The 57,001-nt window shown below is 70.7% G+C and carries 49 protein-coding genes and 1 pseudogene (1 of these 50 cut by a window edge); 18 read left to right on the top strand and 32 right to left on the bottom strand.

Annotation, left to right across the window (positions count from 1 at the left end; all coding sequences use genetic code 11):
- Together AB0M39_RS13830 and AB0M39_RS13825 are read left to right on the top strand one after the other, a co-directional pair.
- Positions 1-749, top strand: partial view of a RecQ family ATP-dependent DNA helicase gene (locus tag AB0M39_RS13830; protein ID WP_365363655.1) — the final stretch only. Its footprint begins 1,423 nt before the window's first position; the window shows 749 of its 2,172 coding nt (coding positions 1,424-2,172); the start codon falls outside the window, past its left edge; its stop codon occupies positions 747-749.
- A 217-nt stretch (positions 750-966) separates the two neighbouring features.
- Complete coding sequence (locus tag AB0M39_RS13825; protein WP_365363653.1) at positions 967-1,596, top strand: hypothetical protein; 630 nt, start codon at positions 967-969, stop codon at positions 1,594-1,596.
- 78 nt (positions 1,597-1,674) lie between these two features.
- Here AB0M39_RS13825 and AB0M39_RS13820 read toward each other — a convergent pair whose 3' ends face one another.
- The 3 genes from AB0M39_RS13820 to AB0M39_RS13810 form a co-directional block, all read right to left on the bottom strand.
- Entirely contained in the window at positions 1,675-2,295 is a 621-nt protein-coding gene (locus AB0M39_RS13820; protein WP_365363651.1) for a hypothetical protein, read from the bottom strand.
- 81 nt (positions 2,296-2,376) lie between these two features.
- Positions 2,377-3,078 carry a ribonuclease HII gene (locus tag AB0M39_RS13815; RefSeq protein WP_365363649.1) on the bottom strand — a complete coding sequence of 234 codons (702 nt, stop codon included), beginning with the start codon at positions 3,076-3,078 and terminating at the stop codon, positions 2,377-2,379.
- Positions 3,079-3,231: 153 nt separating this feature from the next.
- Positions 3,232-3,858, bottom strand: a complete 627-nt coding sequence (locus AB0M39_RS13810; RefSeq protein ID WP_365363647.1) for a TetR/AcrR family transcriptional regulator — start codon at positions 3,856-3,858, stop codon at positions 3,232-3,234.
- A 121-nt stretch (positions 3,859-3,979) separates the two neighbouring features.
- Between AB0M39_RS13810 and AB0M39_RS13805 the strand changes: the two genes are divergently transcribed.
- Positions 3,980-5,533: an MFS transporter gene (locus tag AB0M39_RS13805; protein ID WP_365363645.1), complete on the top strand. Its 1,554-nt coding sequence runs from the start codon at positions 3,980-3,982 to the stop codon at positions 5,531-5,533.
- A gap of 169 nt (positions 5,534-5,702) precedes the next feature.
- Here AB0M39_RS13805 and AB0M39_RS13800 read toward each other — a convergent pair whose 3' ends face one another.
- The 4 genes from AB0M39_RS13800 to AB0M39_RS13785 all read right to left on the bottom strand — a co-directional run bounded on the left by AB0M39_RS13800 (position 5,703) and on the right by AB0M39_RS13785 (position 8,903).
- The gene (locus tag AB0M39_RS13800; RefSeq protein WP_365363643.1) at positions 5,703-6,611 is read right to left on the bottom strand and encodes an ADP-ribosylglycohydrolase family protein; all 909 of its coding nucleotides are present in this window, start codon (positions 6,609-6,611) and stop codon (positions 5,703-5,705) included.
- Between the two features lie 12 nt (positions 6,612-6,623).
- Entirely contained in the window at positions 6,624-7,283 is a 660-nt protein-coding gene (locus AB0M39_RS13795; RefSeq protein WP_365363641.1) for a histidine phosphatase family protein, read from the bottom strand.
- Positions 7,284-7,442: 159 nt separating this feature from the next.
- Complete coding sequence (locus AB0M39_RS13790; RefSeq protein ID WP_365363639.1) at positions 7,443-8,048, bottom strand: YdbC family protein; 606 nt, start codon at positions 8,046-8,048, stop codon at positions 7,443-7,445.
- 33 nt (positions 8,049-8,081) lie between these two features.
- On the bottom strand, positions 8,082-8,903 hold the full coding sequence (locus tag AB0M39_RS13785) for an arylamine N-acetyltransferase (protein ID WP_365363637.1): 822 nt from the start codon (positions 8,901-8,903) through the stop codon (positions 8,082-8,084).
- A 62-nt stretch (positions 8,904-8,965) separates the two neighbouring features.
- Between AB0M39_RS13785 and AB0M39_RS13780 the strand changes: the two genes are divergently transcribed.
- Positions 8,966-9,925 carry a DUF1152 domain-containing protein gene (locus AB0M39_RS13780; RefSeq protein WP_365363635.1) on the top strand — a complete coding sequence of 320 codons (960 nt, stop codon included), beginning with the start codon at positions 8,966-8,968 and terminating at the stop codon, positions 9,923-9,925.
- 100 nt (positions 9,926-10,025) lie between these two features.
- Positions 10,026-10,550, top strand: a complete 525-nt coding sequence (locus AB0M39_RS13775; RefSeq protein WP_365363633.1) for a TerD family protein — start codon at positions 10,026-10,028, stop codon at positions 10,548-10,550.
- 152 nt (positions 10,551-10,702) lie between these two features.
- Here AB0M39_RS13775 and AB0M39_RS13770 read toward each other — a convergent pair whose 3' ends face one another.
- Positions 10,703-11,365: a nitroreductase family protein gene (locus tag AB0M39_RS13770; protein WP_365363631.1), complete on the bottom strand. Its 663-nt coding sequence runs from the start codon at positions 11,363-11,365 to the stop codon at positions 10,703-10,705.
- A gap of 83 nt (positions 11,366-11,448) precedes the next feature.
- Between AB0M39_RS13770 and AB0M39_RS13765 the strand changes: the two genes are divergently transcribed.
- Entirely contained in the window at positions 11,449-11,844 is a 396-nt protein-coding gene (locus AB0M39_RS13765) for a helix-turn-helix domain-containing protein (protein WP_365363629.1), read from the top strand.
- Positions 11,845-11,937: 93 nt separating this feature from the next.
- Here the strand turns inward: AB0M39_RS13765 and AB0M39_RS13760 are convergent, their stop codons facing one another.
- Together AB0M39_RS13760 and nrdR are read right to left on the bottom strand one after the other, a co-directional pair.
- The gene (locus AB0M39_RS13760) at positions 11,938-14,823 is read right to left on the bottom strand and encodes a vitamin B12-dependent ribonucleotide reductase (RefSeq protein ID WP_365363627.1); all 2,886 of its coding nucleotides are present in this window, start codon (positions 14,821-14,823) and stop codon (positions 11,938-11,940) included.
- 172 nt (positions 14,824-14,995) lie between these two features.
- Positions 14,996-15,508, bottom strand: coding sequence for a transcriptional regulator NrdR (gene nrdR / locus AB0M39_RS13755; protein ID WP_365363625.1), 513 nt, complete (start codon positions 15,506-15,508; stop codon positions 14,996-14,998).
- A 756-nt stretch (positions 15,509-16,264) separates the two neighbouring features.
- Between nrdR and lexA the strand changes: the two genes are divergently transcribed.
- Entirely contained in the window at positions 16,265-17,050 is a 786-nt protein-coding gene (lexA, locus tag AB0M39_RS13750; protein ID WP_365363623.1) for a transcriptional repressor LexA, read from the top strand.
- A 310-nt stretch (positions 17,051-17,360) separates the two neighbouring features.
- Here lexA and AB0M39_RS13745 read toward each other — a convergent pair whose 3' ends face one another.
- The 5 genes from AB0M39_RS13745 to AB0M39_RS13725 form a co-directional block, all read right to left on the bottom strand.
- Positions 17,361-19,331 carry an ATP-dependent DNA helicase gene (locus AB0M39_RS13745; RefSeq protein ID WP_365363621.1) on the bottom strand — a complete coding sequence of 657 codons (1,971 nt, stop codon included), beginning with the start codon at positions 19,329-19,331 and terminating at the stop codon, positions 17,361-17,363.
- Between the two features lie 12 nt (positions 19,332-19,343).
- The gene (locus tag AB0M39_RS13740) at positions 19,344-21,176 is read right to left on the bottom strand and encodes an IucA/IucC family siderophore biosynthesis protein (protein WP_365363709.1); all 1,833 of its coding nucleotides are present in this window, start codon (positions 21,174-21,176) and stop codon (positions 19,344-19,346) included.
- Between the two features lie 134 nt (positions 21,177-21,310).
- The gene (locus tag AB0M39_RS13735; protein WP_365363619.1) at positions 21,311-22,045 is read right to left on the bottom strand and encodes a GNAT family N-acetyltransferase; all 735 of its coding nucleotides are present in this window, start codon (positions 22,043-22,045) and stop codon (positions 21,311-21,313) included.
- A gap of 42 nt (positions 22,046-22,087) precedes the next feature.
- Positions 22,088-23,989, bottom strand: coding sequence for an IucA/IucC family protein (locus tag AB0M39_RS13730; protein ID WP_365363617.1), 1,902 nt, complete (start codon positions 23,987-23,989; stop codon positions 22,088-22,090).
- Positions 23,990-24,014: 25 nt separating this feature from the next.
- A complete protein-coding gene (locus AB0M39_RS13725) occupies positions 24,015-25,391 on the bottom strand; it encodes a diaminobutyrate--2-oxoglutarate transaminase family protein (RefSeq protein WP_365363615.1) in 1,377 nt (458 codons plus the stop codon).
- A 317-nt stretch (positions 25,392-25,708) separates the two neighbouring features.
- On the opposite strand from AB0M39_RS13725, the gene AB0M39_RS13720 reads away from it, so the two are divergent.
- Positions 25,709-26,884 carry a hypothetical protein gene (locus AB0M39_RS13720; RefSeq protein ID WP_365363612.1) on the top strand — a complete coding sequence of 392 codons (1,176 nt, stop codon included), beginning with the start codon at positions 25,709-25,711 and terminating at the stop codon, positions 26,882-26,884.
- A gap of 362 nt (positions 26,885-27,246) precedes the next feature.
- Positions 27,247-28,419, top strand: a complete 1,173-nt coding sequence (locus AB0M39_RS13715; RefSeq protein ID WP_365363609.1) for a hypothetical protein — start codon at positions 27,247-27,249, stop codon at positions 28,417-28,419.
- A gap of 211 nt (positions 28,420-28,630) precedes the next feature.
- On the opposite strand, the gene hflX is transcribed toward AB0M39_RS13715, so the two are convergent.
- From hflX to miaA, 6 genes are all read right to left on the bottom strand, one after another.
- Complete coding sequence (gene hflX / locus AB0M39_RS13710; RefSeq protein WP_365363606.1) at positions 28,631-30,121, bottom strand: GTPase HflX; 1,491 nt, start codon at positions 30,119-30,121, stop codon at positions 28,631-28,633.
- 272 nt (positions 30,122-30,393) lie between these two features.
- Entirely contained in the window at positions 30,394-31,890 is a 1,497-nt protein-coding gene (locus AB0M39_RS13705) for a M1 family metallopeptidase (protein ID WP_365363603.1), read from the bottom strand.
- Positions 31,891-31,968: 78 nt separating this feature from the next.
- On the bottom strand, positions 31,969-34,047 hold the full coding sequence (locus AB0M39_RS13700; protein ID WP_365363601.1) for an HD domain-containing protein: 2,079 nt from the start codon (positions 34,045-34,047) through the stop codon (positions 31,969-31,971).
- Positions 34,048-34,187: 140 nt separating this feature from the next.
- A complete protein-coding gene (dapF, locus tag AB0M39_RS13695) occupies positions 34,188-35,114 on the bottom strand; it encodes a diaminopimelate epimerase (RefSeq protein WP_365363599.1) in 927 nt (308 codons plus the stop codon).
- Between the two features lie 265 nt (positions 35,115-35,379).
- Entirely contained in the window at positions 35,380-35,820 is a 441-nt protein-coding gene (locus tag AB0M39_RS13690; RefSeq protein WP_365363707.1) for a hypothetical protein, read from the bottom strand.
- A 107-nt stretch (positions 35,821-35,927) separates the two neighbouring features.
- Complete coding sequence (gene miaA / locus AB0M39_RS13685) at positions 35,928-36,866, bottom strand: tRNA (adenosine(37)-N6)-dimethylallyltransferase MiaA (RefSeq protein ID WP_365363597.1); 939 nt, start codon at positions 36,864-36,866, stop codon at positions 35,928-35,930.
- Between the two features lie 181 nt (positions 36,867-37,047).
- Here miaA and AB0M39_RS13680 point away from each other — a divergent pair, with 181 nt between their 5' ends.
- Together AB0M39_RS13680 and AB0M39_RS13675 are read left to right on the top strand one after the other, a co-directional pair.
- Positions 37,048-37,578, top strand: coding sequence for a hypothetical protein (locus AB0M39_RS13680; RefSeq protein ID WP_365363595.1), 531 nt, complete (start codon positions 37,048-37,050; stop codon positions 37,576-37,578).
- A 23-nt stretch (positions 37,579-37,601) separates the two neighbouring features.
- Complete coding sequence (locus AB0M39_RS13675; protein ID WP_365363593.1) at positions 37,602-37,889, top strand: antitoxin; 288 nt, start codon at positions 37,602-37,604, stop codon at positions 37,887-37,889.
- A 144-nt stretch (positions 37,890-38,033) separates the two neighbouring features.
- Here AB0M39_RS13675 and AB0M39_RS13670 read toward each other — a convergent pair whose 3' ends face one another.
- The 3 genes from AB0M39_RS13670 to miaB form a co-directional block, all read right to left on the bottom strand.
- Entirely contained in the window at positions 38,034-38,741 is a 708-nt protein-coding gene (locus tag AB0M39_RS13670; protein WP_365363591.1) for a class III extradiol dioxygenase subunit B-like domain-containing protein, read from the bottom strand.
- Between the two features lie 10 nt (positions 38,742-38,751).
- Positions 38,752-38,889: a hypothetical protein gene (locus AB0M39_RS13665; RefSeq protein ID WP_365363589.1), complete on the bottom strand. Its 138-nt coding sequence runs from the start codon at positions 38,887-38,889 to the stop codon at positions 38,752-38,754.
- Between the two features lie 231 nt (positions 38,890-39,120).
- Positions 39,121-40,635: a tRNA (N6-isopentenyl adenosine(37)-C2)-methylthiotransferase MiaB gene (gene miaB, locus AB0M39_RS13660; RefSeq protein WP_365363587.1), complete on the bottom strand. Its 1,515-nt coding sequence runs from the start codon at positions 40,633-40,635 to the stop codon at positions 39,121-39,123.
- Positions 40,636-40,740: 105 nt separating this feature from the next.
- On the opposite strand from miaB, the gene AB0M39_RS13655 reads away from it, so the two are divergent.
- Positions 40,741-41,739, top strand: coding sequence for a TAXI family TRAP transporter solute-binding subunit (locus AB0M39_RS13655; protein ID WP_365363585.1), 999 nt, complete (start codon positions 40,741-40,743; stop codon positions 41,737-41,739).
- Between the two features lie 432 nt (positions 41,740-42,171).
- On the opposite strand, the gene AB0M39_RS13650 is transcribed toward AB0M39_RS13655, so the two are convergent.
- Both AB0M39_RS13650 and AB0M39_RS13645 read right to left on the bottom strand, forming a co-directional pair.
- Positions 42,172-43,569: a HAMP domain-containing sensor histidine kinase gene (locus tag AB0M39_RS13650; protein ID WP_365363584.1), complete on the bottom strand. Its 1,398-nt coding sequence runs from the start codon at positions 43,567-43,569 to the stop codon at positions 42,172-42,174.
- Between the two features lie 15 nt (positions 43,570-43,584).
- Positions 43,585-44,292 carry a response regulator transcription factor gene (locus tag AB0M39_RS13645; protein WP_365363583.1) on the bottom strand — a complete coding sequence of 236 codons (708 nt, stop codon included), beginning with the start codon at positions 44,290-44,292 and terminating at the stop codon, positions 43,585-43,587.
- A 684-nt stretch (positions 44,293-44,976) separates the two neighbouring features.
- Here AB0M39_RS13645 and AB0M39_RS13640 point away from each other — a divergent pair.
- The 4 genes from AB0M39_RS13640 (at position 44,977) to AB0M39_RS13625 (ending at position 48,288) form a co-directional block, all read left to right on the top strand.
- On the top strand, positions 44,977-45,762 hold the full coding sequence (locus tag AB0M39_RS13640) for an amino acid ABC transporter ATP-binding protein (RefSeq protein ID WP_365363581.1): 786 nt from the start codon (positions 44,977-44,979) through the stop codon (positions 45,760-45,762).
- A 34-nt stretch (positions 45,763-45,796) separates the two neighbouring features.
- The gene (locus tag AB0M39_RS13635) at positions 45,797-46,636 is read left to right on the top strand and encodes a glutamate ABC transporter substrate-binding protein (protein WP_365363579.1); all 840 of its coding nucleotides are present in this window, start codon (positions 45,797-45,799) and stop codon (positions 46,634-46,636) included.
- Between the two features lie 75 nt (positions 46,637-46,711).
- Positions 46,712-47,380, top strand: a complete 669-nt coding sequence (locus AB0M39_RS13630; protein WP_365363577.1) for an amino acid ABC transporter permease — start codon at positions 46,712-46,714, stop codon at positions 47,378-47,380.
- A complete protein-coding gene (locus AB0M39_RS13625; RefSeq protein ID WP_365363575.1) occupies positions 47,377-48,288 on the top strand; it encodes an amino acid ABC transporter permease in 912 nt (303 codons plus the stop codon). Before AB0M39_RS13630 ends, AB0M39_RS13625 begins: the two co-directional genes overlap by 4 nt.
- A gap of 78 nt (positions 48,289-48,366) precedes the next feature.
- On the opposite strand, the gene meaB is transcribed toward AB0M39_RS13625, so the two are convergent.
- The 3 genes from meaB to AB0M39_RS13610 are packed head-to-tail and all read right to left on the bottom strand — an operon-like array spanning position 48,367 to position 53,448.
- Positions 48,367-49,350 carry a methylmalonyl Co-A mutase-associated GTPase MeaB gene (gene meaB, locus AB0M39_RS13620; protein ID WP_365363573.1) on the bottom strand — a complete coding sequence of 328 codons (984 nt, stop codon included), beginning with the start codon at positions 49,348-49,350 and terminating at the stop codon, positions 48,367-48,369.
- Positions 49,351-49,363: 13 nt separating this feature from the next.
- Positions 49,364-51,565, bottom strand: a complete 2,202-nt coding sequence (gene scpA / locus AB0M39_RS13615; protein WP_365363571.1) for a methylmalonyl-CoA mutase — start codon at positions 51,563-51,565, stop codon at positions 49,364-49,366.
- Positions 51,565-53,448 (bottom strand): methylmalonyl-CoA mutase family protein, encoded by a 1,884-nt coding sequence (locus AB0M39_RS13610; protein ID WP_365363569.1) that lies wholly within the window; start codon positions 53,446-53,448, stop codon positions 51,565-51,567. Before AB0M39_RS13610 ends, scpA begins: the two co-directional genes overlap by 1 nt.
- A gap of 169 nt (positions 53,449-53,617) precedes the next feature.
- Here AB0M39_RS13610 and AB0M39_RS13605 point away from each other — a divergent pair, with 169 nt between their 5' ends.
- Positions 53,618-54,124, top strand: a complete 507-nt coding sequence (locus tag AB0M39_RS13605; protein ID WP_365363567.1) for a DinB family protein — start codon at positions 53,618-53,620, stop codon at positions 54,122-54,124.
- A 47-nt stretch (positions 54,125-54,171) separates the two neighbouring features.
- Here the strand turns inward: AB0M39_RS13605 and corA are convergent, their stop codons facing one another.
- The 3 genes from corA to AB0M39_RS13590 all read right to left on the bottom strand — a co-directional run bounded on the left by corA (position 54,172) and on the right by AB0M39_RS13590 (position 56,600).
- Entirely contained in the window at positions 54,172-55,254 is a 1,083-nt protein-coding gene (corA, locus tag AB0M39_RS13600; protein ID WP_365363565.1) for a magnesium/cobalt transporter CorA, read from the bottom strand.
- A 339-nt stretch (positions 55,255-55,593) separates the two neighbouring features.
- Entirely contained in the window at positions 55,594-56,364 is a 771-nt protein-coding gene (locus AB0M39_RS13595; RefSeq protein WP_365363563.1) for a CbtA family protein, read from the bottom strand.
- Positions 56,365-56,384: 20 nt separating this feature from the next.
- Positions 56,385-56,600, bottom strand: a complete 216-nt coding sequence (locus tag AB0M39_RS13590; protein ID WP_365363561.1) for a CbtB-domain containing protein — start codon at positions 56,598-56,600, stop codon at positions 56,385-56,387.
- 262 nt (positions 56,601-56,862) lie between these two features.
- Here AB0M39_RS13590 and AB0M39_RS13585 point away from each other — a divergent pair.
- Positions 56,863-57,001 (top strand): annotated as a pseudogene (locus tag AB0M39_RS13585) (histidine phosphatase family protein); the annotation flags it as partial.

The following is a 57,001-nucleotide window of genomic DNA, read 5'->3' as shown; positions in this document are numbered from 1 at the left end:
TGGACGACGAGGAAGCCGCGCCGTGCGGTCGCTGCGACAACTGCTCGGGGGCCAGGTTCAGCGACAAGGTGTCGGCGACCGCCCTGGACGCCGCGCGCGGGGAGCTGGGCAGGCCAGGCGTCGAGGTGGAGCCCCGCAAGATGTGGCCGACCGGGCTGGTGGCGGTGGGCGTCAATCTCAAGGGCCGCATCCCCGAAGGGGAGCAGGCGTCCTCAGGACGGGCTTTGGGGCGACTCTCGGACATCGGCTGGGGCAACCGGCTGCGGCCGATGCTCGCACCGCAGACACCGGACGCTCCGGTGACGGACGACGTGGTGAACGCCGTGGTGACCGTGCTCGCCGACTGGGCGAAGGGTCCCGGAGGCTGGGCGTCGGGGTCCGCGGACGCTCCGCCGCGCCCCGTCGGCGTGGTCACCGTCGCCTCGCGCAGCAAGCCTCAGTTGGTGGGGTCCCTCGGCGGGCGGATCGCCGAGGTCGGCCGGATGCCCCTGCTGGGCTCCGTGGAGTACGCGCCTCAGGCGCTGGAGGAGCGGATCTCTCGCACCAACAGCGCTCAGCGGGTGAGGGCCTTGCACGAGGCCTTCACCGTGCCGCAGCAGCTGGCCCAGGCGCTGGCGGCGGCCGATGGTCCGGTGTTGCTGGTAGACGACTGGTCGGACAGCGGCTGGACGCTCGCGGTGGCGGCGCGTTTGCTGCGCAGGTCTGGTGCGAAGGGGGTGTTTCCGCTGGTCCTCGCCGTCCAGGCGTGACTGGAGGGATCAGTTGAGGCCCGGCGGGGCAGGGATATGAGAGTCATACCCGCCGATTCCCGCCGGTGACGCCAAATTGCTCGTTGCCGCACGCCCATGGGGCAGCAAGAATTGGAATGCTCCCCGCACGGCTCGTTCGCGGCCCCGAAGGGCTGTGCCGTGGTGCGCCCTCACCCGACCCTGCCCGCTTAGCGGGCGTGTATCCGAAGGGAGGACCGTGACCTTCGGATTCGCCTCGTCCGCAGCCACTTCGCTCAACACGTCGGCCAATTCCGCCAGCCGCCTCGCCAGGATGCTCGAGCCCGCCGAGTGGGCGGCAGCCGGAATCCCCCTGCTGCGCAACCCGCGTGAGGTGGTCAGCGGACTGCACTCCCGCCACCGTCCGGCGCCGGCGACCGCTGTCGTCGCCGTGCTCGACCATGAAGAGCGGCTGGCGGCCAGCGCCTCGTTCACCCGCCGCTCCACGCCCGCCGACGGCTGGGAGTTCCGGAACGTCCTGCTGGCGCATCTGCGCCGGGTCATCCCACACGACCTGCGCCGTCGCACGCCCGTGCGCACGGCCGTGCTCCTCTACTGCCGTGAGGGCGACGAGCGTTGGACGGAGGAGGACGGCGCGTGGATGTGGGGGCTGCGGGACGCCTGCACCCTGCACGGGCTGCGCTGCGGCGCCTACATCACGCTGACGCGCGGCGGGTGGCAGGTGCTGGGCGAGGGCCGGGGAGGCCGTCGGCCCGACTCCATGTCGCCGCCGGGCGATCTGGCCGACGCCGGAGCCGACATGGACGCGCGCCCGCTGCGGACGGCCAGTGGCGCGGCAGAAGCACTCCGGCGCACGGCGGCACGCTGAGCGGCACCCTCGTCCGGCTGCCCGCACGACCAGGCAGCCGGCGCTCGACCGGCCGTGGGGCCGGTCGAGGACGTGGGCTCAGACGCCCGCGCCGAGCACGGCGTTGATCCGCTTGGGGTCGCCGCACACGATCAGCAGCGTGGTCGCCTTCTCCATGGCCGCGGGCAGCGCGCGGGCGGCGGCGCCGTCGGCGCCTCCGTTGACCGCGACGACCACCACAGGCCGGGCCGATGCCCGGTCGACCGCGGCTGCGTCCAGGTAGAAGACGTCGTCGCCGGCGTCGTGCTGAGCCCAGTAGGCGTCCTCGCCGAAGGAGAGCTCGTGGGCGGCCCACGGGTGCTGCTCTCCGGTGGTGAGCATGAGGACGTCGCCGGGGGCGCGGCCGGAGTCGAGCAGCAGGTCGATCGCCTCGTCGGCGGCATCGACGGCGCCGTCCGCCGGGGCGGGGATCAGCTGGATCTGTGGCACGGAACGGGTCTCCGGCCGGGTCGCCTGAGGCTTCCCGGCAGAGGTGTGCGCGCGCTGCGCCGGGGGCGCTGGCCTGGCCGGACCGGCGCCCGGGTGTCCGGGACGCGGCGAGGCCGCGGAACGCGGACCGGGTACGGGGCGAGGGGTCGGCGCGGTGCGGCCTGCGGCCGGAGTGGCGCGGGGACCCTGGGCGCTCTCGTGAATCTGAGGCTCCTCGGGAGTGAGAGGCATGAGTGGATGTCTATCAAACGCCGGTGCGGAACGCATCGGCGGGTGGGCACATAAGTGCGATGACGCCGTTGATCTGGCGGTTCAGAATTCGAAGCCGAGCTGGCCCCCGCTTTCCAGTGCGGCCGCCTCGGCGGAGATGCGGACCTTCTTGAGATGCCGCCACCGGGGCAGCGCGTCGAGATAGGCCCAGGAGAGCCGGTGGTGCGGCGTGGGCCCCCATTCCGCCAGCGCCGCCTTGTGCACAGGCGACGGGTAGCCGGCGTTGGCCGCGAAGCCGAAGTCGGCGAAGTCCCCGTGGAGTTCGGCCATCATCGCGTCCCTGCGCACCTTGGCGATCACCGAGGCGGCCGCGACCGCGACGCAGGACTGATCCCCCTTGATCACCGTACGGACCTGCCAGGGCAGGCCCAGGTAGTCGTGCTTGCCGTCGAGGATGACGGCGTCCGGACGCACGGGCAGCGCCTCCAGCGCGCGGACGGCGGCCAGTCGCAGCGCCGCGGTCATCCCGAGTTCGTCGATCTCCTCGGGCGACGCGTCCCCCAGCGCGTACGACGTGACCCACCCCTCCAGCAGCCCAGCCAGCTCCTCGCGGCGCTTCGGGGTGATCAGCTTGGAGTCGGTGAGTCCGGCGGGCGGTCGGCGCAGCCCCGTGATCGCGGCGCACACCGTGACGGGACCGGCCCACGCCCCGCGTCCGACTTCGTCGACACCAGCGACGATCTTGGCGCCGGTGGTGGCTCGGATCGAGCGCTCGACTGTGTGGGTGGGTGGTTCGTACGGCATGGCGCCAGCAAGGTTACGCCGCCTCACCCCACCCACGACAACCGGATTCGGGTCACGAGTTTCCGCTGGCCGGCCCGCGGGTCCTCGGAAGCTGCCGTACCGGTTCCCGATGACCGTCGAGGCAGTCCGTCGAGGCGCTCCGTCGAGCCGGCGTCAGCCGGCTCGTGACGAGAGGAGCGGGACCATGACCTGGTCGATCATCTCCGCGATGTCGCGGTCCGGCCATTCGCTGCCGCACACCTTCGATCGGTACATCATCAGCCCTGGAATCACATCGAAGACAAGGTCGCCCGCAACCCCGGGGCGTACGTCGCCACGTTCGACACCACGGCTCACCACCTCGCGGAAGAGCTGATTCGACGGCTCGATCAGCCGTCGCACGATCACGCCGTGGAACCGTTCGGCGGTGATGGAGTCGCACTCGTGAATCACTGAGCGCAGTGCAAAGCCGGACCTGGAGTACAGGGCGTCCCGGAGCCGCCGACAGAGCTGAAAGAGGTCCTCGCGGATGCTGCCGTGATCGGGGGCCTCGTCGAGCGCGGGCAGTCCGGCCTGCAGCGCGTCCGCGACGAGGTCCTCCTTCGACGGCCAGCGCCGGTAGACGGCGGCCTTCCCGGTCTGCGCTCCGGCTGCGACGCCCTCCATGGTGAGCCCGCTCCAGCCGACCGTGCTCAGCTGCTCCAGAGCGGCATCGAGGATCGCGCGCTCCAGCACTGGTCCTCGCCGGCGCAGCGAGACCGAGGACGTCTCTGCCGTGCCGGTCCAGCGCGAAGTGGCCATGTTCTTCTCTCCGTTGGGGACTGGAGGTCTAGTGAACGCTTGCGTTCACTGACGGGGATTCTCTACGGTTGACGGCACAGTGAACGGTTGCGTTCACTAACGCACTTGTGGGGGACCCATAGTGACAACCTCTCAGCTAGAAGCTCCAGCCACACCCGGAGCGGCCCGCAAGCAGGGCCGCCCGGGTATCGCACTGACCGTCATCGCCGCCCTGCAGCTCATGGTGGTCCTCGACACGACGATTGTGAACATCGCTCTACCGCACATCCAAGGAGCGCTCGAGTTCACCACGACCCAGCTCTCCTGGGTGGTCAACGCCTACACCCTCACCTTCGGCGGCCTGCTGCTGCTCGGGGGCCGGGCCGGCGACATACTCGGCCGCCGGAGGGTGTTCGTCTTCGGCGTGCTGCTCTTCACCTTCGCCTCGCTGCTGTGCGGGGTCGCGCAGGAGCCCTGGCAGATGCTCGCGGCCCGCGCGCTCCAGGGCGTCGGCGGCGCGATCGCCTCGCCGACGGCGCTGGCGCTCATCACCACGACGTTCCGCGAGGGCCCCGAGCGCAACCGGGCCTTCGGCATCTTCGCGGCGGTCTCGGCCAGCGGCGCGGCGATCGGTCTGCTCGCCGGCGGCATGCTCACCGAGTGGCTGGACTGGCGCTGGGTCTTCTATGTGAACCTGCCGATCGGCGTCCTGATCGCGGTCCTGGCTCCGGTGTTCATCGACGAGTCCGAACGCAACTCGGGCCGGTTCGACGTCCTGGGCGCACTCACCTCGACCGTCGGCATGGCGTCCCTCGTCTACGGCTTCATCCGGGCTTCCGAGGACGGCTGGAGCGACGGACTGACCCTGGGCGCCTTCGCCGCGGCGATCGTGCTGCTGACCGCCTTCGTGGTGATCGAGCAGCGGGCCCGGGAGCCGATCACTCCGCTGCGGATGTTCGCCGACCGCAACCGCTCCGGCACGTACGTGATCATGATGAGCCTGGCCGCGGCGATGTTCGGCATGTTCTTCTTCATCGTTCTCTTCGTGCAGAACGTGCTGGACTACAGCCCCATCTCCGCCGGCCTCGCCTTCCTTCCCGTCACGGTGATGATCGTGACCGCCGCCGGAATCTCCTCGAAGCTGCTGCCCGTGCTCGGCCCCAAGCCGTTCCTCGCCGCAGGCGCGACGCTCACCGGGGGCGGCATAGCGTGGCTGACCGCGCTCGACCCGGGCAGCTCGTACCTGGGCGGAGTGCTCGGGCCGATGCTGCTCTTCGGATTCGGCATGGGACTGGTGTTCGTGACGGCGACGCTCACGGCGGTCTCCGGCGTCGCACAGCACGAGTCGGGCGCGGCCTCCAGTCTGCTCAACGCAACACAGATGGTGGGAGGTTCCCTTGGTCTGTCGATTCTGATGACCGTCTTCAGCACGGCCAGCCGCGAGGAAGCGGAACGGCAGATGCCGTCGTTCCTCGCCGAATCGACGCCGGCGCAGAAGGAAGCTTTCGCCAAGACCCACGAGATGCCGGCGCCCTGGGGGCACCAGGTCCTCGCGGAGGGCATCGCCACGGCGTTCTGGGCCGGGGTCGGCCTGGTCGGCCTCGCGGTGCTGACCGCGGTGTTCGTCGTACGGGTGCGCAAGAGCGACCTGGAGGCGCTCAGCGGGGCGGCGGGCGCCGGCGGCCACGCGGCCTGAGCGTTGGTCCGCTCCGTCCGGATGCCGGGTACGGGCCGTGTGCCGGGGACACGGCCCGTACCCGGCATCCATGACGTCCCGCAGAGGGCGGCTTCCCTACGGCCGCCCTCGACGACTGGCTCCGCGCACAGCCACCGGCGCCGACGGACGGCCCCTCCATAGACGAGCCTCAGGCTGCTCGGTCCGGCAGCCACCCCGGGAGCGACTCGGTCTGCTCCAGCCACTGCGCGGGCGGCTGCCCGCCCTTGCCCGCCGACACCACTCCGCACGCGATGGCGCAGGTCGTGTCGACGTCGCCGCCCACCTGGGCCGTCGTCCAGAAGACCCGTTCGAAGTCCCCCAGCGCCCGAGCCGCGGACCACAGGGCGAACGGCACCGTGTCATGCGCGCTGGTGCGCCGGCCGCTGCCGAGCACGGCGGCGACCGTCCCGGCGTCGTTGTAGTCGAGCATGTCCCGCGCCCGCCGCAGACCCGCCCCGACCGCGCTGCGCGGCACGAGCGCGATCACTTGGTCGAGCAGCGCACCGGGCTCCGGCGGCCCTTCCGGGGCGGCGACCAGCGCCGCGGCCGCGGCGACCGCCATAGCGCCCACGACGGCCTCACGGTGCTGGTGGGTGGTGTAGGAGGAGATCTCGGCCTGGTGCGTGGCCTGCTCGGGGTCGTCGGCGTACCAGGCGCCCAGCGGCGCGATCCGCATCGCGGAGCCGTTGCCCCACGACCCCTGCCCCTTGAAGAGCGCGGCGGCCAGCTCTCGCCAGTCGCCGCCCTCCCGGATCAGCCGGAGCATCCGGTTGACCGCGGGGCCGTAGCCGCGGTCGAAGTCGTGGTGCTCGGCGAAGGAGCGGGCGAGAGCGTCCTGCTCCACCCGCCCGTGGCCGGCGAGCACGGCGAGTACCGAGCAGGCCATCTCGGTGTCGTCGGTCCACTGCCAGGGGCCGCTCGGCAGCTCGCGCCGCTTCAGCAGTGGATAGTTCGAGGGAACGAAGAACTGGGAGCCCAAGGCGTCTCCCACGGACAGTCCGCGCAGGCTGTCCAGGGCGCGTTCGAAACGCCGGTCGCGTGAGGAGTCAGCGGTCATCTCCCTGCCACTCTATCCGGTGACGCCGTACGGCTCAGGGGTACGCCACTGCTCGAACGGCCGGTCAAGCGCGTAGCGCCCGTCCTCGCCGAGCTCCAGCATCCGGGTCTCGGCGTTCCCCGGATTGGACAGCGACTCGAATTGCGCCACCGACCAGTGGAACCAGCGCATGCAGAACAGCCGCATCGTCAGTCCATGGGTGACGATCAGAACGTTCGGCGGGTGATCCGGGGACTCGAAGCTGCGGTACAGGCTCTCCAGGAACGCCCCCACCCGGTCGTACACGTCCGCGCCCGACTCTCCCTGGGCGAAGCGGTAGAAGAAGTGCCCATAGGCGTCCCGGTACACCTTCTGCAGCCGTACGTCGTCCCGGTCCTGCCAGTTCCCCCAGTCCTGCTCGCGCAGGCGCGGCTCCTCGCGGACGCGCACCAGCTCCGGGTCGAAGGCGAACGCCTGGAAGGTCTGATGCGTGCGTCGATAAGGCGACACATAGACGCTGACGCGCTCGCGCCCGAAGAGCTCGCGGAGCTGCGCCCCGGTCTCCTCGGCCTGCTGCCAGCCGGTCGCGGTCAGCTGCAGCGCGTGGTCGGGCTCGCGCTCGTACACCGTGTCATCGGCGTTCCCCTCCGACTCGCCGTGCCGGACGAGGACGATGCGTCGCGGTCTTGCCATGTCCCGACCATAGATCGGTCCGGCGGCGGCCGAGCAGTCGACCCGAGCGCATCCGGGGTACGCGCCCTCGGTCAGGCGGCCGGGCCGGCCGACGTATCGCCGTGCCGGCCGAGGACTCCGCCGGTCAGCGGAGTCCCGTGGCGCCGCCCATGGCCCTCGTCACACCGTCCAGGACGCTTCCAGCTCCACGACGTCGCCGGCCAGCGCTGCCACGTCCGCCTCTGTCTGCGCACGCAGCAGCAGCCGTTCCACGCGCTCCCTGCGGTACTTCCCGTGCTCGGCGACCGACTGCCACATCGACATCACCAGGAACTCGTTCCCCGGCGCCTCGCCGAACAGCCCGCGCACCATCCCCGGCGAACCCGCCATCGCCGGGTTCCACACCTTCTCCTGCATCAGCGCGAAGTGCTCGACCCGGTCCTGGCGGACCTGGCAGTGGGCGACGCGGACCACGTCCACGTCGCCGAACCGCGGCTCGAACCCGGTCTTCACATCGAAGCGGTACTCGAACAGCTTCACCTGCATGTCCTTGAACGTCCCCGACTGTCCGGCCGCCAGCCGGTCGTGGGAGCGCGCCATGAACGAGTCGTAGAACGCCCGGCTCTCCCAGAACGCGAAGATATGAGCGACGTGCGGCCGCTCCCTGCTCCATCCTCCGCCCTGTCCCCGGAATCCCGGCTCACCCAGCAGCCCCGCCCACTTCCGCTGTCCCCGCTCGAACCCTCGACGGTCCACCACGGTGCAGCGAATCCACTTGACCAGCACCGCGCCATCGTACGGCCAGGAGAGTGGCCCGGGTCACTCTCCGGCGGAGTGCACTCGTACCAGCGCGGCCGCCTCGGCGGCATCCAGTTCGATGTCGAACGTCCCCGCGAGCACGGCGATCAGCTCGTCCACCGGCACGCTGCGCCGCTCGACCGTTCCGTCCGGACGGGAGAGGGTCAGCCCGTCCCGTACGAGCGCAGTGCGCACCTCGCGCCCGGGGCGCTGCGCGACGACCTGGCCGACGAACCGGGACTGCGGGTGGCTGGAGCTGTAGTGGTTCATCACCATGAAGTCAGCGGGGTAGAGCGTCTGCGGAGAGAAGGCGTACAGGTCGGACCACCCCTCGGCGCCGAGTGTGGTCAGTACGTGGATCCCCTCGCTCTCGACGCGTATCCCATAGCTCCATCCGCCCTGCTCGACCTGCGCGCCGTCCTGCAACGGCATCGGCTCCGTGATGCCCTGCGCGCCGAATCCCGTGTCCGCGAGCCAGAGTCGGTCCTCCACCGTGACCGCGAGGACCGCGTGGGTCACCGGGCGCAGCGCGGCGCCGTTCGCGCGGACGCGGGCACCACGCCCGGCCACGGTGAATCCGATCCGTTCCAGGACGGCGGCGAAGAGGGAGTTCTGCTCGTAGCAGTAGCCGCCGCGCCGCCTTCCGACGAGCTTGGCCTGGAGGCTCTTCAGATCGAGGGGCACCTGATGGCCGAGCGCCACCTCGAGGTTCTCGAACGGGATCGCGGCCACATGCGCCCGTTGCAGCGCTCGCAGCGTCTCCAGGTCCGGCGCCGGCTCCCCCTCGTACCCGATCCGCGCCAAGTAGGCGTCCAGGTCCAGGTCTTCGCTGTTCCACGTCATGCTGTCCGCCCCCGTGAAATTCGCCGGCGCTCTCGTCGCCCCGGCCTAGCACAATGATCACCATGACGGCGCTGCACACAAACCCTTTCTTCTCCCGGCTCGAATCCGCCGAGCGCATCCTCATCGCGGGCGCGGGCGGCGGATTCGACGTGTACGCGGGCCTGCCCGCCGCTCTCTCCCTCCTTCACCAGGGCAAAGAGGTCCATCTGGCCAACCTCACGTTCAGCGCGATCGAGGGGCTGCCCATAGACGACTGGCTGGCGCCCGACGTGGCCGTCGTCACGCCCCAGACAGCGCTCCACCAGCCGTACTTCCCGGAGCGCACCCTCGCCCAGTGGCTGGAGCTCCATGGCTATCGCAGCACGGTCCACGCATTCGCACGGGTCGGCGTACAGCCCCTGCGGGCGGCCTACCGCGCTCTGATCGAGCGGTACGAGATCGACGCCGTCGTCCTCGTGGACGGCGGCACGGACATCCTCATGCGCGGTGACGAGTCCGGACTCGGCACCCCCGAGGAGGACCTGACCAGCGTCGCCGCCCTCCATGGCATCGACGGGCCGCAGCGCCTCGTCCTCTCCCTGGGCTTCGGGGTCGACGCATACCACGGAGTCAGCCACGGCCTGGTCCTGGAGAACATCGCCGCGCTCGAGGCCGACGGCGCGTATCTCGGCGCCTTCTCGGTGCCACGCGCGACACGGGAGGGCGCGCTCTTCGTCGACGCGGTGGCGCACGCGCAGGACCACACGCCCGACCATCCGAGCATCGTGAACGGCTCTATAGCCGCCGCGGTCCAGGGCGCCTTCGGAGACGTGCAGTTCACCTCGCGCACCCGCGGCAGCGAGCTCTTCATCAATCCTCTGATGTCGATCTACTTCGCCTTCGAACTGGAGGGCCTGGCTCGCCGCTGTCTGTACCTGGACCAGATCGAGGACACGCATCTGATACGCCAGGTCAGCAGCGCTATAGCCGCCTTCCGCGACGACGTCGTACGACAGCGGCCACCGCGCCGCATTCCGCACTGAGCGGACGCCGGGCCCTCCTATGCGGGAGCCTGGTCGTGACAGCATGGTCAACCGGCGTGAAGCACCTGCCGGTTGTGCCGCTACGGGGAAGGGGAATCAGGTGAGCAGTCTCAACAAGGGGGTCCGCAGGGCCGAGGTGACGCTCAGGTGGGATCCCAGTCCCATCGGCGAAGCGGCCCACGATCTCGACATCGTCGCGGCGACGTACACCGCGGACGCCCTCTATGGACCGCCGTCGTACGTCGTGCACTACGACAGCCGGTCGCCCGACGGCACGATCACCCTGACCCGGGAGAGCCGCACCGGCCAGGGCTTCGGCTCCGACGAGGTCATGACCCTGGAGTTCGACCGACTGGCGGGCGTCTATGGACGCGTCGTCGTGGGCGTGGTCATTCAGCAGCGCGACGGCCGCAAGCAGTTCGGCGACATAGCCAATCCGCTGGTGCGGGTTCTGGAGGGCCACGACGAGCTGGGACAGGAGGACTTCGCCGGCCTCGGGGAGGCGACCGCCGCGGTCGTCGGCGCGTTCACGCGCAGCGCGTCGGGCGAGTGGGAGTTCCGCGCGTCCGTCCGCGGATTCGACGCCGACCCTCAGGCGTTCATCGCGGTGATGGGCAGCAGCTGACGGGCGACAGTACTCACTGATCGCTCGAACCCCTCAGCCCGGTCACCAGCGCTTGAGCCTTGGAGGCCGCGGCGCGCGCCCGGGCACGCCACAGGGGCGTCGGCACGCTGCCGACGCCCCTGTGTCCGCTCTCCGATACTGGTGCAGGTCGCCTATCCCTGGCGCGCAGTATCGCCCGCCCCGTCGGCCCCGTACGATTCGTGGAAGACATTGCGCTCCCGGGCACGCCGACCTGGGTGGCGCTGGTCCTGCGCCGGGTAGCCGACCGACACCAACAGGGCGATGGCCAGGTCGTCACGGTCGCCGATCCCGATCACCTTCTTCACCTTCGCCTCGTCCCAGCCGTTCATGGGCGAGGTCGCCAGGCCCATCTCCGTAGCGGCGAGCATCACGAAGGAGGCCGCGATCATGGCGTCCTTGACCGCGTACTCCCGGAGCAGACCCCGCTGGTCGAGATCCTCCTGGAACGCCCGTGCCGCGGCGGAGAACATCGCGACGAACTCGTCGTTCCACGCTCCGCTGCGCAGCGCCTGCTCGTAGACGTCGCTGTGGTCATCACGCCAGGACTGAGGCTCGGCGACGAAGACCAGTACGACCGGAGCCTCTTGCGGCTGGGGCTGGCCTCCCGTGGCCCATGCCAGTCCCGCACGGCCCTCGTCTGCGGACACCGCGACGATCGACCGGTCCTGCAGGTTCCAGCTGGTGGGGGCCTCAACGGCGAGACCGAGAAGCGCGTCGAGCGTGGTCTTCGGGATCGGGTCGGGCAGATAGTGGCGGACGGTGCGGCGGGTGCGGATCGCTTCTGCGACAGACATCGTGGGACTCGTCATGTCACTCACTATTGGAGAGTCGCTCTCCATCGGGAAGAGGGCACTATTTAGTGCGTTACTCTCCCCGCATGAAGACCACTGTGGAATCGTCCGGGCTGCCGGCCGATGTCTACTCCGCGAAGTGCCCGACACGCCAGGTCCTCGACCACATCTCGGGCAAGTGGACCATTCTGGTCGTGGACGCCCTCCTGGAAGGCACCCTGCGGTACACCGACTTGAGTCGGCGCATCGAGGGCGTGTCGCAGAAGATGCTCACTCAGACGCTGCGCGGCCTCGAAGCCGACGGGTTCGTCGCCCGCACCGTGTATCCCACCATTCCGCCCCGGGTCGAGTACGACCTGACGGAGCTGGGCCGCAGCCTCGCTGGGCCGATCAGCGCGCTCCGCCAGTGGACGGAGACCCATATCAACGACATCGAGCGGGCCCGGGCCCGGGTCGCGTCGGAGGCTGGGAAAGCCCCCTGAGCAGTTGCCTCGAATGCAACCGACATAGCGGGAGCGGGGAGTCGGAGACTCCCCGCTCTGACCAGGCGATTCACGCCTGGTGGGCGCCTAGATTCAGCTGCAGCCGCTGGTCGAGCCGCAGCCCTCGCAGATGTAGCAGGAGCCTGCCCGCTGCATCTTCGTACCGCAGGAGAAGCACAGCGGGGCGTCCGCGCTGATGCCCAGCTGCATCTCGACGAGCTCCGCGGAGGTGTGCGCCTGCTTCGGGGCCGGGACCTCGGCCTTCGGGGCGGCGACGGCCTTCAGCGTCTCCTGGTGACGCGGGGCGGACTGGGCCAGGCCCTCGACGTCCATCTCCTCGTCCGTCGGCTCGTACGAACCGGTCTCCAGGTGACGCTGACGCTCCTCGGCCGAGTGGATGCCGAGCGCCGAGCGCGTCTCGAAGGGCAGGAAGTCCAGCGCCAGGCGGCGGAAGATGTAGTCGACGATCGACTGCGCCATCCGCACGTCCGGGTCGTCCGTCATGCCGGCCGGCTCGAAGCGCATGTTCGTGAACTTCGAGACGTACGTCTCCAGCGGCACGCCGTACTGCAGACCCACCGACACGGCGATGGAGAAGGCGTCCATCATGCCCGCGAGCGTGGAGCCCTGCTTCGACATCTTCAGGAAGACCTCGCCGAGACCGTCGTCCGGGTAGGAGTTGGCGGTCATGTAGCCCTCGGCGCCGCCCACCGTGAAGGAGGTGGTGATGCCGGGACGGCCCTTGGGGAGACGCTTGCGGACCGGGCGGTACTCGACGACCTTCTCGACCGCGGCCCGGATCGTCTCCTCGGCCTTCTCGGTGACCTCAGCCTTCTCCTGCTCCTTCTTCTTGGCGGAGAGGGGCTGGCCGACCTTGCAGTTGTCGCGGTAGATCGCGAGCGCCTTGACGCCCATCTTCCACGCCTCGAAGTAGACCTCTTCGACGTCCTCGACGGTGGCCGTCTCGGGGAGGTTCACGGTCTTGGAGAGCGCGCCGGAGATCCACGGCTGGATGGCCGCCATCATCCGGACGTGGCCCATGGCCGAGATGGAGCGCTCGCCCATAGCGCAGTCGAAGACCCCGTAGTGCTCGGTCTTCAGACCGGGCGCGTCGATCACATTGCCGTGGTCGGCGATGTGGGCGACGATCGCCTCGATCTGCTCCTCCAGGTAGCCCAGGCGGCGCAGGGCCTGCGGGACGGTGCCGTTGACGATCTGCATCGAGCCGCCGCCGACCAGCTTCTTGAACTTGACCAGGGCGAGGTCGGGCTCGAGGCCGGTGGTGTCGCAGGACATCGCGAGACCGATGGTTCCGGTGGGCGCGATGACCGACGCCTGGGCGTTGCGGAAACCGTTCTTCGCGCCGAGACGGAGCACGTCCTGCCAGGCCTCCGTGGCGGCGGCCCAGATCGGGCTGTCCAGGTCGTCCACGTGGACGGCCACGGCGTTGGCGTCGGAGTGCTGCTTCATGACGCGCTGGTGCGGCTCGGCGTTGCGGGCGTAGCCGTCATAGGCGCCGACGACCGCGGCCAGCTCGGCGGAGCGCTTGTACGAGGTGCCGGTCATCAGCGAGGTGATCGCGCCGGCGAGCGCGCGGCCGCCGTCGGAGTCGTACGCGTGGCCGGTCGCCATGAGCAGGGCGCCCAGGTTGGCGTAGCCGATGCCCAGCTGGCGGAAGGCGCGGGTGTTCTCGCCGATCTTCTTCGTCGGGAAGTCGGCGAAGCAGATCGAGATGTCCATCGCCGTGATGACCAGCTCGACGACCTTGGCGAAGCGCTCGACCTCGAAGGACTGATTGCCCAGACCGTCGTCCTTGAGGAACTTCATCAGGTTCAGCGAGGCCAGGTTGCACGAGGTGTTGTCCAGGTGCATGTACTCGCTGCAGGGGTTCGAGCCGTTGATACGACCGGACTCCGGGCAGGTGTGCCAGTGGTTGATCGTGTCGTCGTACTGGATGCCGGGGTCGGCACAGGCCCAGGCGGCCTCGGCCATCTTGCGGAAGAGCGACTTGGCGTCGACCTCCTCGATGACCTCTCCGGTCATCCGGGCGCGCAGGCCGAACTTCCCGCCGGACTCGACGGCCTTCATGAACTCGTCGTTCACGCGGACGGAGTTGTTGGCGTTCTGGTACTGGACGGACGTGATGTCGTCGCCGCCCAGGTCCATGTCGAAGCCCGCGTCGCGCAGCGCGCGGATCTTCTCCTCTTCCTTCACCTTGGTCTCGATGAAGCCCTCGATGTCGGGGTGGTCGACGTCGAGGATGACCATCTTGGCCGCGCGGCGCGTCGCGCCGCCCGACTTGATCGTTCCTGCGGAGGCGTCGGCGCCCCGCATGAAGGAGACCGGGCCGGAGGCGTTGCCGCCGGAGGAGAGCAGCTCCTTGGAGGAGCGGATGCGGGAGAGGTTCAGGCCGGCGCCGGAGCCGCCCTTGAAGATCATGCCCTCTTCCTTGTACCAGTCGAGGATCGACTCCATGGAGTCGTCGACGGCCAGGATGAAGCAGGCCGAGACCTGCTGCGGCTGGGGCGTGCCGACGTTGAACCACACCGGCGAGTTGAAGCTGAAGACCTGGTGCAGGAGGGCGTACGCCAGCTCGTGCTCGAAGATCTCGGCGTCGGCGGGCGAGGCGAAGTAGCCGTGCTCCTCGCCGGCCTTCCGGTACGTCTTCACGATCCGGTCGATCAGCTGCTTGAGACCGGTCTCGCGCTGCGGGGTGCCGACGGCCCCGCGGAAGTACTTGCTGGTGACGATGTTGACCGCGTTAACCGACCAGAAGTCGGGGAACTCGACGCCACGCTGCTCGAAGTTGACCGAGCCGTCGCGCCAGTTGGTCATGACGACGTCACGGCGCTCCCAGACCACCTCGTCGTACGGATGCACGCCGGGGGTCGTGTGGATTCGCTCGATACGCATGCCCTTGCTCGCCTTCGATCCCTTGGCTCGGGAACCTCGTGCCGGGCCGCTCGTCGTCTCGGTCATGCCGCCTCCCATACATGGGCAAAAACGCCCTGAAGTGCTCAGATCTTCCCGAGGCACAGTTCTGTGTCTGATGTCGTGCGCGCCGCGCAGCGCCCGCGACAGGTCTTGTCGCCGCTCTGTCGGCCGACGGCCGGCCCGCTCGCGCGGGACTGGGCCGCCCGGCCGGTGTCGCTCAGTCGGCGGCGGTGGCGGGCACCGGGACCTCGAGGGTCTCGCCGGCTCCGCGCTCTTGTGCAGGAGGCCGTTGCTCGCGGAGCTCCGCGATGGCGGCCTCGAAGTCTTCGAGTGAGTCGAACGCCCGGTACACGGACGCGAAGCGCAGGTAGGCGACGAGGTCGAGTTCCTGCAGGGGGCCGAGTATGGCCAGACCCACGTCGTGGGTGGTCAGCTCGGCGCTGCCGGTGGCGCGCACCGCCTCCTCGACCCGCTGGCCGAGCTGGGCGAGGGCGTCCTCGGTGACCGGTCGCCCCTGGCACGCCTTGCGCACACCGGTGATGACCTTGGTACGGCTGAAGGGCTCCGTCACGCCGCTGCGCTTGACCACCATCAGCGAGGCGGTCTCCACCGTCGTGAAGCGGCGGGAGCAGTCGGGGCACTGCCGGCGACGCCGGATCGACGTTCCGTCGTCGGTGGTGCGACTGTCGACGACACGGCTGTCGGGGTGCCTGCAGAAGGGGCAGTGCATTGGCTCCCAACCCTCCTTCACAGCACGACTGAATAGCCTCGATCGACTGGTCGAAGCCCTCCGAAGCAGCCCCAAGCATAGGCGATGGCCACGGGCTTGGCGGACCGGGGACCACAACTTGTGGGCGACACGCACAATCCAACCACTAGATCTGGGGTTGGGGGCACTTTGGCCGCGCAGCGCGTGTCGGGCGGGCCGGGCATGGAGACCGGGCGCGCACGGGCCGCGACGCCCCGTCGCCGGGGGGCCGCACCTCCGGCGCCGGTACTGGCGCGCGCCGGGCGGCGAGGCCGCGCGAAGCAGCCTCGCACAGCCGCCGCGGCGGCGCGGAACCGGCACGCGCAGGACGCCCGAAGGAGTCCTGCGGGGGTCCGGACCGCAGGGCCGGAGGGCCCCTGCGAGAGCCTGGCGGGGTGCGCGCCCGAGGGCGAACCCGCCCGCGGCAACGCCGACAGCCGGGCGGCCGGCAGCCGGGCGCGAGACCTCAGGGACGGGCACGAGGGTAGCGGGAGCGCGCGGCTCCACGGATTTCGGGCCGTCGGGTGCGAGACTGGGAACTACCCCGCCTCAGCGCGTCCCGGCGGTGAGGCTACCGTAATGGCCCGAATTGCCTTACGACTCGATCGTTCGCACATACACCCAGCCAGCTTTCACCGTCAGGCAATCTGCGATTTTTCACTCGAACGTGTGTTTGGCGCAACCTTTCGAAACCAACTACCGTTGTCCAGCTAGGGAGACCATTCGAGAGGGGCCGACGTGACCACCACCGCAGACAGTGCCACCATCACTGCCCAGGACCGCTCCCAGAACCGATTCGAGCCGGTGCATGCCATGAATGACGCAGCCACGACCCCGGAGGGGCCCAAGCCCACGCGTTCGCTGCCCGGCCGACCTCCAGGCATCCGGGCGGACAGCTCTGGACTCACGGATCGGCAGCGGCGCGTCATCGAGGTGATCCGTGACTCCGTGCAGCGGCGGGGATACCCGCCGTCGATGCGCGAGATCGGCCAGGCGGTCGGACTTTCCAGCACCTCCTCCGTCGCACACCAGCTGATGGCGCTGGAGCGGAAGGGCTTCCTGCGCAGGGACCCGCACCGCCCCCGGGCGTATGAAGTACGCGGCTCCGACCAGCCCAGCAACCAGCCGACCGACACGACCGGCAAGCCCGCCGCGTCGTATGTACCGCTGGTCGGCCGGATCGCGGCCGGCGGTCCGATCCTCGCCGAGGAGTCGGTCGAGGACGTGTTCCCGCTCCCCCGCCAGCTCGTCGGCGACGGAGAGCTGTTCGTGCTGAAGGTCGTCGGAGACTCGATGATCGAGGCAGCCATCTGCGATGGGGACTGGGTGACCGTGCGCCGCCAGCCGGTCGCGGAGAACGGCGACATCGTGGCCGCGATGCTGGACGGCGAGGCCACGGTCAAGCGTTTCAAGCGGGAGAACGGGCACGTCTGGCTGCTCCCGCACAACGCTGCGTACCAGCCCATTCCCGGCGACGAGGCGACCATCCTCGGCAAGGTGGTGGCGGTGCTGCGGCGGGTGTGACACACCCGCCGGCTCTGACCGGGCCCCGGGACCCACTGCGCCGGTCCCGGGGCCCTGTTGTGCTCGGGCCCGGCCCTGCTCCAGCGGGCCGCTCGTTTCTCCGGGCGATCCCTCACCGGCTCGGCCACCACTGCACGCCGATCGGACAGGACCGCACGGCAACACCCGCTCGGGCGCGGCGGCAGGGTGGGACCTGCGGACCGCTGAGTGCGTTCCGCCCGCTCCCCTTCTTTCTTTCTGACCTGCCGGATCTTCCCGACCTTCCGGACTTGCTGACCTGCCGGACGCGACGGCTACCGCACCCTGACGGCTACTTCCCGTCCGCCTTGGCCACAGCGTCGATCGCGGCCAGCGAGCGACGCACCTGATTGCGGTCCGTCGTGTACCAGAAGTCGGGCAGCGAGGCCTTCAGATAGCTGCCGTACCGCGCATTGGCCAACCGAGGATCCAATACGGCGACGACGCCCCGATCCCCCGTGGCCCGGACCAGACGGCCCGCGCCCTGCGCCATCAGCAATGCCGCGTGCGTCGCGGCGACGGACATGAACCCATTGCCGCCGGCCTCCTCCACCGCCTTCTGGCGAGCGCTCATCAGCGGATCGTCAGGTCGCGGGAAGGGAATGCGGTCCATGACCACCAGCTGGCAGCTGGGCCCCGGCACGTCCACTCCCTGCCAGAGGGAGAGCGTGCCGAACAGACAGGTCTCCGGGTCCCCCGCGAACGTCTTGATCAGCTCGCCGAGGGTCTCCTCGCCCTGGAGCAGGATGGGATGGTCGAGCCTGCCGCGCAGTTCCTCGGCGGCCGCCTGGGCGGCTCGCATCGAGGAGAAGAGGCCGAGCGTGCGACCGCCGGCCGCCTCCACCAGCTCGGCGAGCTCGTCCATCATGTCGCCGCGGGACCCCTCGCGGCCCGGCGTCGCCAGATGGCGGGCGACATAGAGGATGCCCTGCTTCGGATAGTCGAACGGCGAGCCGACGTCGAGCCCCTTCCACGGGGGAACGTCCTCTCCCTCCGTCCCCTCAGGGGAGAGGCCGAGCGACGCGCCGACGCCGTTGAAGTCGCCGCCCAGCTTGAGGGTGGCAGAGGTGAGCACCACCGAGCGCTCGGTGAAGAGCTTCTCGCGCAGCAGGCCCTTCACGGAGAGCGGAGCCACCCGCAGGGACGCGCCGAAGCGATCATGCCGCTCGTACCAGACGACGTCGTACTCCGAGCCCTGGACGACCCGCTCGGCGACGTCATGGATGTTCTCGACGGCGGCGAGGGCCTGCTTGCGCACGGCGTTCTCGTCCTGGACCGATTTGTCGCTGGTTGAGCCGAGGGCCGAGATGACCGTGCGCGCCGCGTCCCGCAGTGCCATCAGGGCGTACGAGAGATCCTCGGGGATCTCCTCGAGACGGCCGGGGAGCGCGAGCTCCATCAGCCGCTCGAACGTCTCGGCCGCGGTCTGGAGAGCGTCGGCGGCCTTCTCGTTCACCAGCTTGGCGGCCCGGCGCACCGCGCGGTTGACCTGCCCGGGGGTGAGCTCGCCGGTGGCGACGCCGGTCACCCGGGAGACGAGCTCATGCGCCTCGTCCACGATCAGCACTTCGTGCTGCGGGAGCACCGGGGCGCCCTCGATCGCGTCGATCGCGAGCAGCGCGTGGTTGGTGACGACGACATCGGCGAGCTTGGCGCGCTCACGGGCGGCCTCGGCGAAGCACTCCGCGCCGTACGCGCACTTCGACGCGCCCAGGCACTCCCGGGAGGAGACGGAGATCTGTCCCCACGCCCGGTCGGAGACGCCGGGCGTCAGGTCGTCGCGGTCCCCGGTCTCGGTCTCGTCGGACCAGTCGCGCATCCGCAGCAGATCCTGACCGAGCTTGCTGGTCGGCGCGGCGGCCTCGAACTGGTCGAAGAGTCCGTCTTCCTCTTCCTGCGGAACACCCTCGTGCAGGCGGTGCAGACAGAGGTAGTTCGACCGTCCCTTGAGCATGGCGAACTCGGGGCGGCGGCGCAGCAGCGGATGCAGCGCCTCGACCGTCCGCGGGAGATCGCGCTCCACGAGCTGGCGCTGGAGCGCCAGGGTGGCCGTGGCCACGACGACGCGCTCCCCGTGCGCCAGCGCGGGCACCAGATAGCCGAGGGACTTTCCGGTGCCGGTGCCGGCCTGGACGAGGAGATGGGAATTGTCGTCGACGGCTTCGGCGACGGCCTCGGCCATAGTGACCTGGCCTGGCCGCTCCACACCGCCTACGGCGGTCACGGCGGCGTGAAGGAGCTCGGGGAGGGATGGCTTCGTCATAGCGCGTCCACCCTACGGGGCGGCACTGACAACGCGATCACAGATGGGCTCATCCGGAGGGCTCAGGGAGCTCATCGGGTTGGCGACGCTGCCGTGGACGGCGGCGTGGGGGCGCTCGGGGCGGTCGCGGTAGCCATCGAGGTGGAGCCGGTTGCGGTTGAGGCAGAGGCGCTCGATCCGCGGTGTGAGCAGGTCGAACATCTCATAGCGGTCCTTGAGCTCCGGGAAGCGGGCCTGGTGGCGCAGGATCTCCGCCCGTACGAGCGTGAAGAACCGGTCCTCCGGCACGCCCAGCTGCACTTCGCACAGCGGCGCGAGGAAGCGGAAGACGCCGACGAAGAGCCCGGCGTGGATGAACTGCGTGAGGAAGGCCGGCTCCTCGGTGAGCAGGATCCTGCGTACGTCGTCGGGCATCGCGTCGTGCTCCGGCAGCGGCTGGGCGCTGACGTTCACGTCGTCGACGAAGTCCTTGATCGCGAGACGGACCGGTACGTCCTGGTCGTCGAAGACGACGATGGCGTTCTCGCCGTGGGGCGAGAAGACGGTTCCATAGCGGTAGAGGAAGTGCAGCAGCGGAGGCAGCAGAGCCGCGAAGAGCCGCTGGAGCCAGACGGCGGGCGCGAGCCCCGAGCGGGTCACCAGCTCCGCGGTGAAGGCGCGGCCGTGCGGGTCGGTGTGCAGAAGCGACGCGAGGGTCCGGGCGCGCTCGCCGGGAGCGAGACGAGGCTCCAGCGGCTCGCGCCAGATCGCGCCGAGGAGCTCTTTGTACTGGTAGGGCGCCTCGGGAAGACGGTCGTAGAGGGGGTGCTCGACGGTGACGGAGGCGACCTCGCCGAGGAGGATCACACCGCATTCCTCCCGTAGGAAGGGGTCTGCGTCGCGCAGTCCGTGCACCCAGGAGGTAACGGCCGGCGCGGCGAGCGTCCGCTCGGTGGGCAGCCCGCGCCAGACCAGGGTGTTGAGGATGGACAGCGGCAGCTTGACCGTGTGCCGATCGGCGCGGTCGACGTTCACGAACGTGCGGATGGACTGCTGGGGCAGCCGCAGGTCGCCGTCGGTGGGGAGCGGGACGATGTCGCCGTGCGCGATGGCCGGGGCGAAGAGGGGAAGCAGCACTTCGTCCCACTGCCAGGGGTGCACGGGCAGGAACAGGTACCGGCCCGGGTCGAGGCCTTTGGCGCGCAGCGCCGCGTCGAAGGACTCGCGTACCGCGGCGTCCAGTTCGCGCGCGTACAGGTCTTCGGGGCCGGCGAGTCCGGGGACCCCGCGGTAGGCGGCGAGGTCGGTGCTGACCGCGATCCATGGGAGGCGTGCGGCGCGCCGGGCCTCGGGCGCCCAGTGTGCCGTGTCGGCCGCGGAGAAGCCGATGCGGCCTTTGTTGAGGACGAGCCAGGGGTGACCTGTCTGATGGCCTTCGAGATCGGCGTAGCCGAGTTCGGCGAGTTCGGCGGCGGTGACCGCGGTGTCGTCCAGCCCGGTGTCGGAGACGAGGGTGACGGTGAGCTCGCGCAGGAGGTGACCGAGCGTCGCGCCGTCGAGCTCGAGGAGGCGGCGGGCTCGGACGAGGAAGGAGAGCGGGTCGGTGAAGGGCTCGCTCTGATAGGTGATCGTCTCGGGGTCGACGCGCCAGCTGCCGTACGCGCCGCGCTTGGCCTCGAAGGAGAGGCTGTCGGCGTCGTCGAGCGCGAGGGTGTAGCGGCCGGGGGGCCGTAAGGCGGCGGCGGATTCGGGTGCCGGCCCGGATGCCGGGAAGGGGACCGGCTCGATGATCCCTTCGTAGGCGAACTCGCCGATCATCTTGGCGAGGAGGCGGCTCGCCGCCCGGTCCCAGTTGTCCGTGTTCAGCCCCCGCGGGGTGAAGGGGACCGCCGGCGGCTGCGCGGAGTCAGCGGAGTCGTGGGATACGGGGGCTTTCGGCACGGGGACTCCTCGAGTGGAACCGATGCGGGTCGAGCGGTGTATGTAAGACAGCGGGTCGTTCACAGGAGATTGCGAAGCGCGCGGTCGCGGACCATGAGGGCGGCTTGTTTGTCAGGGAGCTCGACCTCCGCCGAGAAGCGGAAGCCGGCGCTCAGGAAGGCGGACACAGAGGGGGTGTTGCGGAGAGCGGGTTCCGCGACGACGCGTGCGCAGCGAGGCCGATGGTCGAGGACGAGGTCGGCGACGGCTCTGAGCAGGGTCGAGCCCAGACGCCGACCGCGGTCGGCGACGCCCCCGATGAGGAGGTGGATGCCGGTGTCATGGGGGCGGGCGGGGTAGTGCCTGGCCAGGGGGTCGAGATCGGCTCGGTAGATCTCGAAGTAGCTCATGGGGACTCCGCCGAGCACGCCCAGACAGGGGACGCTGCGGCCGTCTCCGTCGAGCTGGGCGCGCAGATGGGCGGCGGTGACGGACTCGGGTCCCGCCAGTTCCCAGAAGGCGGCGACGGCGGGGTCGTTCATCCAGCGGCTGATCAGCGGAAGGTCGCGTTCGATGCGTACGGGGACGAGCTGAAGGGCCCCGGCGGAGGTGTCGGCCGGACCCCATTCGGCGGGGGTGTCCAGCAGATCGCCTGCGCCGTCGTCCGCCGGCCGTGGTGGGCCCGTCAGGTCGTCCTGTGGGAACAGCGCGAGGAGCTCGTCGGGAAGCCGCAGGTCCAAGGTGTCCTCGGGTCCCCCGTCGAGCTGGGGGGTGAGTCCGGCGCCGATGTCGGTGCTGGCATCCGTGGGAGGCATGGTGGCGCTCTCCTCTCGCTGTTCTGTCGGGTCTGTGTTCCTTCAGGAACGAAGGGGGTTGGTGACGGTGACGTAGACGGACTGGGTGTCGACCGGGCCGACGAGCTCGTCGAGGCCGCAGAGGCGGGTCAGGAGGTTGGCCTTGGTCCGCAGCGTGGCGGCGTCGAGGAGGTGCGCGGGCAGGGGCGAGCCGATGCTGGTCGCGGCTGTCAGGAACTGGCGGAAGGCGGCGATGAGTACGCGCTCGTCGGCGAGCCGCTGGGCTCCGAAGGCGCCGATCAGCCCGAGGACGTTGTTGATGCCGAGGTAGTAGGCGAAGCGCTCGTCGGTGACGTCGTCGGAGACGAAGGTGTCGCTGCGGGAGCCGATGCCGGGAAGGCGGTGCTCGAGCTCGGCGCGCCGGGACTCGCGGAAGTAGTAGCCCTGGTTGTCGCGGTAGCGGCCGCCGACGGGCCAGCCGGCGGGGTCGAGAATGACCAGCGTGTTCTGCTGGTGGGCTTCGAGGGCGACCCCGGCGTTGGCGTCCAGCCAGAGCACCGGGCGTACGACGTGGTCGAGGTAGCGCAGAAACCACTCGGCGGCGACGGCGCCGATGGGGCGGCCCGTGCGCGCGGCGAGCCGGTCCACGATGTCGGCGAGGCGCGAGTGCATTCCTGGGCGACCCGGCAGGGGGCGGGGCGCGGTCAGCCCCGCGATGCAGACAGCGTCGTCCCCGAGTCCGAAGGGGTTGTGGCGGATCATGACGTCGAGGCCGCCCACGGGCTCGCCGTCGGCGGTGTCCACGGCCAGCCAGGCCGGGTCCCGCACGATGTCGAAGCCGGGGTGGGCCGCCTGCCACTGCTTGGCGAGGCCGGTGCGCAGCAGCCGGTGGACCTCGACGCCGCGGTGGAGTTCCTTGCGGAGGTTCTCACGACGGGAGTTGGTGATGCGTACGCCGAGAGACAGCTTGAGCATGGCCGGCGCACCGGGAAGGTGCACGGTGCGGACGGAGGAGGTGGGGTGCCAGGGATCGCCGGAGGGGCCGAGGTCGTGCAGGAGGCCTGCGTCGACAAGCGCGGCGACGGCTGGGCGATGCTTCAGGTCGCGGGCCTGCCAGGGGTGCAGCGGCAGCGGAACGGTGCCGTCGGGGAGCTGGACGTCCCCGAGGATCCGGGTGGCGAGCTGCTCGGCCGGGACGGTGCGGCCGTGTTCGGTCCAGGCGGAGTCGCTCGCGAGGACGGAGCGGTCGACGGCCATCCAGTGCAGCGGGAAGGAGCCGTACAGCTCTGGCGAGTAGAGCCGGATCTCGGCGTCCGAGAGCCCTTCGCGGCTCTTGGGCGTGGGGTGCATCGGGTGGCCGAGCAGGAGTGACTGCTCGGCGGTGAGGAAGAGGTCGGCCTCGGGCACCGCCGCGGGGCGCTCCCGGCGGTCGGCGATGAAGTCGGCGGTGCGCCGGACGGAGTCGGCGACGCGGGCGACCAGGTCTACGCCTTCGCTCTGGCCGGCTTCCCGGCCGAGCAGCGCGGCGACGGTGACGGCGTCGGCGCCGGACGCGTCCCGCAGCGCTCCTTCCAGGGAGGGCTGGCCGAAGCGGTGCCAGCCGGCGGGCGACCAGTAGCGGACGGGGACCAGGAGCGCGGTGCCGCTGGCGTGCAGCGGGATGCGCAGGGTGGCGCCGTCGGGCCTGGCGAGGTTGTTCTCCCGTACCCAGCAGCGGAGCAGGTTCTCGGCGGCCGCCCCGTCCGCCGCGCGGCAGGGGTCCGGGTGGTCGAGATGCTCGGTCGCTCGGGCGGCGGCCGGGGTGGTCAGCAGGGGGGTGGCGTGCTCGCCGGGGCCGGCCGTCTGCTGGCGGGGGACGGTGGCCGTCTCGGCCGTGAGGGGGACGCGCGTGCCTGCCCCTCCTCGGTGGTGGGCGGCAGGGCGGCCGTCGGCCTCGGGGACATCGGGGGCGGGGGTGGAGTTCACGGGGCTTCCTTGTGATGTTCCGGGGTCAGTACGACTGCCCGTTGTCAGTGCGGCGTTGCGTGGAGCGTCCGGCGCAGGCCAGAGCGTCGGCGAAGCGGTCGAGGACGGCCACGGCCTGTTCGTCGGTGAGAGTGAGAGGGGGAAGCAGCCGTACGACGCCGGAGTGGCGTCCGCCGAGTTCGACGATGAGCCCGCGGTTGAGGCATTCCTGCTGAACGGCTGCGGCGAAGGCGGGTGCGGGCGGCGGGACGAGGGCGTCGGGGGCGGTGGCGTCCGGGTCGACGAGCTCGACGCCGATCATGAGCCCGCGGCCGCGGACGTCGCCGATCCGCGGGTCTGCCGCGGCCAGGCCCTGGAGTTGGCCCAGCATGCGGGCGCCGAGGGTGGCCGCCCGGTCGGCGAGCCGGTTCTCCCGTACGTACGCCAAGGTGGCGGCGCCCGCCGCCATGGCGAGCTGGTTGCCGCGGAAGGTGCCGGCGTGGGCGCCGGGCTGCCAGGCGTCGAGCTCGGACCGGTAGACGATCACTGCCAGCGGAAGGGAGCCGCCGATGGCTTTGGAGAGGACCATGACGTCGGGCACGACGCCGCTGTGCTCGACGGCCCAGAAGGTGCCGGTCCGGCCGACGCCCGTCTGGACCTCGTCGGCGATCAGCGGGATGGAGCGGGCGGCGGTGATCTCACGCATCCTGCGCAGCCAGTCGTCGGGCGCCGGGATCACGCCGCCCTCGCCCTGGACCGGTTCCAGGATCATTCCGGCGGGTTGGGGGACCCCGCTCTTGGGGTCGTCGAGGAGGCTCTCGGTCCAGCGCGCGGAGAGTTCGGCGCCGCGTTCGCCGCCGATGCCGAAGGGGCAGCGGTAGTCGTGTGGGAAGGGCAGCCGGGTCACGCGTACGTCGGTGGCGCCGCCGGAGGCGTCGAGCGCGCCGGCCGTCATCCCGTGGTACGCGCCGGTGAAGGCGAGCAGCCCCCGGCGACCGGTGGCCGTGCGGACCAGTTTGAGGGCCGCCTCCACCGCGTCCGTGCCGGCGGGACCGCAGAACTGGATGCGCGCGTCGTCGGCGAGCTGCGGCGGGAGCGTGGCGAACAGCTCGGTGGTGAAGGCGTCTTTGACCGGGGTGGCGAGGTCGAGGATGTGCAGCGGTGCGCCCGAGTCGATGACCTTCTTGATGGCCTCGAGGACCACGGGGTGGTTGTGCCCCAGGGCCAGGGTCCCGGCGCCGGAGAGGCAGTCGAGGTAGCGCCGGCCGTCGGCGCCCTCGATCGTCAGACCCCGCGCCCGTACGGGGACGATGGGGAGCGAGCGGGCATAGGTGCGGGCTGCCGACTCGCGCAGCGACTGTCTGCGCAGGATTCCCTCGTGTGCGACGGACAGCGCCGCCGCAGCAGGTTCGGTCACGGCCACGGCTGTTGGTCCTCCCGCTGTAACAGTTGCGTTGCACATCGGTACGGGCCTCGCGCGCCGTGGACCGGCGCCGAACGCTGACCGCTGTGTCCCCCGTACGTACCAACGACGCTGCGGGCCGTGGATCACGGGCAGCAGGAAGATCCTTGCGGCGATCGGAACCGCGGACCTGCTGCACGCCGTCCCCATCGGCACCGGCATAGTGGGGGGCTGCACTTCAGCCCCAGCGACACGGCCGGGATGCACAACGAGCAAGTGCAGTGCGAAGTGTTCCGAAGAGTTCTGAAAAGTTCTGAAGTCCCAGGGGGATACGAGAGATGCGACCCATTCGCCCGACGCTGGCAGCGGCTTCCATCGCCGCAGTGCTCGCGCTGGCTGCCACCGCCTGCGGTCCGAGCGAAGACAACGCGGGCGACAAGCCGACCGCGCCTGCCAGCCAGCCCGCCGACAACAAGATCACTATCCCGGACGATCTCAAGGACCGCCTCAAGGAGCGCGGGATCGACCTGGACAAGTGGAGGAACGGCGAGTGGAAGAACTGGGACAAGGACAAGTGGCTCCGCGAGGCCAAGGACTTCGTCAACCCGATCATCGAGGACCTGTGGGACCCCGACCGGATGCGCGACGCCCAGAAGCCGCCGAAGAAGCCGGTCGACAATGACATCTCGGGCGACAAGGGTGTCACCGACCCGACGCCCGCGCCGGTCAACGCGCAGGCTGTGAAGGCTCCGTACCACTCCAGCGCCGCCGAGGCCGGCAAGGTGTTCTTCGACGGACCGCAGGGCTCGATGGTCTGCTCCGCGACCGTGGTGAAGGACCCGGCCAACCCCGGCAAGTCCAACATGGTGTGGACCGCGGGCCACTGCGTGCACGCGGGCAAGGAGGGCGGCTGGTACCGCAACATCGCCTTCGTGCCGTCGTACAACAACAGCGCGCTGTCCATCCCTGAGCTGGAGAAGGCGCCCAGGGAGAAGGTCGCTCCGTACGGCGTGTGGTGGGGCGACTGGGCCCAGACCTCGGAGCAGTGGATCTCTCAGGGCGCCGCGACCGGCGGCCTGGGCGCTCCCTTCGACTTCGCGGTGATCCACGTCACCCCGGAGAAGGGCAGCACCGGCAAGTCCCTGGAGGAGACGGTCGGTTCGGCGCTTCCGGTGGACTTCAACGCCCCGGCCGTGCCGAAGATCGACCGCATGACGGCGACCGGCTACCCGGCGGCCCCGCCCTACGACGGCCAGAAGATGTTCCAGTGCGGCGACAAGCCGGGCCGTCTGTCGCTCACCGCCAACGACCCGACGATGTACCGCATCGGCTGCACCATGACCGGCGGCTCCTCCGGCGGCGGCTGGGTGGCGCAGGGCCAGGACGGCAAGCCCGCGCTGGTCTCCAACACCTCCATCGGCCCGGTCACGGCCGGCTGGCTGGCCGGCCCGCGTCTGGGCAAGGAGGCCGAAGGCGTCTACAACGCCGTCAGCAAGAAGTTCGCCGGCCGCTAGCGGTCTCTGCGCGCCGCTCGGACGGCGGCGCGCAGCCGCCTGTGCGACGCGCCCCGACGCGATGCGCGTCGGCGAGCAGCGGCAGGCAGTACGAACAGCGGTAACCAGCCGCGCCCCAGCGCGCGGCGACGAGCAGAAAGACAGGGGCCTCCGGCCACTCGGCGGGGGCCCCTGTCGCTTCCTCGTGGAGACTCCGTGCAGGTGAAGGCCATTTCACCGGCGCCCCTCCATGCCCGTCATAGGGTGGTGAAGCAGCAGGAGCGGCCGCGGAAGGCCGCCCTGCGGCATGACACGTACATGGCAAATCTGGTCATGCCGTAATTCTGAGAAGCACTCAAAAGCACTCCAGGGGGAACTGTTTCATGCGATCCATACGTCCGTTGCTGGCCGCCACCGGCATCGCCGCGGCGCTCGCGCTGACGGCGACCGCCTGCGGCCCGAGCGACGACAAGGCCGACGCCGCCTCCTCTTCCAGCCCCGCCGCCGACGGCGGGGACAAGGACGCGGGCCTGCCCGCGGACCTGGCCGACAAGCTCAAGGAGCACGGTGTCGACCCGGACAAGTGGAAGAACGGCGAGTGGAAGAACTGGGACAAGGACAAGTGGCTCCGTGAGGCCAAGGACTTCGTCAACCCGGTGATCGAGGGGCTGTGGAAGCCCGAGCGGATGACGACGGCCAAGGCCCCGACGAAGACGCTCGCCGCCGGCGACGTCTCCGGCGACCAGGACGTCACCGACCCGGAGCCCCGTCCGGTGAAGGCCGTGCCGGAGACCAAGCCGTACCACAAGAACGCGGCCCCGGTCGGAAAGGTCTTCTTCGACTCCCCCGAGGGCTCGATGGTCTGCTCCGCCACCGTCGTCAAGGACCCGAAGAACCCCGGCAAGTCCAACCTCGTGTGGACCGCCGGCCACTGCGTCCACGCGGGCAAGGCGGGCGGCTGGTACCGCAACATCGCCTTCGTCCCCGCGTACAACGACAAGGGCCAGTCCCCGGCGGCGCTGCAGAAGGCGCAGCCCCAGGAGGTCGCTCCGTACGGCGTCTACTGGGCCGACTGGGTCTCGACGTCCGGCGGTTGGATCACCGAGGGCGGTCCGACCGGCGGCGCCGGCGCGGCGTACGACTACGCCGTGATGCACGTGAAGCCGGAGAACGGCGGCAAGTCCCTCGAGGAGACCGTGGGCGTCGCCCTCGACGTGGAGTTCAACGCCCCCGAGGCGAAGGCCGTCAAGGCGATGGGCGCGTGGGGCTACCCGGCCGCGCCGCCGTACGACGGCGCGCTGATGCACAAGTGCGTCGACCGCCCGGGTCGGCTGTCGATCGCTCCCGGCACTCCGACGATGTGGCGCATCGGCTGCACCATGACCGGCGGCTCCTCCGGCGGCGGCTGGTTCGCTGAGCAGCCGAACGGCAAGCTGGCGCTGGTCTCCAACACCTCCATCGGCCCGGTCACCTCGGGCTGGCTGGCCGGTCCGCGCCTGGACGCGGGCGCGCGGCAGCTCTACACCTCGATGAGCGACAAGTTCGCGGGCCAGTGAGGCGCGTCGCACGCGCACCACGACGGGCCATGACGCCCATCATGGTCTGAGCAGGACGACGGCCCCGCAGCCGATCACGCCGCGGGGCCGCCGAGTCGCCCGGTCGGCGACGACGACGTGCGGCATCCCCTGCGGCTGCCGCAGAAGACCGGAAGGCCCGCCCCCCTCCTGACGAGGGGTGCGGGCCTTCCGCTTGTTCGCGTGCGGACGGTCAGGGCGCGACCGGCACATAGGGAGCCAGCGCCGAGGCGAGCTCCTCGTGCACCCGCGCATTGAGCAGGGTGCCCTCCGTGGTGTGCTCCTCGGAGATCACCTCGCCCTCGGCGTGCACCCGGGAGACCAGACCGCCCTGGGTGTACGGCACGAGCACCTCGATCTCGACCTGCGGCCGCGGCAGCTCGTCGTCGATCAAGCTGAGCAGCTCGTCCATGCCCTGGCCGGTCCGCGCCGACACCGCGATGGCGTGCCGCTCGATCCGCAGCAGCCGCTGCAGCACGAGCGGATCGGCCGCGTCCGCCTTGTTGATCACCACGATCTCGGGCACGTCGAGCGCGCCCACATCGCGGATCACCTCGCGCACGGCGGCCAGCTGCTCCTCCGGCGCCGGGTGCGAGCCGTCCACGACGTGCAGGATCAGGTCGGAGTCTCCGACCTCCTCCATCGTGGAGCGGAACGCCTCGACGAGGTGGTGCGGCAGATGCCGTACGAACCCGACGGTGTCGGCGAGGGTGTAGAGCCGACCGCTGGGCGTCTCGGCCCGTCGGACGGTCGGGTCCAGGGTGGCGAACAGCGCGTTCTCCACCAGGACGCCGGCGCCCGTGAGGCGGTTGAGCAGCGAGGACTTTCCGGCGTTGGTGTATCCGGCGATGGCGACGGAGGGCACCTTGTTGCGCCGGCGCTCCTGCCGCTTGATCTCGCGGCCGGTCTTCATCTCCGCGATCTCCCGGCGCATCTTCGCCATCTTCTCGCGGATCCGTCGCCGGTCCGTCTCGATCTTCGTCTCACCGGGACCGCGTGTGGCCATGCCGCCACCGCCGCCGCCGCCCATCTGCCGGGACAGCGACTGGCCCCAGCCGCGCAGCCTCGGCAGCATGTACTGCATCTGCGCGAGGGCGACCTGCGCCTTGCCCTCTCGGGACTTGGCGTGCTGGGCGAAGATGTCGAGGATCAGGGCGGTCCGGTCGACCACCTTGACCTTGACGACGTCCTCGAGGTGAATCAGCTGGCCGGGGCTGAGCTCACCGTCGCAGACGACGGTGTCGGCTCCGGTCTCGAGCACGATGTCGCGCAGCTCCATGGCCTTGCCCGAGCCGATGTACGTGGCCGGGTCGGGCTTGTCACGGCGCTGGATCACGCCGTCGAGCACGAGGGCGCCCGCCGTCTCGGCGAGGGCGGCCAGCTCCGCGAGGGAGTTCTCCGCGTCCTGCACCGTGCCCGAGGTCCATACGCCGACCAGCACCACGCGCTCCAGGCGCAGCTGCCGGTACTCGACCTCGGTGACGTCCTCGAGCTCGGTGGAGAGGCCCGCCACACGCCGCAGCGCGGCGCGCTCGGAGCGGTCCAGCTGATCGCCGTCCCGATCTCCGTCGATCTCGTGGCTCCAGGCGACGTCCTCTTCCATCAGGGCATCGGCCCGAAGGCTCTCGTTGCGCTTCTGCGCGGAGCTCTGCTCGTCCTGGGAAGGGGATGAAGAGGAGGTCATTGGATCCTTTACGTCGATGGGAAACTCGATGGACAGGTGGCCGGACCGGAATCCGGCCAGTATCCGTTACGTCAGTCACAACGCGTGACGGTCCCGGATGATTCCCGAGAGGAATTCTCGGAGGTACCCCGGGCGGGATTCCTGGGAGAGGCTCCCGCGGGGTGCGGACCCGGCCGCGTCGCCGACCTGTCGATGGTCCCACGGCCCCGTCGGGCCCGTCACCCCGGTTTCTGCGGGGCGCACCCGGGTCCCGGCGGGCCGTGGAGCCGGTCTCAGCGGGTCCTCGGCGCGGTGTCGCGGGCGGAGGCGGCCTTCTTGGGGGCGGTGCTGCGCCAGTCGGGATGCCCCGGCATGGGCGGTGTCTTCGTCCCGTACAGCCATGCCTGGAAGAACGCCGAGAGGTCGCGCCCCGCGAGGCGTGAGGCGAGCCCGGTGAAGTCGGCGGTGCTCGCCGTCCCGTGCTCGTGCTCCCTCACCCATTCCCGCTCCAGCCGCTCGAAGACGTCCTTCCCGATCTCCTCCCGCAGCGCGTAGAGCACCAGCGCGCTGCCGTCGTACACCACGGGCCTAAAGAGGCTGATCTTCTGTCCGGGCAGCGGCGGCTTGGGGGCGGCCGGCGGTCCGCCCGCAGCCCGCCACCGGTCGGAGTTCGTGTACGCGGCGCGCATCCGCTGCTCCATGGGCTTGTCCGACTTCTCCTCGGCGTACAGCGCCTCGTACCAGGTGGCGTGCCCTTCGTTCAGCCAGAGGTCGGACCAGCCGAGGGGCGAGACGCTGTTGCCGAACCAGTGGTGGGCCAGCTCGTGCACCATGATCGAGTCGACGGCCCACTCCGGGTAGGCGGCGGTCGTGAACAGGGAGCGCTCGAAGAGGGAGAGCGTCTGGGTCTCCAGCTCGAAGCCGGTGTCCGCGTCGGCGACGAGGACGCCGTACGTCTCGAACGGATAGCGGCCGACCTTCGCCTCCATCCACTCCAGATGGCTCGGCGTCTTCTTCAGCCAGCGCTCCATAGCGGTGCGGTCCGCGGTGGGGACGACGTCGCGGACGGGCAGTCCGTGCGGCCCCTCCCGGGTGACGACCGCCGAGCGGCCGATCGAGACCTGGGCGAGCTCGGCGGCCATGGGGTGGCTCGTGCGGTACGCCCAGGTGGTGGTCGTCGCGCCGGCGGTCTTCGCCACCCGCGTCCCGTTGGCGACGACGGTCAGCGCCTTGGGAGCGGTGACGCGGAAGGTGAAGTACGCCTTGTCGGCGGGGTGGTCGTTGGAGGGGAAGACGCGGTGGGCCGCGTCGGCCTGGTTCGCCATGGCGAGGCCGTCTCGCGTCTGCACCCAGCCGCCCGCGTCCTTGGGGCCCCTCGGATCGCTGGTGTGCGTGACGGTGATCAGCATCCGTGAGCCGCGCTGGACCGCGACGACCGGCTCGATGACCAGGTCCTCCCCGGCGCTGGCGAACTCGGCGGGCAGTCCGTTCACCTCGACCGTGCGGACGGCGCCGTGGGTGAAGTCGAGGTTGACGCGGTCGAGCTTCTGGGTCGCCCAGGCGTCGATCTTGGTGACGGCGTCCAGCGGCTTGCTGTTGCTGCCGCTATAGGTGAACGCGACGTCGTACGAGACGACGTCGTAGCCGGGATTGCCCAGGTGGGGGAAGAGCGGGTCGCCGATGCCGAGCGGCTGGGGCGAGGGGAGCGCAGCGGCGACGAGAGCAGCCGAGGCGGCGGCCAGCACAGCGGCGCGCAGGCGGCGCCGAGAGGAGAGCCGAGAGGAGAGCATGGCCTACCGCTATCAGCGCGCCCTGCCTTGATCGCGACGGCGCGCGCCGCTCCCACTCGAACGGGGGCCGCGAGGGGGTCAACCGGTCGCCGTCGGATGCTGAGTGCGGGTGACGTCGTACACGCCCGGCACATCGCGCATGGCGCGCATCAGAGCGGGAAGACCCGCGGCGTCGGGGAGTTGAAGGGTGTACGTATGCCGTACGCGCTGCTCGCTGGGCGGCTCGACGGTGGCCGAGACGATCGCGGCGCCCTCGGTGGCGATGGCCTCCGTGAGGTCGGCGAGCAGCCGCGGCCGTCCGAAGGACTCGGCGATCAGGGTGACCCGGCACTCGGCGGCGTCGCCCCAGCTCACCGGGATGGGCGCGCGGTCCAGGGACTTCATCCGGGCCACCGCCGGACACTCCTCGCGGTGGACCGTGACGGCGCCGCCGCGGACCGCGAAGCCGACGACGGCGTCGGGCGGCACCGGGGTGCAGCAGCCGGCCATGCGGACGGTCGCGTCGGGAAGGTCGACGACGGCGTTCACGGCGGCGGGCCGCTCAGCGGCGACGGGTGCGGGGCGGCGGGGCGCGGCGTCGGGGGCCGTCGCCCCCTCCGGATGCGCCTGGAGCCAGCTCGCGATGGCGATGCGGGCGGCGGGCGTGCGGGCGTGGTCGAGCCAGTCCGGCGAGGGGCCGGACGCGGCGTCCTGGGCGAGCAGGATGTGCACGGTGTCCCCGTCGCTGAGGACGGTGCTCAGCGTCGCCAGACGGCCGTTGACGCGTGCGCCGATGCAGCTATGGGCCTCTTCGCCGTACTGGGCGTACGCGGCGTCCACACAGCTCGCGCCGGCCGGCAGGCCCAGCGCGCGGCCGTCGGCCCGGAAGACGGTGATCTCGCGGTCCTGTGCCAGGTCGGCGCGCAGGGAGGTCCAGAAGGTGTCGGGGTCGGGCGTGGCCTGCTGCCACTGGAGGAGCCGGGAGAGCCAGCCGGGCCGGGTGGGGTCGGCTCGCTCGCCGTCGACCGGCTCGGCGCCTTCGACGGGTACGTACGGATTGCCGAGGGCGATCACCCCGGCCTCGGCGACCTTGTGCATCTGGTGGGTGCGGATGAGGACTTCGGCGACCGCGCCGTCCGGCCCGGCGACGGCCGTGTGCAGCGACTGGTACAGGTTGAACTTGGGGGCGGCGATGAAGTCCTTGAACTCGGAGATCACCGGGGTGAAGCAGGTGTGCAGCTCGCCGAGCACGCCATAGCAGTCGGCGTCCTCCCCGACGAGCACCAGAAGCCGTCCGAAGTCCGTGCCGCGCAGCTCGCCGCGCTTGAGCCGGGCGCGGTGCACGGAGACGAAGTGCCTGGGTCTGATGAGCACTTCGGCCGCGATGTCGGCGTCCTTGAGGACTGCTCTGAAGTCCTCGGCGATGGCCGCGAGGGAGTCGCAGGCGGTGGCGTTGTCGGCGATGAGCGCGCGGGTGCGCTCGTACTCCTCCGGGTGCAGGATCGCGAAGACGAGGTCCTCGAGCTCGGTCTTGAGCGCCTGCACGCCGAGCCGTTCGGCGAGCGGGATGAGGACGTCCCGGGTGACCTTGGCGATCCGCGCCTGTTTCTCGGGGCGCATCACCCCGAGGGTGCGCATGTTGTGCAGCCGGTCGGCGAGTTTGATCGACATCACGCGTACGTCGTTGCCGGTGGCGACGAGCATCTTGCGGAAGGTCTCCGGCTCGGCGGCCGCGCCGTAGTCGACCTTCTCCAGCTTGGTGACCCCGTCGACCAGGTAGCAGACCTCGGCGTCGAACTCGGACCGCACCTGATCCAGCGTCACCTCCGTGTCCTCCACCGTGTCGTGGAGGAGGGAGGCGGTCAATGTCGTGGTCTCCGCGCCCAGTTCGGCCAGGATCAGCGTCACGGCCAGCGGATGCGTGATGTACGGCTCGCCGCTCTTGCGGAACTGCCCCCGGTGCGAGGTCTCCGCCAGGACGTACGCCTTGTGCAGGATGGCCAGGTCGGCGTCGGGGTGATGGGCGCGGTGCGCCTCGGCGACGTGCCCGATGGCGTCGGGCAGCCGGTCCCGGCCGGTGGGTCCGAGGAGCGCGGCGCGGCCCAGCCTGCGGAGGTCGATCCGGGGAAGGCCGCGCCTGCGGCTGTGGGCACCAGGGTTGGTGGCCTCTGTGCTCATGGGGCACCTCCGGCAGCTACGACCGGCGGTGGGAAGCTCAGGCGTGGCCTCCGGGCCGGTGCTTGATGCTACCGAGCCCACCACGTGGTCCAGTCCGGCTCTCGCTCAGCGTGAACCGGATCACCCATTCGAGCGAAGCTCTATACGATCGCGGTTTCGGTCCGTGCGAAGAACACGGGATCGATGTGCCCTTCCGCCACGATCACGGCCGGCCCGGTCATCTCGACCTCGCCGTCCGGGTGCTCGGTGATCACCAGCCGCCCGCCGGGCAGATCCACGGTGTACGCGACGGGGACGCCGGTCGCCGAGGGGTCCAGGCCGTCCCTGCGCGCGGTGGCGACGGCGACGGCGCACGCGCCCGTGCCGCACGAGCGGGTCTCGCCGGAGCCGCGCTCGTGCACGCGCATGGCGACATGGCGTTCGCCGCGGTCGACGACGAACTCGACGTTCACGCCCTGGGGGTAGACCGAGGCCGGGCTGAAGGGCGGCACGGACAGCAGGTCGCCGGCGTGGTCCAGGTCCTCGACGAAGGCGACCGCGTGCGGATTGCCCATGTTCACGTTCCGGGCGGGCCAGCTGCGGCCGCCGAGGGTGACCGTGACGCCGTCCTCGGGGAGCCGGGCGCGGCCCATGGAGACCGTGACGTCGCCGGCGCCGCCGGAGGCGGACTTGGAGAGGTGGGCCTTCTTGACGCCGCCCCGGGTGGCCACCGCCAGGTCTCCGGCCTCGACGAGGCCGGCGCGCTCGAGGTAGCGGGCGAAGACGCGTACGCCGTTGCCGCACATCTCGGCGACCGAGCCGTCGGCGTTGCGGTAGTCCATGAACCACTCGGCCTCGTCCGCCATGGCGCGACCGTCGGGGTGCGCGGCCGAGCGCACGACGTGCAGCAGACCGTCGCCGCCGATCCCGGCCCGGCGGTCGCAGAGGCGGGCGACGACGGCGGCCGGCAGGTCGACGGCGTTGTCCGGGTCGGGAACGATCACGAAGTCGTTCTCGGTGCCGTGGCCCTTGAGGAAGGCGATCGGCTCGGGCGCGGGCGAGGGCTGCGAGGTGTTCACGCCGTCCATCGTACGAGGGGGGTGCGACAGTCACGCAGGACGCAGGTACGCAGATGGTCGGGGGCGGGTGGGGGAGGTCACGCGTGCTGCCGCTGGCTTCTGCCGTCGCGCATCGGGGGCGGGCGCGGGCTGGTCCGCCGGGACCGTGGTCTGCCTGAACGGATCGTGGCCCGGCTCAACGGGCCGCGGTCCGACTCAACGGATCATGGTCCGGCTCGATGGGCCGTGGCCCGGCTCAGACGGACCGTATTTCATTTCGCGGCTGCGGGGTGGTTCAGCGGAGGCGGGCGACGCGCCAGATGGCGAGCGCGACGAGGGCCGTGCCCACGCCGACGTACAGGGCGATGACGCGCCAGTCGGGGCGCTCCCCCGAGCCGCGCTGCGGCAGGCCGGGCCAGGTGTGGCCGACCCGGCGGGCGGCCATCACGCCCCAGCCGGCGGCGCAGCAGCTGATCAGCAGTCCCAGCATGGCGACCACCGCGCCGCCGTCGCCGGTGCCGAAGGCCAGCGGGAAGGCGAACATCAGGGAGCCGACCGCGGCGAGCATCACGATGGGGGCGAGCTGCCAGATCCGCAGCCGGCGCTGAGGGCGCAGCTCGACCTCGACCTCGTCCGCTGTCATGTCCTGGTCGTCAGGACCGTCCGGACTCAGACGGGACGCGCTGTCCGCTGCGTCCCGTTGTTCCTGCTCTCTGTCGCGAGGGCCGGCCTCCATCGCCACGCGCCCTCCCAACTCGGACTCCACTGGTCGATCGATGCTCGATGATGGCACGCTCCCGGGCGCCGAAATGACGGGCAGAGCGTCCCGATGCAATCACGTGATCAGGCTGTGACCGCTCGTTCGACCAACGTCAGCGCCTGGTGCGGAAGTTCCGCACGGTGCTCGGCCGCGCCGCTCAGCCAGTGCACGCGCGGGTCCCTCCGGAACCAGGAATCCTGGCGGCGCGCGAAGCGCTTCGTGGCGCGCACGGTCTCCTCGCGCGCCTCCTGATCAGTGCACTCCCCCGCGAGCGCCGTGAGCACCTGCTGGTACCCGAGTGCGCGCGAAGCGGTGCGCCCCTCGCGCAGTCCCCGCGCCTCCAGCGAGCGCACCTCCTCGACGAGACCCGCCTCCCACATCCGGTCCACCCGCAGCGCGATCCGCTCGTCGAGCTCGGGCCGCCCGACGTCGACGCCGATCTGGACGGTGTCGTACACGGCGTCGTGACCTGGAAGGTTGGCGGTGAAGGGCTTGCCGGTGATCTCGATGACCTCGAGCGCCCTGACGATGCGACGGCCGTTGCTGGGCAGGATGGCCTTCCCGGCCCCGGGGTCCGCGGCGGCGAGCCTGGCGTGCAGGGCGCCGGGGCCGCGCAGCGCCAGCTCGTCCTCGAGGCGGGCGCGGACGACGGGGTCGGTGCCGGGGAACTCGAGGGCGTCGATCGCGCCGCGTACGTAGAGCCCGGAGCCGCCGACGAGGACGGGCGTACGGCCTTCGGCGAGCAGCCGGTCGATCTCCGCTCTGGCCAGCTTCTGGTACTCGGCGACGCTCGCGGTCTCGGTGACGTCCCAGATGTCGAGGAGCTGATGCGGGACGCCGTCGCGCTCCTGCGTCGTCAGTTTGGCGGTGCCGATGTCCATCCCTCGGTAGAGCTGCATGGAGTCGGCGTTGACGACTTCGCCGCCCAGCCGCTGGGCGAGAAAGACGCCCAGATCGGACTTTCCGGCCGCAGTGGGACCGACGACGGCGATGACCCGCGGTGCGGGAGCTGCACTTCTCACCGTCCCAGTCTCGCAAACGCATGTGCATGTCCCCGAACGAGCGAGGTGACGGCACACGGTTGGGTTCGTTGCCTGTTGCGAGGTTTCGAGCGCCGGTATTGGGCCGGGGCCCGCGGGCGACGCAATGGGACGCTCCGGGCGGCGCGGAACTTCGCCCACACGAGTAGTCTATGGAGCAGATATGGGCGTTTTTTCACGGTTTCGTCGTAAGCACAACACGGCTGCGGAGGCGTCAACCGACGAGGCGGAGGTCGGCACCCTGACGGACGAATCCCCGGCCGACACGGCCGCTGAGTCCACTGCGGACTCAGCGGACTCGGTGGACGCGGCGGACGGGGTCGACTCGACCGGCACGCCGGACTCCGACTCGGCCTCCCCGGATTCGACCGCTGCCACGGCTTCCACGGATTCGGCGACCACGCCGGCATCCTCGACTTCATCGACGTCCTCGGCTGACTCGGCCACGGCTTCATCGCCGTCGCAGGAGGAGGCCGAGGGCGCGGAGGCCGTTGAGGCCGCTGCAACCGCCGAGACTTCGGAGAGCGACTCGTCCGAGACGTCGAAGGCGTCGAAGGACGAGGCGGCCGAGGCTCCGAAGGCGAAGAAGGCCGCGGTCGCCGAGAAGACCGCCGCCGAGGCAGTGGAGATCCCGAAGCAGCAGTCGGCCGAGGAGGCGGCGGACAACGAGGCCGGCGAGGGCGCCCGTAAGTAGTCCCGTACGAGGGAAGGTGACCCATGGGCCTCAAGGACACGCTGAAGGCCAAGCTCGCCCCGGCCAAGGACAAGGTCTCCGACCTCGCGCAGCAGCACGGGGCCAAGATCGAGCACGGCCTGGACCGGGCCGCGAGGACGGTCGACGAGAAGACCAAGGGCAAGTACAGCGGCAAGATCCACAGTGGTGCCGGCAAGGCCAAGGGGGCCCTGGACCGTATCGCCCACAAGGACGACGGGACTCCGCCGCCGTCGGCTGACGGCGCCACCCCGCCACCGGCTGACGGCGCCACCCCGCCACCGGCCTCCTGACAGCAACGGCGGACGGCCGCGGAACACTTCGTTCCGCGGCCGTCCGCCGTCTGTGCGCGTCCTGCGCCGATCCCTCGTCGGCCGCCGTCCGTCCGCGTCTACGGCCGTCCGTCTGCGTCTGCGACCGTCCGTGCCGCCCGGCGCCTAGGACCAGGCGGCGACGAAGTAGCCTACGCCGTAGGGGGCGTCCTCGTGGAGCAGGCGGCCTTCCAGGCTCGCGCCCTCGGCGGCCCCCGCGAGCACCTGCCAGGGCGCGCGGCCAGCCGCCTGGAGTTCGTGCGCCAGGGACTCGTCCAGCGACATCAGCGCCTCGACGTCGGCGGCGCCCAGAGCACGGGCCACCTCCCGGTCGTAGGCCGCGGCGCGCTCGTCGAGATAGCCGGGGGCCTTCAGCGTGCGGCAGGCGGTCCCGTCGCCCATCACCAGCAGGGCCACCCGCTCCGCGCGGCCCGCCAGGTCCCGGCCCGCCTCGGCGCACTGGTCGACGCCGAGCGACATGCCGACGCCGAGGGCCTCCACGGGGGCGGCCCCCCAGCGGTTGCGGTCCAGCAGCCAGGCCGCCACGGTCAGCGAGGCGGGCAACGGCCGGTCCTGCTCCGGGCCGTCGCCCAGCCGGGCCTCCAGGTCCACGCCGAACTCCCGGAACGACCCCGTGGCGCCGGCGTGGTAGCGCCCGCGGGCCTCCTCGTCGGCGGGGCCGACGGCGATGAGCAGATTGGGCCTGGCCGCCGCGAGCACCGCTACGGCGTCGGCACAGGCGGCGCGGGCCGCGTCGAGCTCGGCCGCGGCGCCTGCGGCGACCTCGGGCACGAGCAGGGGCGGGCAGGGACAGACAGCGGCGGCGACGAGCATGGCCGAAACCCTAGCGGAACGCCCTTTCAGGGGCAGAGTCCCACAGCGGCTCGGCCGCCTTGAACCGGTACAGGCGCACCTGGCCGCTGAGCCCCTCGTACGTCGCCGGGAACTCCTCGCCGTCGCGGTGGACCAGCGCGCGCATCACGTTCGCCGGACGCTGTGGGGCGCCGGATGCCGTGGGGCATAGCTCAACGCCCGCTGGTGGAGTGCTTCCATCGCCTGCTCTCGCGCGGGCCGCGCAGGTGCTCCAGCGTCTGGACCTTCAGGGCGACGGTCCCCTGCGCGGCGGTTCCCCTCGCCGGTGCCGGGGCCAGGTCGGCTGGTCGCCGACGAGGGACCGGCGCTCGTCGGCCGGCCAGCCGACGAGCCGCTCGCGTCAACCGCCGCAGCCGAGGGCGGACGGCTCCATAGGCGCCGGCACGCCGATGGTCGGCAGGCCGAGCATGACCCCGGCGGACGTGTCCTGCGGAGCCTCGTTGCGCTTCTGCCACGCGTCGCCCGCGCGGGTGCGGCGCACGCCGTGCGGCGCACCCTCGGCGAGCAGGTGGTGCGGCGCGGCATAGGTGATCTCGACGGTCACCACGTCGCCGGGGCGGACGTCCTCGTCCGGCTTGGTGAAGTGGACGAGGCGGTTGTCGGGCGCGCGGCCGGAGAGGCGGTGCGTGGCGCCGTCCTTGCGGCCCTCGCCCTCGGCGACCATGACGTCGATCACCCGGCCGACCTGCTTCTTGTTCTCGTTCCAGGAGATCTCCTCCTGGAGGGCGACTAGGCGCTCATAGCGCGCCTGCACGACCTCCTTCGGGATCTGGCCGTCCATAGTCGCCGCGGGGGTGCCGGGGCGCTTGGAGTACTGGAAGGTGAAGGCGTTCGCGAAGCGGGCCTCGCGGACGGTGTGCATCGTCTGCTCGAAGTCCTCCTCGGTCTCGCCGGGGAAGCCCACGATGATGTCGGTCGAGATGGCGGCGTGCGGGATCGCGGCGCGGACCTTCTCGATGATGCCGAGGAAACGCTCCTGCCGGTACGAGCGGCGCATCGCCTTGAGGACCGTGTCCGAGCCTGACTGGAGCGGCATATGGAGCTGCGGCATGACGTTCGGCGTCTCGGCCATGGCCGCGATCACGTCGTCGGTGAAGTCGCGGGGGTGCGGCGAGGTGAAGCGGACGCGCTCCAGGCCCTCGATGGCCCCGCAGGCGCGCAGCAGCTTGCTGAAGGCCTCGCGGTCGCCGATGTCGGAGCCGTACGCGTTGACGTTCTGGCCGAGCAGGGTGATCTCGGAGACGCCCTCGCCGACGAGCGCCTCGATCTCGGCCAGGATGTCGCCGGGGCGACGGTCCTTCTCCTTGCCGCGCAGCGCGGGGACGATGCAGAAGGTGCAGGTGTTGTTGCAGCCCACCGAGATGGAGACCCACGCGGCGTACGCGGACTCGCGGCGGGTCGGCAGCGTGGAGGGGAACGCCTCCAGCGACTCCGCGATCTCGACCTGCGCCTCCTCCTGGACCCGGGCGCGCTCCAGCAGCACCGGCAGCTTGCCGATGTTGTGCGTGCCGAAGACGACGTCGACCCAGGGCGCCTTCTTGACGATGGTCGCGCGGTCCTTCTGGGCCAGACAGCCGCCGACGGCGATCTGCATGCCGGGCCGCTTGGTCTTCATGGGGGCGAGGCGGCCGAGGTTGCCATAGAGCTTGTTGTCGGCGTTCTCGCGGACCGCGCAGGTGTTGAAGACGACGACGTCGGCGTCGCCGTCGGCGCCCTCGGGCGCGCGCACATAGCCGGCGTCTTCCAGCAGGCCGGACAGCCGCTCGGAGTCATGGACGTTCATCTGGCACCCATAGGTGCGGATCTCATAACTGCGGATAACGTCCACTGACTGGCTCCGGTCGCTGCTGCTCATGGAACAAGGGTAGGCGGTGTCCGGAGTGCCTCTCGGCCCCCGCCCGCATCGGGATCCACGGCCAGGTCTGGCCATTACAGGGAGTGAGCTGGCAGGATCGCGCCCATGCTCCCCGCCCTTTCGCGCCTCAGCCGCCGCCATGCCCTTCAGGGCGCCGCGGCCGCTCTCGTGGTGTTCGGGCTGCTGCTGTGGTGGCTGCTCCCCCTCGGCAAGACGACTCCGAGCGGGGACCTGACCTTCAGCACGGGAGCGCAGAGCGGGGTCTACCAGAAGTACGGAGTACTGCTGAAGGACGCCCTGGCCGAGGACCTGCCGGACGTCGACGTGGATCTGCACACCAGCGAGGGTTCGCAGCAGAACCTGGCGCGGGTGGCGGCCGGGGAGGCCGACTTCACGATCGCGACGGCCGACGCCGTCGCCAAGTACAAGCGCGACGGCAAGCCCGGCGCCGGCCGGCTGCGCGGCTGCGCCCGGCTGTACGACGACTATGTGCAGCTGATCGTGCCGCGCGGCTCGCCGATCATGTCGGCCCGCGATCTGCGCGACAAGAAGGTCGGCATAGGGCAGGAGGGCTCGGGCGTCCGGCTGATCGCCGAGCGGCTGCTGACCGCCGCGGGGATCGATCCGACGCGGGACATCACCCCGATCCCGGCCGGGATAGACACCATGCCGAGCCGGCTGGAGGCCGGAGAGCTCGACGCGTTCTTCTGGTCGGGCGGTCTGCCGACCAACACCGTGCAGGAGCTCTCGGAGCGCTTCCAGATCCGTCTGGTGCCGCTGGAGCCGCAGCTCGTCGAGAAGCTGCACGCCACGGGCGACTCGACCAGCTACTACCGCTCCGCGGTGATGCCGGCCGACGCGTATCTGCAGGCGCAGAGCGGGGTGCCGGTTCCGACGGTGGCGGTGGCGAACCTGCTGGTCACGACGGACCAGATGGACCCCGCGCTGACGGAGGGCATCACCCGCACGGTGATCAGGAGCCGGGACAGCATCGGCACCACGGTCCACCCGGCGCAGCTGGTGGACCTGCGGACGGCGGTGTACACGGCCCCGCTGCCGCTGCACGAAGGGGCGCGGCGCTACTACCGCTCGACGAAGCCATAGCGACGATCAGGCGGCACGAGCGTATGGCGGCCTGCGCGGCCGGGCAAGGTCAGGCCCGAGCCCTATAGCGGGCCCACCCGCCCCAGCGAGGCTCTGATCGCGCGAGCGCAATGGCCACCCACCTGCCCCAGCGAAGCTCAGGCCCCCGAGCGCGCGGGCAGGGCCCCCGCATCCCAGCGGGGATCAGGCCCTGTGCCCCTTGGCGGGCCCGCATCCCGCAACAATCAGGCACGCGAGCACGATGGGGCCCACGCGCCCCAGCGAGATCCGGCCCCGAGCTCCACGGCAGCCCACCCGCCCCAGCGAGGCTCAGGCCCGCGAGCCCGCAGGCAAACCCCGCATCCCAGCAGGGATCAGCCCGTGCGAGCCCTATAGCGGCCCACCCGTCCGCACCGCCCCCGGCTGGCGCCCCGCGCCCCCCACCCTCCGCCGCTACCGCGTGTGCGGGGCGCTCCTCGGGACCGTGACCGTCACCTTCAGGCCGTGCGGCTCGTGGTGTTCGTACGCGATCGAGCCGCCGCCCGCCGTCAGCAGCGCGCGGGAGATCGACAGGCCCAGGCCCGAGCCCTTCACGTTCTGGTGTCGGCCGCTGCGCCAGAAGCGGTCGCCGATGCGGGTGAGCTCCTCGTCGGTCAGCCCGGGACCGCGGTCTGTGATCACTACCGTCGACGTCTCGCCGTTCGAGGCCACCACGACCGTGACCTCTTCTCCCTGGGGCGTGAACTTCAGGGCGTTGTCGATCACCGCGTCCAGCGCGCTGGAGAGCGCCACCGGGTCGGCCCAGGCCGTGACGGCCGTGCCGTGCTCGGTCAGCCGCACCCCCCGCTCGTCGGCGAGCGGACGCCAGGCGGCGACCCGCTCGGCCGACAGCTCCCCGATGTCGGTGAGCTGGAGGTCGGCGGAGGCGTGCTCGGCCAGCGCCAGGTCCAGCAGGTCGTCCAGGACCTGGGCCAGGCGCTTGCCCTCGGTGCGGACCGAGGCGATCTCCTCGTTTCCGGCGGGCAGTTCGAGGGCGAGGAGCTCGATGCGCAGCAGCAGCGCCGCGAGCGGGTTGCGCAGCTGGTGGGAGGCGTCGGCGACGAACGCCCGCTGCTGTTCGAGCACTTCCTCGACGTTGTCGGCCATCTCGTTGAACGAGCGGGCCAGCCGGCGCAGCTCCGGCGGTCCGCTGGCCGCCGCGACCCGGGAGTTCATCTGCCCGGTGGCGATGCCGTGAGTGGCCGCGTCCAGGATCCGCACCGGCCGCAGCACCCACCCCGTGAGGCGGAAGGCCGCGCCGACGGCCAGCAGCATCGCCGCCGCCTCGCCGGCGGCGATGAGCAGCCAGCCCTGCAGGACACGCGAGCGCAGCTGGCCGGTGGGCGAGTCGGTGAACACGACGGCGACGACGTCCCCGTCCCGTACGACCGGAGACGCGACCACGAGCCGGCCGCCCTGCTGCCACGGCCAGACCTGCGGCGGGTCCTGGCTGCGCCGCCCGGTCAGCGCCTCCTCGAACGCCTCCCGCCCCTCCCCTGTCACGGGCACGGACCAGGAGGCGGGCGCGCGCGCCATGAAGTCGGCGTCGCGGTAGAAGACGCCGGCCCTGATGCCGTACGTGTCGTGGTAGCGGTCGAGCTGTTCCTGGAGGGTGGACTGGCGCTCGTCCAGCCCGCTGCCCCGTTCGGTCACGAACTGGGCGAGCGCGGCGAAGCGCACCGTGTCGTCGATGCGGTCGACGACGACCCTCTGCTGCTGCGCCGCGGCGACGCTCACGGCCAGCGGGAAGCCGAGGGCGAGCAGCACGCCCGCCATGAGGACGATGAGAAGGGGGAGAAGTCGGGTACGCACCGTGCTGTTCGGCCCCTACGCGCCGGCCGGCGCGACGAGCCGGTAGCCGACCCCGCGCACCGTCTCGATCAGGGCGGGCATCCGCAGCTTGGCGCGCAGGGAGGCGACATGCACCTCCAGCGTCCGGCCGGTCCCCTCCCAGCTGGTGCGCCATACCTCGCTGATGATCTGCTCCCGGCGGAAGACGACCCCGGGCCGCTGGGCGAGCAGCGCCAGCAGGTCGAACTCCTTGCGGGTCAGCGGCACGGTCTCGCCGTCGACGCTGACGCGGCGGGTCGGCAGCTCTATGGTGACCGGGCCGAGCCTCAGCGCGTCGTCGGAGGGAGCGGCGCCCGCCTCGTCTCCGGTCACGGTGCGCCGGCTGACCGCGTGGATACGGGCGAGCAGCTCGCCGGTGTCGTACGGCTTGACCACGTAGTCGTCGGCGCCGAGGTTGAGCCCGTGTATCCGGGAGCGGATGTCGGAGCGCGCGGTCACCATGATCACTGGTGTCGAGGTGAGCTTGCGGATCTTGCCGCACACCTGGAAGCCGTCCTGGTCGGGCAGGCCCAGGTCCAGCAGGACGACCCCGAAGGGCGGCTTCTGCGGATTCGTGGCGGGCAGGACGGCCTTCAGCGCGTCCTCGCCGTTGCGGGCGTGCACCACCTGGAAGCCGTGCTTGGCGAGCACGGCGGACAGGGCGGCGGCGACGTGGTCGTCGTCCTCGACGAGCAGCAGCCTCATGGCCCCCCTCCGGTCGTGCGGTCGGTGTGACGTCGTGCGGTCGTTCGCGTACGTGCGGTCGTTCACGTTGTGCGGTTCACGTAGTGCGGTTCACGTGCACGCGGTCCTACGCGTACGCGCGGTCGTGCACGCCCGTGCGGTCATGTCACGTTCGTGCGGTCGTGTGACTGTAGTGCGGCCGCGTTCACCCTGGTGCGGTCGTGTGGCGGGTGAGCGGTCGCCGTCCAGCCTCGTACGGTCGCCTTCGGCCTCGTGCGGTCATACGAGGCGTGGTGCGGCCGGGTCAGCGTCGTGTGGTCGTTCTCAGCACGGTGCAGCGATGCTGCGCGGTGCGGTCGTGTGGGCCGTCATACGGTCGTCAACGCCGTCGTGCGATTCATGATCACGGTTCGTGCCGTCGTGCTTTCGTGCGGTTGTGCTCTTGTCCGGTCGTGCTGTCGGTCGCGAGGCACAGGCCGCGCGACCTACCAGGGCATCAAGGCTGATCCCCGCCCGAACAGTCAAGAGGGATCCGGGGGTCGCGAGGGTTCCGTTACCCACCCGGTACTCCGATCATCGCCCCGTTCACGCATAGTGTCCGGTTGCAGCCAGATCGTTATGCTCAATTTCCGCTCAGATGTGATGACGGTCGTCTCATCGCGTCATTAGGGTCCTCTCCAACCGAGCAGGACGGAGCAAGAGCCGATGAGCGGAGTGTCAGTGACCAAGGGCGCCGAGGACGTCGTACCCGCGTCGGGTGACCTGGTCGTGCTGAGCAACGTGAACAAGCACTTCGGCGCGCTGCACGTGCTCCAGGACATCGACCTGACCATCGCCCGTGGCGAGGTCGTGGTCGTCATCGGACCCTCCGGGTCCGGCAAGTCCACGCTGTGCCGCACGATCAACAGGCTGGAGACGATCGACTCCGGCGCGATCTCGATCGACGGAAAGCCGCTGCCCCAGGAGGGCAAGGAGCTCGCCAGGCTCCGCGCCGACGTGGGCATGGTCTTCCAGTCGTTCAATCTCTTCGCACACAAGACCGTGCTGGAGAACGTGATGCTGGGCCAGCTCAAGGTGCGCAAGGCGGACAAGAAGGACGCCGAGACGAAGGCGCGCAGCCTGCTGGACCGGGTGGGCGTCGGCTCCCAGGCCGACAAGTACCCCGCGCAGCTCTCCGGGGGCCAGCAGCAACGCGTCGCGATCGCGCGGGCGTTGGCGATGGACCCCAAGGTCATGCTCTTCGACGAGCCCACTTCGGCGCTCGACCCCGAGATGATCAACGAGGTGCTCGAGGTCATGCAGCAGCTGGCGCGCGACGGGATGACGATGGTCGTCGTCACCCACGAGATGGGCTTCGCGCGATCCGCCGCCAACCGGGTCGTGTTCATGGCCGACGGAAAGATCGTCGAAGAGGCCACGCCCGACGAGTTCTTCAGCAACCCGCGCAGCGACCGGGCCAAGGACTTCCTGTCGAAGATCCTTCACCACTGACGACCAACGAATCACCACACAAGGGATGTTCACCATGAAGCTTCGCAAGGTCACCCTCGCTTCGGCCGCCGCGCTCGCGCTCGCCCTGACCGCCACGGCCTGTGGGTCGGGCGACAAGGACGACGCCGCCGGCGGCGGCGGCAAGAAGATCACGATCGGCATCAAGATCGACCAGCCGGGCATCGGCCTCAAGACCCCCGACGGCAAGTACACCGGCTTCGACGTCGACGTCGCCAAGTACATCGCCAAGGAGCTCGGCTACGACGAGAAGAACATCGTCTTCAAGGAGACGAAGAGCGCCGACCGTGAGACGGCGATCTCCCGTGGAGACGTGAAGTTCATCGCCGCCTCCTACTCGATCAACGACGAGCGTCTGCAGAAGGTCGACTTCGCCGGTCCGTACCTGCTGGCCCACCAGGACATCCTCGTCCGGGCGGACGACGACTCGATCAAGTCGCCCGAGGACCTGAACGAGAAGAAGCTCTGCTCGGTCGTCGGCTCGACCTCCGCGAAGAACGTCAAGGAGAAGCTGGCCCCGAAGGCTGAGCTCCAGACCTACGGCGGCTACTCCGAGTGCCTGACCGGCCTCGAGAACAAGGCCATCGACGCCCTGACCACGGATGACTCCATCCTGGCGGGCTTCGCCTCGCAGCAGCAGTTCCAGGGCAAGTTCAAGCTTGCCGGCTTCAAGATGAGCAACGAGAACTACGGCATCGGCCTGAAGAAGGGCGACGCCGACCTCAAGAAGAAGATCGACGCGGCCCTCACCAAGATGGTCTCGGACGGCGCCTGGGACGCGGCCGTGAAGGCGAACTTCGGCCCGGCCAACTACAAGAACGAGCAGGCGCCGAAGATCGGCGACGTCGTCAAGTGAAGCAGGGCTGACCAGGCGCGCCGCCCCAGAGGGCGGCGCGCCGAGCCCTCCCCACACGCGGAAGCGCGGGAGATCGTGTTCGACTTTCTTGAGAGTTACGACCTACTGGGGGCCTTCTGGGTGACGGCGAAACTCGCCGTCTACTCCGCCCTCGGTTCCCTTATATGGGGAACACTGTTGGCCAGCATGCGGGTCAGCCCGGTCCCCCTGATGCGCGGTGTGGGCACCGCCTATGTAAACGTGGTCCGCAACATTCCGTTGACGGTCATCATCGTCTTCTCGTCTCTGGGTCTATTCCAGACCCTCACCGTCACCCTCGGCGCAGAAGGCGACTTCGAGGCCATCAACTTCAGGCTCGCGGTTCTCGCGCTGGTCGCCTATACCTCCGCATTCGTATGCGAGGCGCTGCGGGCCGGAATCAACACCGTGCCCGTCGGCCAGGCGGAGGCGGCGCGTGCCATAGGCCTGAGCTTCACGCAGGTATTGCGGCTGGTCATTCTCCCGCAGGCATTCCGTGCGGTCGTCAACCCGCTGGCCAATGTGCTGATCGCGCTGACGAAGAACACCACCGTCGCCGCCGCGATCGGCGTGGCCGAGGCCGCGTACCTCATGAAGACCATGATCGAGGTTGAGGCTCAGCTCATTCTGATCTCCGCCGTCTTCGCGTTCGGATTCATCTGCCTCACCCTCCCGACCGGGCTGATCCTCGGCTGGGTGAGCAAGAAGGTGGCGGTGAAGCGATGACCTCCGTTCTCTATGACGCACAGGGGGCCCGCGCCAAGCGGCGCAATATCCTCTACACGGTCGTCTTCTCGGTCGCGCTCGCGGGCGTGCTGTGGTGGGTGTACGACGGCCTCAACTCCAAGCACCAGCTCGACTGGGTCAAATGGGAGCCGTTCTTCACCAGCTCCCAGCCGTGGGAGACGTACATATGGCCGGGGCTTGAGAACACCCTGATCGCCGCGGGCCTCGCGCTGGTCATCGCGCTGCCGCTCGGCGCGCTGTTCGGCATCGGCCGGCTCTCCGACCACCGCTCGATGCGCATTCCGTCCGGCACGGTCGTGGAGTTCTTCCGCGCCATTCCGGTGCTGATCCTGATGATCATCGCGAACGAGGCGTACGCGAAGTACACCACCATCGAGAGCGACGTCCGGCCGCTGTACGCCGTGGTCACCGGCCTGGTGCTGTACAACGCGGCGGTGCTGGCCGAGATCGTGCGGGCGGGAATCCTCTCCCTCCCCCAGGGGCAGACCGACGCGGCCAAGGCGATCGGCATGCGCAAGGGCCAGATGATGCGGTACGTGCTGCTGCCGCAGTCGGTCACCGCGATGCTTCCCGCGATCGTCAGCCAGCTGGTCGTCATCGTGAAGGACACGGCGCTCGGCGGCGCGGTGCTGACCTTCTCCGAACTGCTGGCGTCGGTCCGTCCGATGTCCGCGAACTACGGTGCGAACACCATCGCGTGCTTCACCATCATCACCCTGATCTACATCGCGGTGAACTTCGCGCTGACGTCGTTCGCGAGCTGGCTGGAGCGGTGGCTGCGCCGGACCAAGAAGGGCACGGGCGCGGTGGTGCACGCCGGACCGGGCGGCGGTCTGGAGACCATCGGTCCCGCCAAGCTCGTCATCGAGGACGGACGCGCGACCTGACGCGCGCCTGATACGAGACCCCGGGAGAGGGGGGGGGGGGCCCCCCGCCCCCCCCCCCCCCCGGTGCTCCTGACTCCCCTAGCGCTGGAAGGCGTCGAGGATCTGCTCGGCGGCGAGCGTCGCCGTCAACTCGCCCTCCCTCACCTGCTGTTCCAGGCCGGGCGCGACCTTGCGCACCTCGGGATGGCTGCGCAGCCGGTCCAGCAGCTCGTCGCGGACCATCGACCAGGCCCAGTCGATCTGCTGGTCGCGGCGCTTGGCGGCGAGCCGCCCGGTCGACTCCAGCAGCGCGCGATGCTGCTCGATCCGCTCCCACAGGGCGTCGAGCCCCGTGCCCTCGCGGGCGCTGCACGACAGGACCGGAGGAGTCCACGCGGCGTCGGCGGGGTGCATCAGCCGCAGCGCGCCCGCCAGTTCACGGGCCGCGGTGCGCGCGTCGCGCTCGTGCGGGCCGTCGGCCTTGTTCACCGTGAGCACGTCGGCCAGCTCCAGGACGCCCTTCTTGATGCCCTGGAGCTGGTCGCCGGTCCGGGCGAGGGTGAGCAGCAGGAAGGTGTCCACCATGTTGGCCACGGCGGTCTCCGACTGGCCGACGCCCACCGTCTCCACGAGGACGACGTCATAGCCGGCGGCCTCCACCACGATGACCGACTCGCGGGTCGCCTTCGCCACCCCGCCCAGCGTGCCCGAGGTCGGCGAGGGCCGCACGAACGCCGCCGGGTCCACCGCCAGGCGCTCCATCCGGGTCTTGTCGCCCAGGATGGAGCCGCCGGTACGGCTGGAGGACGGGTCGACGGCGAGCACCGCGACCCGGTGGCCGAGCGAGGTGAGCATCGTGCCGAGCGCGTCGATGAACGTCGACTTGCCGACGCCCGGCACCCCGCTGACGCCCACCCGCCGGGCCGCGCCCGAGTACGGCAGCAGCTCTGTCAGCAGCCGCTGAGCCAGCGCCCGGTGGTCGGGACGCGTGGACTCGACGAGCGTGATGGCGCGGGCGATGTACGCCCGCGACCCCTCGCGCACACCCTGGACGTAACGGTCGATGTCGATCGTCGGAGGCATCCGGGGCACAGTCTCACAACTCGTGGCCGAGCGAGCCGGCCAGGGTCTTCACCAGATCGCGCGCGGCGTCCGGGATCACGGTGCCCGGCGGGAAGACCGCGGCGGCCCCCGCGTCGAGCAGGGTCTGGACGTCCTGCGGCGGGATCACTCCGCCCACCACGATCATGATGTCCTCGCGCCCCTCGGCCGCCAGCTGCTCCCGCAGCGCCGGCACCAGCGTGAGGTGCCCGGCGGCCAGCGAGGACACCCCGACGATGTGCACATCGGCCTCCACGGCCTGGCGCGCCACCTCGGCCGGGGTCTGGAACAGCGGGCCGACGTCCACGTCGAAGCCCAGGTCGGCGAAGGCCGTGGCGATCACCTTCTGCCCGCGGTCATGGCCGTCCTGGCCCATCTTGGCCACCAGGATGCGCGGACGGCGGCCCTCCGCCTCCTCGAACTCCTCGACCATAACCCGGGTGCGCTCCACCGCCGGGGACGTCCCTGCCTCGTTCCGGTACACACCGGAGATCGTACGGATCTGGCCGGAGTGGCGCCCGTACACCTTCTCCAGGGCGTCCGAGATCTCGCCGACGGTCGCCATGGCGCGCGCCGCCTTCACCGCGAGCGCCAGCAGGTTGCCCTCCATGCCGCCGCCCGGGCCCGCCTCGGCGGCGGCCGTCAGCGCGCGCAGCGCGTCCTGGCAGGCGCTCTCGTCGCGCTCGGCCCGCAGCCGCCGCAGCTTCTCGATCTGCTGGGCGCGCACGGAGGTGTTGTCGACCTTGAGGACGTCGATCTGCTCGTCGGTCTCCACGCGGTACTTGTTGACGCCGATGACCGGCTGGCGCCCCGAGTCGATACGGGCCTGGGTACGGGCCGCCGCCTCCTCGACGCGGAGCTTGGGGATGCCGGCGTCGATGGCCTGCGCCATGCCGCCCGCCGCCTCGACCTCCTCGATGTGCTGCCAGGCGCGGCGCGCCAGGTCGTGCGTGAGCTTCTCGACGTACGCGCTGCCGCCCCACGGGTCGATGACCCGGCAGGTGCCCGACTCCTGCTGGAGCAGCAGCTGGGTGTTGCGGGCGATGCGCGCGGAGAAGTCGGTGGGCAGCGCCAGCGCCTCGTCCAGTGCGTTGGTGTGCAGCGACTGGGTGTGCCCCTGGGTCGCGGCCATCGCCTCCACACAGGTGCGGGTGACGTTGTTGAACACGTCCTGCGCGGTCAGCGACCAGCCCGAGGTCTGGCAGTGGGTGCGCAGCGAGAGCGACTTGGGGCTCTTGGGGTCGAACTTCTTGACCAGCTTGGCCCACAGCAGCCGCGCCGCGCGGAGCTTGGCGACCTCCATGAAGAAGTTCGTGCCGATCGCCCAGAAGAACGACAGCCGCGGCGCGAACGCGTCCACGTCCAGACCCGCGCCCAGGCCCGCCCGCAGGTACTCCATCCCGTCGGCCAGCGTGTAGGCCAGCTCCAGGTCGGCCGTGGCCCCGGCCTCCTGGATGTGGTAGCCGGAGATGGAGATCGAGTTGTAGCGGGGCATCTTCTGCGAGGTGTACGCGAAGATGTCCGAGATGATCCGCATCGAGGGCCGGGGCGGATAGATGTAGGTGTTGCGGACCATGAACTCCTTGAGGATGTCGTTCTGGATGGTCCCGGCCAGCTTCTCGGGCGCGACGCCCTGCTCCTCGGCGGCCACGATGTACAGCGCCAGCACGGGCAGCACCGCGCCGTTCATCGTCATCGACACGCTCATCTTGTCCAGCGGAATGCCGTCGAACAGCTGACGCATGTCGAAGATCGAGTCGATGGCCACACCGGCCATGCCGACGTCGCCCGTCACCCGCGGGTGGTCGCTGTCGTACCCGCGGTGGGTCGGCAGGTCGAAGGCGACCGACAGGCCCTTCTGCCCGGCGGCGAGATTGCGCCGGTAGAAGGCGTTGGACTCCTCGGCGGTGGAGAACCCGGCGTACTGCCGGATCGTCCACGGCTGGTTGACGTACATCGTCGGGTACGGGCCGCGCAGATACGGCGCGATCCCGGGGTAGGTCTGCAGGAAGTCCAGCCCCGCAAGGTCCTGCGAGGTGTACAGCGGCTTGACCGGGATGCCCTCGGGGGTCTCCCACACCAGGTCGCCGTCGCCCTTGCCGGTCGACTCCTTGACGGCCGTGCGCCACTGGTCCTCGCCGACCTGGGCCGCGTCGCCGGGCCCCAGGTCGATTCCGGTGAAGTCCGGGATCCCCATCACGCCACTCCGATCCGGTCGAGGACGGAGGCCAGGACGGCGACCGCGTCGCCGCCCGCGACGACGAACTCGTCGACTCCGGCCCGTTCATACGTCTCACGCTGCTCGCCGGGGCGGCCCGCGAGGTACACCCGCAGCGCTCCGGCCGCCTTCAGCGCCTCGGCCACGGCCGGCGCCTGCTCCTCGTACAGCGCGTCGCTGGAGCAGATGCACGCCACCGAGGCGCCGCTCGCGGCGAACGCCTCGGCCGCACCGGCCGCGTCCACCGACACCGGGTCGTGCACCGGCTCCACGCCGCCCGCCTGGAAGAGGTTGGCGGCGAAGGTCGCCCGCGCGGTGTGCGCCGCGGCCGAGCCCAGCGCCGCGATGAACACCCGCGGCCGTGCGCCCGTCGCCGCCAGGTGCGCGTCCGAGCGGGCCCGCAGCGCCTCGAACGCCTCGTCGCGGCGGACCCTCGGCAGACCGCCGCCCGGCGCGGCGGGCGCGGGGTCGCGCACCACGGGCGCCTGGGAGAGCAGTGGGAACTCGCTGACCCCGGTGACCGGCTCACGCCGTCTCGCCACGTTCTTCTTCCGGCTGCTCCAGGTGGCGCCGATCCGCTCGGCGATCAGTCCGCCGCGCAGCGCCGCCTCCTGGCCGCCCGCGCGCTCGATCTCCTGGAACCACGCCCAGGCCGCCTGCGCGAGCTCGTCGGTGAGCCGCTCCACGTACCAGGAGCCGCCCGCCGGGTCGATGACCCGGCCGACGTGCGACTCCTCGAGCAGGATCGTCGAGGTGTTGCGGGCGATCCGGCGGGCGAACGCGTCGGGCAGGCCGAGCGCGTGGTCGAAGGGGAGCACGGTCACCGCGTCGGCGCCGCCCACGCCCGCGGCGAGCGAGGCGACGGTGGTCCGCAGCATGTTCACCCACGGGTCGCGCCGGGTCATCATCACCGCGGAGGTCACCGCGTGCTGGCGCTGCGCGCCGGCTGCGGAGTCGGCCCCGCACGCCTCGACGACACGGGCCCACACCCGGCGGGCCGCGCGCAGCTTGGCGATGGTCAGAAACTGGTCGGCGGTGGCCGCGTACCGGAACTCCAGCTGGCCGCAGGCCGCTTCCAGGGACAGTCCGCCCGCGGTGAGGTCCCGCAGCAGCGCCACGCCGGTGGCCAGCGAGCAGCCGAGCTCCTCGGCGGCCGACGCCCCGGCCTCGTGGTAGGGCAGCGCGTCGACGCTCAGGGCGCGCACCTGCGGGTAGGTGTCGTCGCAGAGCCTGGCGAGCTCGACGGCGGCCGCGGTGTGCTCGGCGAGGTCCGCGTACTGCCCGGTGCGCGCGGCGTGCCCCAGCGGGTCCGCGCCCAGCGTGCCCAGCGCCGCCTCGGGGGCGATGCCCCGCTCCTCGTACAGCTTCAGCAACGCCCGTGCGGCGGGATCGAATTCGGCCCCCGCGTCCAGGACGACGGGCGCCAGGTCGAGGAAGACGCCGTCCAGGGCCGTGCCGAGACCCGAGACGGGCACGCCGGCCGGGCCGACGGCCAGCCAGATCGAGGCGACCCCGTTCTCCAGGTCGGCGAGCACGGCTTCGTTCGTGCGGACCGGATCGGGCCGGTCGTGGCGCTGGCGTACATCCCAGCCGGAGACCGCGCCGCCTTCGGCCCTGCCTCCCCGGGTGAAGGGCGCGAAGCCCGGATAGCCGAGGCTGAGCGCGCCGTCGCCCGCGGTGTAGAGAGGACGGGTGGAGAGCCCGTCCTCCAGGGCCGTGGACAGCGCGTCCTCGGCCGCCGGGCCCGACACGTCTTTACCCGTTTTGCGCAGTACGCCGCCGACAAGGCTCTGCCACTGCTCAAGGGTCGCGTCAGGGAACTCGGCGGCCAGCGAAAACCCGTCATCGGGGAGGACCGTCATGCTCAGATGCTAGGTCAAGGGCGCAAAGGTGCAGCAGAGGCCAAGGCTGTGACCTTGCCCTCTCCGGGCCGGTCTTGATCCTTTGCCTGCGGCGCCCTATCCGCGCCGCGTCGGGGCGGTGACACACTGCACCGAAGCGACAGCCGACGAGACGACGAGGACGGCCTCAGTGACCGACGACCGCATCGAACCGCCCCGCACCGCAGGCGAGCGCGAAACGCTGCGCGCCTACCTCGACTTCCACCGGGCGACGCTCGCGATGAAGACCGAGGGGCTCGGCGACGAGGAGCTGCGCCGGCAGTCGATGCCGCCCTCGACGCTGTCCCTGCTGGGCCTGGTACGTCATATGGCGGAGGTGGAGCGGGTCTGGTTCCGTAAGACGATCAACGGCGAGGACCTGCCGCTGGTCTGGTCGGACGAGGGCGACTACCAGGTCGCGTACGACGCGAGCCGGTCCACCGGCGCGGAGGCCTTCGACGCCTGGCGCCGGGAGGTCGAGCACGCGCGACGGATCGAGGCGGAGGCCGAGTCCCTCGATGTGAGGGGATTTCAGGCCAGATGGGGCGAGGAGGTGACGCTCCGGATGGTGATGCTGCATCTGATCCACGAGTACGCGCGGCACAACGGCCACGCCGACCTCCTGCGCGAGGGGATCGACGGGACCGTGGGCGCCTGAACCCGCCGCGCGGCCCGCCCCGGCATGGGGTCGGCCGCGCGGCGGGCTCAGAGCCAGCCGTTGCGGCGGAAGGCCCGGTGGATGACGTAGCAGGCGACGGCGATGACGCCGATCGCCCCGGCATAGCCGTACTTCCAGTGCAGTTCGGGCATGTAGTCGAAGTTCATGCCATAGACGCCGCAGACCATGGTGGGCACCGCGATGATCGCCGCCCACGCGGTGATCTTGCGCATGTCCTCGTTCTGGGCGACGGTCACCTGCGCCAGATGCGCCTGGAGGATCGAGTCGAGCAGCGCGTCGAAGGACGTGATCTGCTCGGTGACGCGGTCCAGGTGGTCGCCGACGTCCCGGAAGTACGTCTGTATCTCGCGGTCGATCAGCACGCTCGGCTGGGTGGCCAGCGCGTGCAGCGGCCGGTCCAGCGGGGTCACGGCCCGTTTCAGCTCCAGCAGTTCGCGCTTGAGCTGGTAGATCCGCCCCGCGTCGCCGCGTCCCGCCTGCTCGCTGAAGACGGCGGTCTCGACGTCGTCCATGTCGCTCTGCACGCAGTCCGCGACGGACAGATAGTCGTCCACCACATGGTCCGCTATGGCGTGCAGGACCGCGGAGGGCCCCATGGCCAGCTGGTCCGGGTGCGACTCCAGCGCCTCGCGGAGCGGGCCGAGCGAGCCGTGCCCGCCGTGCCGGACGGTGATCACGAAGTGCCGGCCGATGAAGACCATCAGCTCGCCGGACTCCACGACCTCGCTGGTGGCGGTCAGCTCAGCGTGCTCGACATAGCGGACGGTCTTGAAGACGGCGAAGAGCACGTCGTCGTACTGCTCGACCTTGGGCCGCTGATGGGCGTGGACCGCGTCCTCGACGGCCAGCGGGTGCAGCCCGAACAGATCGGCGATGGAGGTGAACTCCTCCTGGGACGGCTCGTGCAGTCCGATCCAGACGAAGCCGTCGCCCGCCTTGCGGACCCGGCGGATCGCCTCGTCGGCGGGGCAGTCGCCGGGCTGGCGCACGCCCTCCAGATAGACCACGCAGTTGACCACCGCGCTGCCGAGCGGCGACCGGGCCGGGTGACTGAGGTCGACGGTGCGGCGGTAGGCGCGGCGCACCGCGCGACGGAGGTTGCGGATCATGGGCACGACGGCCTCCTTCGGCGGATCGCCGCACAGTGTGCCACCAGCCGGTCTTCGCTGTGACCGAGGCCCCCGCGCGTCGGGGGCGGCGGCCGGGGGCGCTCCGCCGGGGGAGGGACGGTGCCTCGCGGACAAGGCCGCCTGCGAAGCCCCGCAGACGGGGGCGCTGCGGGGCCTCACTGAGTACAACGAGGCGGGGCGGGGCCGAGTTCCGGCGCCGCCGTCGGCGCCACGACGAGAGGACCTGCCGGCGCCGCCCCCGGCGCCACGACGAGAGGACCCGCCCACAAGCCCGGCGGGTCCTGACGTCTCTTCGCTCCTACGGGAGCAGGCCGGGCGTCAGCTCGCGGCCGCGGCGGTCTGGGACGCCGTGCCGGGCGCCTCGCCCGCCGGGGCCGCGCCCGGCAGGAGCAGCCGCTCGGCGAGGTGTCCGAAGACCAGCCCGAAGACGGTCCACAAGGTGACCTGGATGGCCAGCGTCGCCATCCGGAACTCCCAGACCACGGTCGCCGGGAAGCCCTTCGGCACCTCGTTGAACGACGGCAGGAAGACGAAGGCGATCCCGGCGGCGACGACGAACGCGCCGACGGCGGCGACCGTCGCGTTCCAGTTGCCCAGCCGCCCCGACAGCCGCTTGCCCAAGATCACCGCGGCGACCGCGAGCAGCACGCTGAGCACGATCATCAGGAAGTACAGCGCGGTCCGCTGGCCGATGGTGTCGGGGTCGCCGACGGCCGGCGGATTCGGCGGGTACTTGAGGAACGGCACGACGTACACGCTCAGCAGCGCGCCGAGCGAGACCAGCGCCGCCGTGGCACGCGGCCCGAAGCCGCCGATGCGGCCGAGCGCGACGCAGAAGGCGAGGGCGGCGATGCCGCCGATCGCCAGGCCGAAGACCAGCACGGCGGTGGCGAGGCCCGCCGTGGACTGCATGGTGCGGCTGACGAGTTCCTCGCCGCCGTGCTCGTGGCTGTGCGCCTCCTCGAAGGCGATGGCGGCGTCCACCGGGGACTCGCCGATCAGATAGGCGACGGCCAGGGCGAGGGCGCCGGCGACGAGGCCGGCGAGCATGCCCCGCAGCAGCAGGGCTCTGACGGATATGGAGTTCATGTCGGTGTTTCCCCCGGTTCTCAGTGGCAGGGGAAGCCGAGCAGATGCCGGCCGTCGTGGACCCACTCGTGCACCGTCTCGCCGGACACGAGCGCGGTGGCGCCCTGCTCGGCGCCGACGAAGTAGAGCAGGACGAGCATGAGGATCCCGAAGAACAGCGCCCACGGCGCGATGGCCTTCAGGGATATGGGGGCGAGTGCCGGTGCGCCGGTTGCGGGCGCGGCAGACGTGGCCATGGCAGAACCTCCTGGGGGAACACGCGTCCCGATCGTGGTGCCTGAGACGAAGGTGCTGGGTCTGACTTCCCGCAGGAAAACGGGTTCACAGTGGCGCGACCGTGCCGGATTCTCACCGGACTTCCGTCACACCGTCGTCATGTCCACGCGACCGTACCGCTCGGGGGCCCGGGCCGCTACGGAGTGCGGGCGCCGGTTCGCGCCCCCGACGCACATGATCTGCTTGCCGCGTCAGGCGGCAGAGGGAGAGGGAACGGCGCAGATGACGGTACGAGTGACGTTGATCTCACAGGCGATGAGCGCGGCCCTGCGCGAGGCCCGGTTCGACGACGAGGCGCCCCTGCACGACAGCGGACTGCGCGCCGCGCGCGCCGCCGCGGGCACGCTGCCGGTCGCCGACC

The organism is Streptomyces sp. NPDC051907 (assembly GCF_040681075.1).
Lineage (GTDB): Bacteria > Actinomycetota > Actinomycetes > Streptomycetales > Streptomycetaceae > Streptomyces.
This window is presented reverse-complemented; position numbering and strand designations above follow the sequence as displayed.

Bases quoted from the DNA above. Each gene is read 5' to 3' on its own strand.
- AB0M39_RS13820 (WP_365363651.1), bottom strand. From the start codon at position 2,295: ATGCCTCTCACTCCCGAGGAGCCTCAGATTCACGAGAGCGCCCAGGGT.
- AB0M39_RS13815 (WP_365363649.1), bottom strand. From the start codon at position 3,078: ATGCCGTACGAACCACCCACCCACACAGTCGAGCGCTCGATCCGAGCC.
- AB0M39_RS13810 (WP_365363647.1), bottom strand. From the start codon at position 3,858: ATGGCCACTTCGCGCTGGACCGGCACGGCAGAGACGTCCTCGGTCTCG.
- AB0M39_RS13800 (WP_365363643.1), bottom strand. From the start codon at position 6,611: ATGACCGCTGACTCCTCACGCGACCGGCGTTTCGAACGCGCCCTGGAC.
- AB0M39_RS13795 (WP_365363641.1), bottom strand. From the start codon at position 7,283: ATGGCAAGACCGCGACGCATCGTCCTCGTCCGGCACGGCGAGTCGGAG.
- AB0M39_RS13785 (WP_365363637.1), bottom strand. From the start codon at position 8,903: ATGACGTGGAACAGCGAAGACCTGGACCTGGACGCCTACTTGGCGCGG.
- AB0M39_RS13780 (WP_365363635.1), top strand. From the start codon at position 8,966: ATGACGGCGCTGCACACAAACCCTTTCTTCTCCCGGCTCGAATCCGCC.
- AB0M39_RS13770 (WP_365363631.1), bottom strand. From the start codon at position 11,365: ATGTCTGTCGCAGAAGCGATCCGCACCCGCCGCACCGTCCGCCACTAT.
- AB0M39_RS13765 (WP_365363629.1), top strand. From the start codon at position 11,449: ATGAAGACCACTGTGGAATCGTCCGGGCTGCCGGCCGATGTCTACTCC.
- AB0M39_RS13760 (WP_365363627.1), bottom strand. From the start codon at position 14,823: ATGACCGAGACGACGAGCGGCCCGGCACGAGGTTCCCGAGCCAAGGGA.
- nrdR (WP_365363625.1), bottom strand. From the start codon at position 15,508: ATGCACTGCCCCTTCTGCAGGCACCCCGACAGCCGTGTCGTCGACAGT.
- AB0M39_RS13745 (WP_365363621.1), bottom strand. From the start codon at position 19,331: ATGACGAAGCCATCCCTCCCCGAGCTCCTTCACGCCGCCGTGACCGCC.
- AB0M39_RS13735 (WP_365363619.1), bottom strand. From the start codon at position 22,045: ATGCCTCCCACGGATGCCAGCACCGACATCGGCGCCGGACTCACCCCC.
- AB0M39_RS13720 (WP_365363612.1), top strand. From the start codon at position 25,709: ATGCGACCCATTCGCCCGACGCTGGCAGCGGCTTCCATCGCCGCAGTG.
- AB0M39_RS13715 (WP_365363609.1), top strand. From the start codon at position 27,247: ATGCGATCCATACGTCCGTTGCTGGCCGCCACCGGCATCGCCGCGGCG.
- hflX (WP_365363606.1), bottom strand. From the start codon at position 30,121: ATGACCTCCTCTTCATCCCCTTCCCAGGACGAGCAGAGCTCCGCGCAG.
- AB0M39_RS13705 (WP_365363603.1), bottom strand. From the start codon at position 31,890: ATGCTCTCCTCTCGGCTCTCCTCTCGGCGCCGCCTGCGCGCCGCTGTG.
- AB0M39_RS13700 (WP_365363601.1), bottom strand. From the start codon at position 34,047: ATGAGCACAGAGGCCACCAACCCTGGTGCCCACAGCCGCAGGCGCGGC.
- dapF (WP_365363599.1), bottom strand. From the start codon at position 35,114: ATGGACGGCGTGAACACCTCGCAGCCCTCGCCCGCGCCCGAGCCGATC.
- AB0M39_RS13690 (WP_365363707.1), bottom strand. From the start codon at position 35,820: ATGGAGGCCGGCCCTCGCGACAGAGAGCAGGAACAACGGGACGCAGCG.
- AB0M39_RS13680 (WP_365363595.1), top strand. From the start codon at position 37,048: ATGGGCGTTTTTTCACGGTTTCGTCGTAAGCACAACACGGCTGCGGAG.
- AB0M39_RS13675 (WP_365363593.1), top strand. From the start codon at position 37,602: ATGGGCCTCAAGGACACGCTGAAGGCCAAGCTCGCCCCGGCCAAGGAC.
- AB0M39_RS13670 (WP_365363591.1), bottom strand. From the start codon at position 38,741: ATGCTCGTCGCCGCCGCTGTCTGTCCCTGCCCGCCCCTGCTCGTGCCC.
- miaB (WP_365363587.1), bottom strand. From the start codon at position 40,635: ATGAGCAGCAGCGACCGGAGCCAGTCAGTGGACGTTATCCGCAGTTAT.
- AB0M39_RS13655 (WP_365363585.1), top strand. From the start codon at position 40,741: ATGCTCCCCGCCCTTTCGCGCCTCAGCCGCCGCCATGCCCTTCAGGGC.
- AB0M39_RS13645 (WP_365363583.1), bottom strand. From the start codon at position 44,292: ATGAGGCTGCTGCTCGTCGAGGACGACGACCACGTCGCCGCCGCCCTG.
- AB0M39_RS13640 (WP_365363581.1), top strand. From the start codon at position 44,977: ATGAGCGGAGTGTCAGTGACCAAGGGCGCCGAGGACGTCGTACCCGCG.
- AB0M39_RS13635 (WP_365363579.1), top strand. From the start codon at position 45,797: ATGAAGCTTCGCAAGGTCACCCTCGCTTCGGCCGCCGCGCTCGCGCTC.
- AB0M39_RS13625 (WP_365363575.1), top strand. From the start codon at position 47,377: ATGACCTCCGTTCTCTATGACGCACAGGGGGCCCGCGCCAAGCGGCGC.
- meaB (WP_365363573.1), bottom strand. From the start codon at position 49,350: ATGCCTCCGACGATCGACATCGACCGTTACGTCCAGGGTGTGCGCGAG.
- scpA (WP_365363571.1), bottom strand. From the start codon at position 51,565: ATGGGGATCCCGGACTTCACCGGAATCGACCTGGGGCCCGGCGACGCG.
- AB0M39_RS13610 (WP_365363569.1), bottom strand. From the start codon at position 53,448: ATGACGGTCCTCCCCGATGACGGGTTTTCGCTGGCCGCCGAGTTCCCT.
- corA (WP_365363565.1), bottom strand. From the start codon at position 55,254: ATGATCCGCAACCTCCGTCGCGCGGTGCGCCGCGCCTACCGCCGCACC.
- AB0M39_RS13595 (WP_365363563.1), bottom strand. From the start codon at position 56,364: ATGAACTCCATATCCGTCAGAGCCCTGCTGCTGCGGGGCATGCTCGCC.
- AB0M39_RS13590 (WP_365363561.1), bottom strand. From the start codon at position 56,600: ATGGCCACGTCTGCCGCGCCCGCAACCGGCGCACCGGCACTCGCCCCC.